A 55923-nucleotide genomic window follows, 5' to 3' on the forward strand; every position below is an offset into this window, starting at 1 on the left:
TCGAGTCACTGTGTGACTCGATTAAGGCACCACGATGCGGCGCGCAATCGCGCGCGGCCAGCCAGGGTCATCCGCCGCAACATCTTCAATTTGCGGCTGAACCCTGGCCGCTGCGGCTCGTTCGCCTGGGGTGGCGCTCGCGACCGACCTTCCCCGCCCCGTCGTCTGGCGTCCGCGCCGGCTGCTGATCACGCGCGCCGCGCGCGGCTTCGCCCACGGCCGAGCGATCGCCGCGCGCGCGGGTGCCGCGGGCGTCGACGTGATCGAGTTGCCCGGTGACCGGCTCGCGCTCGACCTGCCGGACGACCCGCGCCGCGCCTATGCCGCGGCGAAGGCGACGCTGGCGGTGACCGTCGCGCCGCCCTCCAAGCGGCGGCTCCAGCCGATCGCGCCCAGCGCCGACTGGCGCGTCGACCTCGCCGAGGGCTGTCCGGCGCATTGCAGCTATTGCTATCTCGCCGGCTCGCTGCAGGGGCCGCCGATCACGCGGGTCTACGCCAATCTCGAGGAGATACTGGCGGTGCTGCCCGATCATCTCGGGCGCGGCACGGTCACCTCGCGCCAGCGCGCCCGCGCCGGCGAGGGCACCACCTTCGAGGCGTCCTGCTACACCGACCCGCTCGCGCTGGAGCCCCTGACCGGCTCGCTCTCCGCCGCGATCGCCTGGTTCGGCCGCTGGCAGGCCGAGGCGCAGCTGCGTTTCACCACCAAATTCGCCGATGTCGCGCCGCTGCTCGCGCTCGACCACGGCGGCCGCACGCGGATGCGCGCCTCGATCAACCCGCCCGCCTTCGCACGCTTCGAGGGCGGCACCGCGCCCGTCGCGGCGCGGCTGAGGGCGCTGCGGCAGATGGCGGACGCGGGCTATCCCGTCGGGCTCACCATAGCGCCGATCATCGCCGCGCCGGGCTGGGAGAGTGCCTATGGCACGCTGATCGACGATGCCGCCGCCGCGCTGGCGGGCGCGCCAGGGCTCGACCTCACCGTGGAGCTGATCACGCACCGCTACACCGCCACGTCGCGCGCGGTGCTGGAGAGCTGGTATCCGGGCTCGTCGCTCGACATGAGCGGTCAGGATCGTGCCACCAAGCGGACCAAGTTCGGTGGCGAGAAGCAGGTCTATGACGCCGCGACGATGCGCGCCCTGCGCGCCTTCTTCGAGGCGAAGCTGGCGACGGCGCTGCCCATGGCACGGCTGCTCTACTGGACATGACGGTCTGGTTCACCGCCGATACGCATTTCGGCGACCACCGCACGATCAACATCTGGCGGCGTCCGTTCCGCGACGTGGCGGCGATGGACGCGCTGCTGGTCGAGCGCTGGAACGCCACGGTCGCGCCCGCGGACACGGTCTGGCACCTCGGCGATGTCGCGCGTCGCGCCGACGCGGTGGCGCCGCTGCTGGCCCGGCTGAACGGGACCAAGCACCTGCTGCGCGGCAACAACGATCCTGCCGCGACGCTCGCCGCACCGGGCTGGGCGAGCGTCGGCGACTATGCCGAGCTCGAGCTCGACGGACGCAGGCTGGTACTCGGCCATTATCCCTTCCGCAGCTGGAACGGGCAGCACCGCGGCGCGATCAACCTGCACGGCCACAGCCATGGCCGGCTCGCGCCGATGAAGCGGCAGCATGACGTCGGCGTCGACGTGCACGATTTCGCGCCGGTCATGCTCGATCAGCTGCTCACCCCGCCACCTCGCAACCGGCGCTCGCCCTCCTTATCTAAGCCGGGAACGGAGGTTGCATGACGGACTATCGCAAGACCGACGAGGCGATCGCGCGGCTCACGCCGGAGCAGTATCGCGTCACCCAGCAGAACGGCACCGAGCGGCCAGGCACCGGCGAGCTGCTCTACAACAAGGAGCCGGGCATCTACGTCGACGTGGTCTCGGGCGAGCCGCTGTTCGCCAGCGCGGATAAGTATGAGTCGGGCTGCGGTTGGCCCAGCTTTACGAAGCCGGTGGAGCCCGCCAATGTCGCCGAGCTGGTCGATCGCTCGCATTTCATGACCCGCACCGAGGTGCGCTCGGCGCATGGCGACAGCCACCTTGGCCACGTGTTCGATGACGGTCCGCGCGATCGCGGCGGGTTACGCTACTGCATCAACTCGGCGTCGCTCCGCTTCGTCCATCGCGACGACATGGAGGCGGAAGGTTATGGCGCCTACCTGCCGCAGGTCGAGGACGTTCGCTGACGCTGGCGTGTCGGCGTGCTCACCACAGCACGCCGTTCTCAGGAGTCATCGGCTCGGGCGCTTCCTCGCCGATCGACTGAAGCAGGTCGATCTCGATCGTGCGGCACATCGCGGACAGCGGTAGGTCGTGGACGGTATTGGCGAACGGGTCGACCAAGTCGTCGCCGATCGCCAGCACCGCCAGGAACATCAGCCCCGCCACGGTCGAGCCCAGCGGTGTGGCGAAGCCCAGCGTCTCGACCAGGCCGATCGGCAGCAGGATGCAGAACAGATGGGTGAACACCATCGGGAAAAAGCGATATTGATTTGGTAGCGGCGTGTTCTTGAGCCGCTCCATGCCACCCTGCGCGTTGGCGATATCGATCAGCACGCGCTCGATGGAGGCCTGCTGGATCGTATCGATCCAGCCGTTCGCGCGCGCCAGGTCGATCCGCCGGCCGGTGCCGTCGACGATGCCATTGGCGATGTTGGTGCGCGACAGCGCGAAATCCGCCTCCCCCTTGGAAAGGAAGCGTAGCACCTCGTCGTCGGCCTTCTGCTTGCGCAGCTGACAGCGCAGCGCGTTCACATAAGCGATCTGGCGCAGCACGATCGTGCGCTTCATGTCGCGCCCGTCCGGGTCGGGGAGGAAGTTGCGGGCGGCGCGCGCGAGATTGCGGCTGGCGTTGATCATCAGTCCCCACAGCGAGCGCCCCTCCCACCAGCGCTGGTAGGCCGAGTTGCTGCGAAAACCCAGGAACAGCGCCAGCGCCGAGCCGAACAGCGTCAGCGGCAGCTCGGGCGCCTTGAACGGCAGGACGTAATAGGTGACCGTCACGATCACGTCCCAGATGAACAGCAGGGTCAGCGGCTTCCAGACTTCGCGCACGATCTGAGTGAGGCGGGGAACGGCGGTAACGATCATGCCGCGCTAACGCGCGTTAGGCGGGGCCGTTGCACGTACGAAACCAAATGTTACAGATCCGAGCGAGGCGGAAACCGCTCGCTGCGCGCGAGACCCGGTCGGGCCGCGTCGTGCTCCGGCGCGTGACGCCTCTGGGAGCCTCCATCCACAGGAGCACACGCCTCACCCCACCAAGGCGCGATCGCGCAGTCCGCGCCAGACGCGCAGCGCCTGCACTGTCTCGACCACGTCGTGGACACGCAGCAGCTGCACGCCCGCCTCGGCGCCCTTGAGCGCGAGCGCGACCGAACCGCCGAGCCGCTGTTCCACCGGCGCCTCGTTGCTGAGCGCTCCGATCAGCCGCTTGCGGCTCGCAGCCAGCATCACCGCGCAGCCGAGGCCGTGGAACATCGCCAGGCCGTTCAACAGCGCGAGATTGTCCGCGAGCGACTTGCCGAAGCCGATGCCGGGGTCGACGATCACGCGGGCACGATCGACCCCGGCGGCGACCACCGCCTCCACCCGCGCCTCGAGCCAGTCGAACACCTCACCGACCACGTCGTCGTACGTCACGCGGCCGTGCCCGCCCGCCTTCGGATCGGGCGAGTGCATTAGGATCACGGGCGCGCCGCTGCGCACCACCACGTCGAGCGCGCGCTCGTCCCACAGCAATGCCGACACGTCGTTGACGATACCCGCGCCGGCGGCGAGTGCCGCCTCCATCACCGGCGCCTTGCGCGTGTCGACCGACACCAGCGCGCCGGCGCGGGCGAGCCGCTCCACTACCGGCGCGACGCGGCGCGCCTCGTCCTCCTCCCAGACGAGCGCGGCGCCGGGCCGGGTCGACTCGCCGCCGACGTCGATCAGCGCGGCGCCCGCCCCCGCCATCGCCATGCCCGCCGCGGCCGCGGCGGCCGGGTCGTCCCGGTGCGCGCCACCGTCGGAGAAGCTGTCGGGGGTGACGTTGAGGATCGCGGCGACCTGCGGCTGATCGAGCCGCAGCACGCGCTCCCCCAGCGCCAGCGGCGCGCGCGGCGACGTGAAGCGCGCGTGGAGCAGCGCGGCGCGATCGCCGAGCCCCGCCACGTCGGCGACAGGGACGACCCGGAGCGGCCCCTCGCCGCTGATCTCATAGGCGGCGAACCACTGCAGCCCGCCGGCGAGCCGCACGACGGCGCCGTCAGGATAGGCGAACGGCGCGTCGACGAAGTGGACGGGGCGGAGGCGCATCGGTCGGACCTTCTGCTGGGCGGGTGGCGCCTGCTAGCGCGGTTAACGACGACGCCCAAGCGGCGGCAGTCAAGATGACCCTCCCCTGTAAGGAGAGGTGGCGCGAACAGCGCGACAATGGGGTGTCGCCGCTGGCGAACGTCCCGCACCTCACCACCGGCGTCACCCCTCCGTCAGGCTTCGGCCTACCACCTTCCTTTGCAGGGGAGGATCGCCAACCCTCTATCCAAAAACTTACGGCTGCGTCGCCAGCAGGTACGTCTGGCGCACGCGGTCGATCGGCTCGAGCACGCCGTCCACCTCGCGGTGCCAGAAGGTCCAGCCGTTGCACGCAGGCGCCTGCTGCACGGTCGCGCCCACCTTATGGATCGAGCCGCTCGCGCCACACGCGCTCGCCAGCGAGCCGTCCGCGCGCACCGTCGCGCTGTGCCGCCGCTTGGCGTCGACCAGCACGGTGCCGGGCGTGAGGTAATTGTTCTCGACCAGCACGCCGAACGCCACCTTGGGTGCGCCGCGCGGACTCTGCATCGTCGCCAGCGCCGATTCGTCGAGCGGCAGCGCGGCGGCGATCCGCTCCGCCGCGGCGTCGATATAGGCCAGCTCGCGCTCGATCCCGATCCAGCGACGCCCCAGCCGCTTGGCCACCGCGCCGGTGGTCCCGGTGCCGAAGAAGGGGTCGAGCACGACGTCGCCCGGCTTGGTGCAGGCGAGCAGGATGCGATAGATCAGCGCCTCGGGCTTCTGCGTCGGGTGCACCTTCACCCCGCCCTTCTTGAGCCGCTCCTGCCCGCCGCAGATCGGGAACTCCCAGTCGGAGCGCATCTGCAGCTCGTCGTTCAGGGTCTTCATGCTGCGATAGTTGAAGGTGTATTTGGCCTTCTCACCCTTCGACGCCCAGATCAGCGTCTCGTGCGCGTTGGTGAAGCGCGTGCCGCGAAAATTCGGCATCGGGTTGGCCTTGCGCCACACGATGTCGTTGAGGATCCAGTAGCCCAGGTCCTGCACCGCGGCGCCGACCCGGAAGATGTTGTGGTAGCTGCCGATTACCCAGATCGTGCCGTCGTCCTTGAGGATCCGGTGCGCCTCCGCCAGCCAGGCGCGCGTGAAGGCGTCATAGGCGGCGAAGGTGTCGAACTTGTCCCAGTCGTCGGTCACCGCGTCGACGTGGCTGCCGTCGGGGCGGAACAGCTCGCCGCCGAGCTGGAGGTTATAGGGCGGGTCCGCGAAGACCATGTCGACCGACTTGGCCGGCAGCGCGCGCATCGCCGCGATACAGTCGCCCATCACGATCTGGTCGAGCGGGAGCGGCGATTCTGCCAGCTCCGCCGCGCGCTGCGACCGCGCGACCTTGTCCATCACCCCCATCGATCAGCTCCCCTTTGCCCGCGCAAGAGGCCGCCGAAACGCCGCTCCGTCAAGCCGGCTTTTACCACGCGACTCGCGGACCAAAGCCGAGTCGCTAGCGGAACAACATGAGTCCGTTTCCATATGTTGAGTCACCCGCGGCGGCGTTGACTCGATATGTTGTGGTGTGACGAAAAAGACTCAGAACGGCAGAACCGACTGCGCGACGGGGGCGAAGCTGCGGCGATGTAGCGGCGACGGTCCGTGCTCGCGCAGTGCGCGCAGGTGCGCGGGGCAGCCATACCCCTTGTTCGAGTGCCAGCCGTACTGCGGGTGTGATTCGGCCGCGGCGATCATGATCTGGTCGCGCGTATGCTTGGCGACGATCGAGGCGGCGGCGATCGAGCGGCTCTGCGCGTCGCCGCCGACGATCGCGGTGGCGGCATAGCCCCAACGCGGCAGCCGGTTGCCGTCGACCAGCACGTGCCCGGGCACGTCGCCCAGCGCGCGCGCCAGCTCGTCGACCGCGAGCGTCATCGCCTTCATCGTCGCCCAGTAGATGTTGAGCGTGTCGATCTCGGCGGGTTCGACGATGCCGACGCCAACGATCGCGCAGTCGCGCAGCCGCGCGTAGAGCCGCGCGCGCTCGCCCGCGGGCAGCTTCTTCGAATCGTCGATCCCGCGCGGCACGCCTTTGGCGGGCAGTACCACCGCGGCAGCGACCACCGGTCCGGCGAGCGGTCCGCGTCCGGCCTCGTCGACGCCCGCGACCGGCGGCAGGCAGCGCTTCTCATGGAGCAGCCCCGGCATCAGAGCCGCCACGGCGGGAAGCGGCGGTTCTCGCCCGCCTGGTAGAGGCACACAGCGTTGCCCGAGGGATCGTGCAGCCGAGCCTCGCGCCAGCCCCACGGCCGGTCACGCGCCTCTTCGATCGCGACCCCGGCGGCGCGGGCCTGCGCTACCGCCGCATCGACGTCGGCGACCTCGAGGAAGACCAGAGGCGCGCCGCCGATCTCCTGCGCCGCCTCGATCGACAGCGTCGTACCGCCGGCGCTCTCGAACCGCGCGTAGCGCTCGCCGCTGGCGACGATAGGGATCAGCCCGAGCCCGCGGTAGAAAGCGAGCGTCGCGGCGTGATCGGTCATCGGCAGCGTCACCTGGTTGAGCGTCGGCGCCGCCGCGGCGACGTCGAGCCGGACGCGCGCGTGCCCCATCGGCCCGTGCCCCGCGCCCAGCCCCGGCGCCTCGCGCAGCGCGACCCGGACGAAGATCCGCGCGCGCTCGATCGCCTGCGGCAGCGCGAGGCCGCGCGCGAGCCCCTCGGCGATCGCGCTCGCCAGCGTGCAGCCGGTGCCGTGGCTGTGGCGCGTGTCGATCCGCGGCGCTTCCCAGCACAGGATCTCGCCGGCGGGGCCGATCAGCCGGTCGACCACGATCGCGCCCTCGGCGTGTCCGCCCTTGACCAGCAGCGGCGTGCCGATCGCGGCGGCATAGTCGCGCGCCGCCGTCGCCACCTCGTCCGCCGCGAGCGTGTCGCGCCCGCACAGCGCCGCCAGTTCGGGCAGGTTCGGGATGACCAGCGCGCTGAGCCGCGCCAGCCGTTCGAACGCCGCGATGGTGGCGGCGTCGGCCAGGACCGCGCCGCTGCTCGCCACCATCACCGGGTCGAGCACGATCGCGCCGCCGTAGCGCCCGCCGGACAGCTCGTCGGCGACCGCCGCGGCGATGTCCGCGCCGCCGAGCATCCCGATCTTGACCGAGTCGACGCCGAGGTCCGCGACCACGCTCGCCATCTGCTGCCGCACCATGTCGGGCGAAAGCGCCGCGACCGCCTGGACGCCGAGCGTGTTCTGCGCGGTGATCGCGGTGATCGCGGTCATGGCGTGGCCGCCGAGCATCGTGACGGTCTTGATATCGGCCTGGATCCCCGCGCCGCCGCCCGAGTCCGAGCCGGCGACGATCAGCACGCGCGGCATCATCCGCGGTGGCGCCGCTCAGTCGCGGCGGGAAATTTCTTCAACGTCGCGCCGACGCGCGCGGGGCGGTCGAGCAGCTCGCCGCCGCAGCCCGGGCAGCGCTCGTCGAGCTCGTCGGCGCAGTCGGCGCAATAGGTACATTCGAGCGAGCAGATGAAGGCGCCGCCCGCGTCGGCGGGCAGATCGACGCCGCAGCGCTCGCAATCGGGACGCATCTCCAGCATGCGCGCGCCATAGCGCCGCGCGCGCGCGAGGTCACGCGGGATCAGGGTCGGCAGAGAGGGTATTGCCGCCCCCAGCCATACGACTGGCGTCATCCTGAGCTCGTCTCAGGATCCACCGTGCCGCGAATTCCTCAGCTTATGAGCTTGCGGACAAGTGGATCCTGGAAACGAGTTCAGGATGACGCCAGTAAGGAGATGACGCCGGCGCGAGCCCCCTCACGCCGCCGCGCGCACCGCGTCGCAGATGCGGTCGACCACGCGCTCGACCTGCTGCGGGTCGTCGCCCTCGGCCATGACGCGGATCACCGGCTCGGTGCCGGACGGACGAATCACCAGCCGGCCGGTGCCTGCCAGCTCGGCCTCGGCTTCGGCGATCACCGCCTTCACCCCCTCCTGCTCGAGCGGCTTGCCACCGGCGAAGCGCACGTTCTTGAGCAATTGCGGCAGCGGTTCGAACCGGTGGAGCACCTCGCTCGCGGGCGCGCCGGCGCGGCACAATTCGGCCAGCACCTGGAGCGCGGCGACCAGCCCATCCCCCGTGGTGGCATAGTCGGACAGGATGATATGCCCCGACTGCTCGCCGCCGACGTTGTAGCCGCGGCGCCGCATCGCCTCGAGCACGTAGCGGTCACCCACCTTGGTACGGATCAGTCCCAATCCCTGCGCCGAGAGGTGACGCTCCAGCCCGAGGTTGGACATCACCGTCGCGACCAGCCCGCCGCCGGCGAGCCGCCCGGCGCGCGCCCAGCCCGCCGCGATCGTCGCCATCAGCTGGTCGCCATCGATCACGCGGCCGCGCTCGTCGACCACGATCAGCCGGTCGGCGTCGCCGTCGAGCGCGATGCCGATCGCCGCGCCATGCTCCACCACCGCCGCCGACAACGCCTCGGGATGGGTCGAGCCGATCCGATCGTTGATGTTGAGCCCGTTGGGGCTGACCCCGATCTGGACGAGGTCGGCGCCGAGCTCCCACAACGCCTCGGGCGCGACCTGATAGGCGGCGCCGTTGGCGCAATCGACCACCACCTTGAGCCCGTCGAGCCGCAGGTCGCTCGGGAAGGTCGATTTGGCGAAGTGGATGTAACGGCCGCGCGCGTCGTCGATCCGCTTGGCGCGGCCGATCTCGCCCGCGGCGGCCAGCGCGACCTCGCCGTCGATCGCCGCCTCGATCGCCTCCTCGTCCTCGTCGGAGAGCTTGTAGCCGTCCGGGCCGAACAATTTGATGCCGTTGTCGGCGAAGGGGTTGTGGCTGGCCGATATCATCACGCCCATGTCGGCGCGCATCGATTTGGTGAGCATCGCCACCGCCGGCGTCGGCATCGGCCCGACCAGCGTGACGTCCATGCCGACGCTGGTGAAGCCCGCCTGGAGCGCGCTCTCGAGCATATAGCCCGACAGCCGCGTGTCCTTGCCGATAACGACGCGGTGTCGATGCGCACCGCGCAGGAAGTGGCGACCGGCCGCCATGCCGACCTTCATCGCCATCTCCGCGGTCATCGCGCCGGTGTTGGTGAGCCCGCGGATGCCGTCGGTGCCGAAATATTTCCTTGCCATCGCCTCTTCCGTTCGCTCCGCTGGTGGGCTCCCATAAACGATGACGAACGAAGGGCGAAGAGCGCGCTGATGTCGCAGGCCACCCGTATCCTCCTTGCCCTGATCGCCGGCCTCGCCGCCGGCATCGCGCTGGCGCGCTTCGCGCCCGGCGCGGTGCCGAACGTGGTGGCGGTGGCCGAGCCGCTCGGCACCGCCTGGCTCCACGCCTTGCAGATGACGATCGTGCCGCTCGTGGTCTCGCTGCTGGTCACCGGCGTCGCCGCGACCGCGGAAGCGGCGCGTGCCGGGCGGCTGGCGGCGCGCGCGATCGCGCTCTACGTCGCGCTGCTCGCCACCTCGGCGACGATCGCGGCGCTGCTGACGCCGCTGCTGCTGGCGCTCGCGCCGCTGCCCGCCGCCTCGGCCGCGGCGCTGCGCCGCGCGCTGTCGGACGCGAGCGCCGTGCCCGCGGTGCCGCCGCTCGGCGAGTTCTTCGCGGGCATCGTGCCGACCAACGTGATCCACGCGGCGGCGAACGACGCCTTCCTGTCGCTGATCATCTTCACTCTGGTCTTCGCCTTCGCGATCGCGCGGATCGAGCGCGCGCAGCGCGACCTGCTGGTGCGCCTCTTCACCGCGCTGCGCGACGCGATGCTGGTGGTGATCGACTGGGTGCTGTGGATCGCGCCCGCTGGCGTGCTGGCGCTGGCGCTGGTGGTGGGCGCGCGCGCGGGCACCGGCGCCTTCGGCGCGCTGATCCACTATATCCTGATCGTGAGCGCCTCCGGCGTCGCGGTGATGCTGCTGGCCTATCCGATCGCGCGGCTGGGCGCGCACCTCCCGCTCGGCACTTTCGCGCGCGCGACGCTGCCGGCGCAGGCGGTGGCGATCAGCACGCAGAGCTCGCTCGCCTCGATGCCGGCGATGATCGAGGGCGCCCGCGACCTCGGTGTCGACGTGCGGGTCGCCGGCGTGACGCTGCCGCTGGCGGTCGCGATCTTCCGCGCGACCGGGCCGGCGATGAACCTGGCGGTGGCGATCTACGTGGCGACATGGTTCGGCGTCACGCTGTCGCCGCCGACGCTCGCGATCGGCGTGGTAGTGGCGACGCTGACCTCGCTCGGCTCGGTCAGCCTGCCCGGCACGGTGAGCTACGTCAGCGCGATCGCGCCGATCGCGGGCACGATCGGGGCGCCGATCGCGCCGCTGGGGCTGCTGGTGGCGGTGGAGACGATCCCCGATATCGTCCGCACCGTCGGCAACGTGACGATGGACATCGCCACCACCGCGCTGCTGGGCCGACGCGGCGACGCGGATGACCGGACAAGCCCACCCGCCCCGGACGCTTGACGAAGGCTAGCCGTCTCCTTTATTGACACTCCTGTCAGTAAGGAGCTTCTCCCGTGACACGCATGCCTCCCTATCCCGGCACCAGCGGACGGCGCGACTGGCGCGGCGCGCTCGACGCGGTGCGGCGGCTGATGCGCGACCCCGACGACACGCGGCAAGTCTTCCGCATCATGCGCGCGCTCAACACCGGCAACGCGCCCGCCAATTACGCGCGCCTGATCGCGTCGGCGGCCGGGGGCCGGATCGCCTATGAGCGCGCCGAGCTCGCGGCGCTACTCGCCGATCCCGCGGCGGTGGCGCGCCACGCGCCGGGTACGGTCGGCGCCGCCTATCGCGATTTCCTCGCCACCACCGGCTATACCGCCGACGGGCTGGTCGCGGTCAGCGAGGCGGACCATGCCGACGCCTGGGGTGCCGAGCATCCCTATGGCTGGATGGGTCGTCGCATCCGTGACCTGCACGATCTCTGGCACGTGCTCACCGGCTACCAGGCCGACGACCCGCTCGGCGAGGCCGCGCTGGTCGCGTTCAGCTTCGCCCAGGTCGGCGGGCTCGGCTGGGCGCTGATCGCAGTCGCGGCGGCGACCAAGAGCCTCGCCGTAACGCGCAGCACGCTGTTCGCGCGCGCGGTGTGGGAAGGCTATCGCCACGGCCGTACGGCCGCCTGGCTAGTGGCGGAGGATCCGAGGGTGCTGCTCGACGAGCCGCTGGCCGCGGCGCGCGCGCGGTTGGGCATCCGCGAGCCGCACGCTTACCGCCGCGCGCGCCGCGAGTTGGGCGCCGCGATCGACTCGTTCGGCGGCGCCCGTGGGGTGGCGGCGTGAACGGAGCGGGTCCGGCTCACTTGCCCGTCCCCGCCGTCATCCCGACCTTACCCGCGGATCCATCGTTCCGCGCACGCTCCGCCCGGTTCGCTCGCCGCATCATGGATCCCGGCTCAAGCCCGAGATGATGGTCCCGTAGCTGGCTTCGGCTAGACAACCCTGAATGCGCGGCAAGAGGACGCGGCTATGCGTCCCGCCCCGCCGCGGGCGCCGCGCGCCAGCCTGCCACCGCATAGAGCGCGCAGGCGGTCCAGATCAGCGCGAAGCTCAGCAGCTGCGCCGGGCGAAGCGGCTCGCCGAAGATCAGTACCGCCTCGAGGAACTGCAGCGTCGGGCCGATATATTGCAGCAGCCCCACGGTGGCGTAGCGCAGCCGCCGCGCCGCCGCGGCGAACATCAGCAAAGGCGCGGCGGTCACCGCGCCGGCGAGCACCAGCAGCACGTCGATGCGCGTGTTCTGGCCGAAGGCGCCGCTGCCGTGCGCATGCGCCCAGCCGACGATCGCGATTGCCGGCAGCAGCAGCAGCGCGGTCTCGATCAGCAGCCCGCCGAGCGCGTCGATCGCCACCACCTTGCGGATCAGCCCGTACAGACCGAAGGTGACAGCCAGCACCAGCGAGATCCACAGCGCGCCGCCGCCGTCGAGCGCAAGCAACACCACCCCCACGCCGGCGATGGCGACCGCGCCCGCCTGCACGCGCGTGATCCGCTCGCGCAGCACCGCCACACCCAGCAGCACGTTGAGCAGCGGATTGATGAAATAGCCCAAACTTGCTTCCAGCACATGGCCGTTCTGCACCGACCAGATGTAGACGAACCAATTGACCGCGATCAGCAGCGCGGTCGCGGTCAGCAGCGCGAGCGTGCGCCCGCGCGCCCTCTCCAGGATCGCGCGGCCTCGCCCCAGCGCGACGACGATCGCCACGAGCAGCAGCAGCGAGAAGATCACGCGATAGGCCAGCACCTGCAGCGCCGGCACCGGGTCGAGCAGGTGCAGGTAGAGCGGCAGCAGCCCCCAGCACACGAAGGCGCCGACGCCGAGCAACAGGCCGGTGCGGGTCGAGGCGGGATGGTCGGACATGCCACGCGCCTTCGCCTGCCGCATCGTGTAGCGCAAGTCGTCACGCCGCCGTCATGACCCAGGCTGGCGGCTCCGGCTTGCACGCCTGCCGCCGGCCACAGTATCGTGAGGCGCGTTGCCGCCTCCACCCGCACCGCCTACAGCCGCGGGCGATGCTCGCGCGCCTGGTCCTCACCGATGTTCGCAACCACGCCGCGCTGAGCCTCGCCCCCGCGCCGGGCTTCGTCATCCTCACCGGCCCCAACGGCGCGGGCAAGACCAACGTGCTGGAAGCGGTATCACTGCTCGCGCCCGGCCGCGGGTTGCGCCGCGCACCCTTGTCCGAGATCGCGCGCGCCGACGGGCCGGGCGGCTTCGGCGTCGCAGCGACGCTGGTCGACGGCGTCGAGCTTGCCACCGGGGCGCTGGCGACGGCGCCCGAGCGACGTGTGGTGCGGGTCAACGGCGCCGCCGCGGGTGCCGGCGCGCTGGCCGAGCGGATCGCGGTCCTGTGGCTCACCCCGGCGATGGACCGGCTGTTCACCGAGGCCGCGGGTGAGCGTCGCCGCTTCCTCGATCGGCTCACGCTGGCGCTCGCCCCCGAGCATGCGCGCCACGGCACGCGCTACGAGGCGGCGATGCGCGACCGCAACCGCCTGCTCGCCGAGCCGGCACCCGACCGCGACTGGCTCGCGGCGCTGGAGGCGCAGATGGCGCAGCACGGCGCCGCGCTCGATGCCGCGCGTCGCCGCACCGTCGCGGCGCTCGACGAGGCGCTGGCGGCGCAGCCCGCGGGCGCGGTGCCGCGCGCCGCGCTCGCGCTCGCCGGCTGGGGCGGAGACACCGAGACGCTCGCCGCCGAGCTGCGCGCCGGCCGCGTGCGGGACGCCGCAGCGGGGCGCACGCTCGCGGGACCGCACCGCGCCGACCTGCTCGTCACGCACGTCGACAAGGCCCGCCCCGCCGCGAGCGCCTCGACCGGCGAGCAGAAGGCGCTCCTGCTCGGCATCGTCCTCGCCCACGCCGAGCTGGTCGCCATCACCACGGGTCGCACGCCTTTGCTGCTGCTCGACGAGATCGCCGCGCATCTCGATCCGGCGCGCCGCGCCGCTCTGTTCGAGCGGCTCGCGCCGCTCGGCCAGGTGTGGATGACGGGGACCGAACCCGAGCTGTTCGCCGCGGCGGGCGCGGCGACGCGCCTGGCGCTGTGACCGGATCGCGGAGCCCGCGTGCCGCAGCGGCGTTGCGTCGCCCAACAAAAACGCGCAGGCCGCGTTGACCATCCGGCGCCGCGCGCCGCACGCAGGAACCACGCCGCTGACCGAGCCACCTTCTCCCGCCGCCACCGAACGTGCCCCGTCGGCGGGCGTGGGCGAGTGGCGACGGGGCTGGCCACTCGTGTCGGCGGCGATGCTCGGTGCCGGTCTCGGCCCCGGCCTCTATCAGAACCTTTCGAGCCTGTTCACGCCGGGGCTGGAGCGTAGCTTCGGCTGGTCGCGCGGCGAGATCGCCACCGCCGCCGGGCTCGCGCTGCTCGGCGCCCTCGCGGCGCCCCTGATCGGGCGCACCGCAGACCGCTTCGGCGTGCGGCCGGTGATCACCGCCTCGATGCTGTTGCTCGGCATCGCCTATCTGTGGCTCGCCACGATCGGCGGCGCGATCTGGCGCTATCAGATCGGCGTGGTGCTGCTGGTGCTCACCATCCCGGGGACGAGCAGCCTGGCGTACGGCAAGCTGATCGCGGCCGCGTTCGAGCGGCGCCGCGGGCTCGCGCTGGCGCTCGGCACCTCGGGGCTGGCGCTCGCCACCATCGTCGCCGCCCCCGCGCTCGGCTGGGTGATCGGACGCTACGGCTGGCGCTACGGCTTCATCGCGCTCGCGGCGGGAAGTTCAGTGCTGGCGTTGCCGCTGATCCTGCTCGCGATCCGCCGCGCGCCGCGCGCGATCGTCGCGCCGCGGGCGCCGCCCAGCGAGGCGAGCGGCGTGTCGGCGCGCGACGCGCGGCGCGACCAGCGTTTCTGGATCCTGGTCACCTCGGCCTTGCTGATCAACGCCGCTACCACCGGGCTGGTGACCCAGCTGGTGCCGATCGGGATCGAGTTCGGCCAGAGCGCGGCGCAGGCGGCGCTGCTGCTCACCGCCTTCGCCGCGAGCGCGATCGCTGGGCGGCTGCTGGTGGGTCTGTTGGTCGACCGGCTCCGCCCGCAACCCGTGGCGGCGGGGTTCGCGCTGGTGTCGGCGGTGGCGTTCGTGCTGCTCGCGCTCGCGCCGCAGGGACAGGCGACGCTGCTGCTGCTGGTCTTCCTCGCCGGGCTGATGAACGGTGCCGAGAACGACCTGCTGCCCTTCTTCGCGGCGCGCCTGTTCGGCCTTCGCGCCTATGCCGAGATCTACGGCACCGCGATGCCGCTGGCCCTGTCGGGCACCGCGGTGGGGATCATCGGCTTCGGCCGGCTGCACGACGCCGCCGGCACCTACACTCCTGCGCTAGGGTGCGGCGCGGGCGCGCTGCTGCTCGCCTGCTGTTGCTTCCTGCTGCTGCCCGATCGCGCGCTGCCGGGGACCGGCGAGACGCTCTGATAGCAGCGCGGATCGATAACAGAGAGAAGGCGTGTCGGTCCTCCCCAACAGAGGATCATCGCGAGATGGCTCTGCTGGCCTGGATGTGAGCGACACGGAGCCCCGGGGAGCCGGATGTTGAACTCGCCAAACAGCCTGTTTGGAAAGCCCCTGTCGGCCAGCCGATCACGCGACCGGCCGACCAGTGGATCATCGCAGCCGCGATCTCGCAGCGATACTTGCTAGGAAGAGGATTGGTTTGGCCGAGCACGGACGCATGACATCGTGAACGCGACGCTTCTGACCCGGGGGGCATCTGGCGAGCGATCATCGAAGCCGCCGCCCCGCCGCTGTCTCAGATCTGCGAGTAAGCGATCGGGCTCAGGATCTGGTTGTCGGCGGCCGAGGTGATCTCGGGGTCGGTGAGCCCCGGCGTGGTGATCAGCTTGCGCCAGGCCGGGTCCGACCCGAACGTCGCCCAGTTGCGCTCGCGCGTCGCCAGGTCCGGGAAAGTGAGCAGGTAGGTCAGGCTCGGCAGATGCGCGCCGGTCAGGTCCTGCGCGAAGAAGACCGGGGTGAGACCGGTGCGGCGGAAGATGTCGATCTCGCCACCGGTGTCGAACATGCCGATCTTGGTCGTGCCCGCGCGCTCGTTGTGGCTGTAGTAGGTACGTAGCTCGAAGATCCGCGCCTTGTTGCCAGCGGTCGCGGCGGGCAGCTCGACCCGCGGGAAGTGCGGGAAGGCGCGCATCAGCTTGACGTCGAGCGACACGAAGGGCGGCGCGTCCGGCGTGGTGCCGAGGAAGGGTGCCGCCGCGGCGGTGTAGCGGCCGTCCGCGGCGAGCCGGTCGGGCAGCGCGGCGAAGTCGGCGATCGTCGGATGCGGCACCAGCACCTGGAGACCCGGCGTGCCATAGCCGATCGCCACCGTGAACACGCCGATCGGCCCGCAGCCGGCGCGGCGCGCGGCGGGGATGAAGGCGTCGCGCAGATAGGTGTCGAGGCGCTCGCGCATGGGCCCGCGCACCAGGTGATAGGTGCGCAGCTCATAGACCTCGGGTGCGGTCGTGGCGGCGGTGCGCTGCGCATGCGCCGCGCCGCTCGACAGCGTCATGCCGCCGATGGCAGCGCCCGCGAGCAGCGAGCGTCGTTGGATCGCTTGCGTCATTCTGTCCTCTCCCCGGCCGAAGGCCCGTAGGAGCCGAAATGGCGCGTTTCGTCAATCCGTTACGCCAAGCGGCCGGCAGGACTCACCGTTCAAGCGGTTCAGCGCGACGAGGCCGCGCGGTCGGCGTCGACGAGCCGCTCGACCGGCATGTCGCTGATCGGACCGGGCGACTGATCGAGCGCCCGCGGGCGAAGAGCCAGCGGCCGAGCAGCCCGGCCACCGACGCGCCGAGCAGCGGCGCCGCCCGGAACAGCCACAGCTGCCGCACGGGGCCGACGCCGACCGCGGGATTGGAGTAGCCGCCGGAGATGAAGCCGACCGCGAAGGCCATGGTGAGCACGGTGAGCGAGACGCTGACGAGCCCGAACGAGCCGGGCACGCCGGTCGCGGCGGCGAGCACCGCCGCACCGCAGCCGCCGACGACGAGCCAGGAGGTGCCGAAGACCTCGGCCGCGAGCCACCGCGCGGCAGCGATCGGGCGGGGCCTCGTGGCGTTCTACGCGGACGAGAGCGAGAAGAGGTGTGGGGCGAGGTGCCGGCCGGCAGCTCGCCCCATGCGGTCACTTGCCTCGCAGCGTGTTGATCAGCGCGATACCGAGCACGCCACCCAGCGCCGCGGCGGTGAACGGCCGCTCGTGGATGAACTGGCGCGCATAGTCGATCGCGGGGCGGATCGTGTCCTCCACCGCATTCTTGGCGTCGCCGTAGCTCTGCCGCGCCTGCCCGCCGAGCTGGTCGGCCTTGCCCTCGGCACGCAGGGTCTTGTCGCCGGTGGCGCTGCCCAGACCTTCCTTGATCTTGCCGCCGAGGTTGGTCGCGGCGCCGGCGAGGGTATCAGTGTTCATCGCTCGTCTCCTTCATTGAACTGCGGGTTGAACGGTGCGGCGCGCGGTGCCGGGCTGTGCTCCGCGGTAGGTGCTGCGGTCAGGTCGCGATCGGCCAGATCGCGCTCGAGCAGCCGCGTCACGACGCGTCCCGCCGCCTCGCGACCGCCCAGCCCGAAGGCCAGCGCCGCGGCGACCGCGACCGCGCCGAGCAGCAGCCCGAACGCCATGTTGATGATGTCGTCGGCGAGACCCATGAAGCGCAGCCCGATCGCGGTACCGAGCACGATGATCGCGACGCGCACCAACGGCGCCGCGACGCGCGCGCCGCTCTGCCCCTCGACCACGCGGGCGACGAGGCGCGCGATGACGATCGCGGCGAAGATGATGATCGAGCCGAATACCACTTGCCCGAACAGCGCCAACACCTCGGCCATGATGCGCGAGCCGTAAGCGAAGTCGAGCTGGCGGAACGCCTCCATCAGGCCGAAGATCAGCACCGCGACGAAGGCGCCCTTGCCGACCAGTGCGGACGGACGGAGGTCGGCCGGCGCCGCGCCGAGCTCGCTAGCGGTCGCCTGCGACCACAGGCCGGTGGCGGCGATCGCGCGATCGAAGCCGGTGGTGCCGAGGAACTGGGTCAGCAGCCGCGACGCGAACCTGCCGATGGCATAGGCGACCGCGAGGATCAGCGCGGCGGCGACGACGTGCGGGATCGCGTCCAGGATCAGCCGCAGCATCGCGGTGGCGGGCTGCGAGATCGCGGCGATGTTGAGCGTGTCCAGCGCGGCTATGGCTGCCGGGATGATGATCAGCGCGAAGACGATCGCGCCGAGCGTGCGCGGCAGCATGGACGGGTCGGCCGGAGCGCTGTCGCCGAGGCTGGTGGAGAAGCGCTCGACGTGGCTCGCGGTGACCACCGCCTCGACCGCCTTGCGCGCCACCTTGGCGAGCACGTAGCCGAGAAAGAAGATCAGGCTGGCGCCGATGATATGCGGCACCGCCTGGCCGAAGCCGCTCAGCATGTCGCCCAGCGGCCCGGTCGCACCGGTGAGCCCGAGCGGCTGGACCGCGAGGAACAGTGCGATCAGCAGCGCGACCCAATAGGCCGCGTCACCGACCTGGACGCCGATGCTGTCGGGGTGGCGCTCGCCGACGTTCGCGGCATTGGCGTGGCGCGCGAGCGGGGTGCGGTTGACCAGCTTGGCCACCGCCCATTTGATCGCGCGCGCGGCGAGCCAGCCGATCAGCAGGATGACGAGCGCCGCGAGGAGGCGCGGCCCCCATTCCTCAACGTAGTAGAGCAGACGAGAGCCGAGCTCCCGGCTGTTCGAGACCACCTGGCCGCCCGCGTAAGTGACGTCGTTCATAAGAGTGGATCCCCTTCTGTAAGTGAGACCGCGCGTCAGAGCGCGGGTGGCGCGGTGACGATCCCGCAGCCCGCGACGGCACGGGCGACCTCGAGCGGCACCTTGGGGTCCTTCACCTGACCCGCGACGCGGATGAAGTCGCCGGCGGTGAGGCGGCCGGGCGTGGTGTCGCCCTCGCGCGCGGCACGCGCGGCGCGGCCGAGCTGTTGCAGCTGGCCGAGCGACAGGTTCTTCTCGAGGTGCTCGCCGACGCAGGTCGACTGGTCGGGCGCGAACCCGTAGCCTTCGAGCGACGACGCGATGCGCGCCGACGGGTCGACGCACGCCGATGTCGCGCCGAGCAGGGCCAAGCACAGTGCGGCAGCTACTGAAGGTCTCATGGTATTTCTTCCCTATCGGGAGAAGAACCGCGTTAACCTAGATTGTTTCCTGGTAGTTATGCACCGGGGACGGGGCCATTTTTACTTGCGACGGGCAGCCGCAGGGCAAAAGCGGCGGCTGCGCTTTACCCGCCGCGGGAGCCGAATGATCTCCGCCGTCCGAAGCGATAGCTTATGATCGATCTGGCGTGAACCAGAGGGTGCTCCTGCGCACGCAGGAGCCCAGAGCGACCAGCGTCATGCCCGCGGCTCTGGGCTCCGGCGTGCGCCGGAGCACGACCTCGTAACCCACGTCCTGCTGACTTGCCGCGTCTCGGCGCCGCTCCCCTCAGACGTCGAGGTTGGCGACGCTCAGCGCATTCTCCTGGATGAACTCACGGCGCGGCTCGACCACGTCGCCCATCAGCCGAGTGAAGATCTCGTCGGCCACGTCGGCCTGATCGATCGCCACCTTGAGCATCGAGCGGTTCGACGGATCGAGCGTAGTCTCCCACAATTGCTCCGCGTTCATCTCGCCGAGCCCCTTGTAGCGCTGGATCGCCAGCCCCTTGCGCCCTGCCGCCAGGATCGCGTCGAGCAGCTGCGACGGGCGTGCCACGAGCGACTCGCCGCGCCCGACCGTCACCGTCTCCTCGCCCTCCTCGTCGGTGGCGATCGCGTCGGCGGGCGTCTCTACGGCAGCGCCCTTGACCGGCACCAGCTTGGAGGCGTGGGCGAAGTTCTCGGCCTGCTCGGCGGCGAGCGTGTGGAGCTTGCGCGCCTCGGCCGAGGCGAGGAACGCCGGCTCGACGATATGGTGATCGGTCACGCCGCGCCACAGCCGCTCGAAGTGGATGCCGCCCTCCTCGGTCAGGCGCGCGCTCCAGGTCGCCTCGCTGTCGCCCTGATCGAGCCGGCGCGTCACCTCGGCCACCGCGGCAGCACGCGCCTCGCGCGTCAGCTCGGGCGCGAGCGCGCCGCCCAGCGCGAGCGTCTCGATGATCACCGGATCGTAGCGGCGCGGCACGTAGCGCATCAGCGTGCGCATCCGGCGCGCATGCTCCACCAGCGGGCGCAAATGCGCGCCGGTCAGCGCCTCCGCGCCGCGGTCGAGCGCCATCGCGCCGAGCCCCGCGTCGACGAGATATTCGTCGAGCGCGACGTCGTCCTTGAGGTAGACCTCCGACCGGCCGCGCGTCGCTTTGTAGAGCGGCGGCTGCGCGATGTAGAGATGCCCCTGCTCGATGATCTCGGGCATCTGACGATAGAAGAAGGTTAGCAGCAAGGTGCGGATGTGCGCGCCGTCGACGTCCGCGTCGGTCATGATGACGATCTTGTGGTAGCGCAGCTTGGCCAGGTTGAAGTCGTCGCGGCCGATGCCGGTGCCCATCGCCTGGATCAGCGTGCCGATCTCCTTGGAGCCCAGCATCCGGTCGAAGCGCGCGCGCTCGACGTTGAGGATCTTGCCGCGCAGGGGGAGGATCGCCTGGAAGTGACGGTCTCGCCCCTGCTTGGCCGACCCGCCGGCGGAGTCACCCTCGACGAGGAACAGCTCGGACTTGGCGGGGTCGCGCTCCTGGCAGTCGGCCAGCTTGCCGGGCAGCGAGGCGATGTCCATCACGCCCTTGCGCCGGGTGAGCTCGCGCGCGCGCTTGGCCGCCTCACGCGCGGCGGCGGCGTCGATGATCTTGCCGACGATCGAGCGGGCGTGCTGCGGGTTCTCCTCGAGCCACTCGGCCATCTTGTCGGCCATCAGGCTCTCGAGCGGCTGGCGCACCTCGGACGAGACCAGCTTGTCCTTGGTCTGCGAGCTGAACTTGGGATCGGGCAGCTTGACCGAGACGATCGCGGTGAGCCCCTCGCGCATGTCGTCGCCGGTGAGGCTGACCTTCTCCTTCTTCAGCAGCCCCGACTTCTCGGCGTAGCTGTTCAGCGTGCGGGTCAGCGCGGCGCGGAAGGCGGCGATGTGCGTGCCGCCGTCGCGCTGCGGGATGTTGTTGGTGAAGGCGAGGACGTTCTCGTAATAGGAGTCGTTCCACTCCAGCGCGACCTCGATGCCGATCTGGTCGCGCATGCCCGCCACCGAGATCGGATCGGGGAACAAAGGCTGCTTGTTGCGATCGAGCCACTTCACGAAGGCCGCGATCCCGCCCTCGTAGAACAGCTCGACCTGCTTGGGCTCCTCGTGCCGCGCGTCGGTGAGGAACAGCCGCACGCCCGAATTGAGGAAGGCCAGCTCGCGATAGCGATGCTCGAGCTTGTCGAAGTCGAACTCGGTGATCTTGAACGTGTCCGGCGACGGCAGGAAGGTGACGCGAGTCCCTTTCATGCCCTCGGCGCTGCCGACCACCTTGAGCGGCGCGACCGCGTCGCCGTGGGCGAAGCGCATGTAGTGCTCCTCGCCGTCGCGCCAGATCGTCAGGTCGAGCCATTCGGACAGCGCGTTGACCACCGAGACGCCGACGCCGTGGAGTCCGCCCGACACCTTATAGGCGTTGTCGTCGCTGGTGTTCTCGAACTTACCGCCGGCGTGGAGCTGGGTCATGATGACCTCGGCCGCGGAGACGCCCTCCTCGGGGTGGATGCCGGTCGGGATGCCGCGGCCATTGTCGGTCACCGAAACCGAGCCGTCGGCGTTGAGCGTGATGTCGATCCGGTCGCAATGGCCGGCGAGCGCCTCGTCGATCGCGTTATCGCTCACCTCGAACACCATGTGGTGGAGGCCCGAGCCGTCGTCGGTGTCGCCGATGTACATGCCGGGACGCTTGCGCACCGCGTCCAGGCCCTTCAGCACCTTGATCGAGGAGGCGCCGTACTCGCTGGAATTCTGCTGTTCTGCCATAGCGGGCATATAGGCATGGTGCCTTCCTAACGGAAGCGAAATGGCGCCCTTCTGAGCAGAGAACCTCAGTCGAGGAACTGGTCGATCCGCGCCAGCACGCGCTCGCGGATCGGGTCGGCCTCGCGCAGCAGCTCGTGGCCGCGACCGGGCAGCAGCTCGAGCTGGCCGAGCGGCAGGATCCGCGCGGCGCGGGCCACGGCACGCGGCGACACGATCGGGTCGCGCCGCGACACCAGCAGCAGCGCGCGCGTGTCCACCGCGGCGAGCGCGGCGGGGCGCAGCCGCGCGATCGAGGCGCAGGCGGCGCGGGTCCAGCCCCAGCTCGGCGCGCCAGAGGCGATCTGCGGGTGGTTCGTTTTCCACCAGACCTTGTCGGCCTGGCGCTCGGGGCAGGAGGTCATCCGCCCGCCGACATTGCCCGCATCGCCTTCCCACACGCGTCGCTCGCCGCGACCGGTGCGCGCCGCCGCGGCGGCCAGCGCGGCGATCGCCGGCGTGCCGAGCGGGCCGGCGCGCAGCCCCAGCATCGGCGACGATAGCACCGCGGCGTCGAAGCGCGCGCGCTTCTCGGCGAGCAGGCGGAGCAGCAGGTGCGCGCCCATCGAATGCGCCACCACCACTGCCGCCGGCCGCGCCGCGACGAACTCGGCCAGATCGTCGAGCAGCGGATCGAGGCTGTCGAGATGGTTGACCAGCGGGTCGTGCCCGACCCGTCCCGAGCCGCCCTGGCCGCGCCAGTCGAAGCCGCTGACGCTCCACCCGCACCCGCGCCAATGCGCCATCGCCTCCAGGTACTTCTCGGCGAAATCGCCGCGTCCGCCGAGGAACAGCAGCCGCCCGCGCGACGCCGGCGCGGGCCAGTCATAGGCGCGCAGGCTCCAGCCATCGCGCGCGCGCCAGCTCGTGAAGGCGAGCCCGGGCGGGTGGCGACGGCGGTCGATCATCGCTCAGTCGTGCGCGCGCTGGCGCAGCGAGAGGAACAGCAGCGCCGCCGCCACCATCGCCCCGGCGCCGAGCGCGAGCGCGAGATCGTAGGCGCCGGTCGCGTCGCGCAGTCGCCCAAAGCCGACCACGCCGGCGGCGGTGCCGAGCAGGGCGATCACCAGCAGCGAGCCGTACGTCTCGCCGTACGCGCCGACCCCGAACAGCCGTGCCGCGAAGAAGGGCAGCAGGTCGTTCTCGGCACCGTTCATCAGCCCGGCGAGGAAGACGATCAGCCACAGCGCGGCGAGACCGGGAGCGCGCAGCTCGAGCAGCGCGAACCCGGCCGCCGACAGCAACGCCACCGCGGCGGCGGCGCGGTGCGGCGCGAGCCGATCGACCAGCGCCCCGATCGCGACCCGCGCGACCAGCTGTGCGCTGCCGAAAGCGGTGACGAGCAGCGCCGCCTCGATCGCGCCGAGCCCGCGCTCGAGCCCGAGCGGCACGAGCTGGGTCACCAGCCCGACCGTCGCGAAATTGACGCAGAAGGCGGTCAGCCCCAGCCGCCAGAAGCGTCCTTGGCGCCGCGCCGCGCGCGCGCTGGGACCGCCTGCCGTGTCCACCGGCGCGACCGGTCCGACGCGGCGCAGCGCGAGCAGGGTCAGCGGCAGCGCCACCGCCACGACATAGACAGCGAGGACGACGAAGCCGCCGCGCCAGCCCTCTCGCGTGATCGCCGCCCCGACGATCGGCGGCATTAGCAGGGTGGTCACCGACAGGCCGGAGGTGGCGACGCCGAGCGCCAGCCCGCGATGCGCGACGAAGCGGGTCGCGATCAGCCTTCCGTACGCGACCGCGCTGGTGCCGGGCACGCCGAGCGCGAGACACAGCACCATCACCTGATAGTGCCACAGCTCGCCCGCCAGCCGCGTGAAGGCGAGATAGGTGGCGCCGAGCAGCAGCAGCGAGAAGGCGATGACCGGGACCGGCCCGGCCCGGTCGGTGGCGCGGCCGAAGAAGGGGATGGCGACACAGCCGAGCAGCCCCACTCCCGCGGCAGTGGCGATCTCGCCGCGCGTCCAGCCGAACTCGGCGATCAGTCCGGGAATGAACAGGCTGGAGATGTTCTGGAACAGCCCCGGCCCCGCACCCATGCCGACCAGCCCGCCCAGCACGAGCGGCCAGCCCGCGCGCCACTCGGCGCCGGCGCGGTGATTCGGTATACCCATCCGCGCCAAGCCCTAGGATGGTTGACCGGCCGCCTGCCAGCACGCGCGCGGTAAATTTCGGTTCGTCTTGGGTCGGAATGGCGCGGACGGGCTTCTTCAACCGGCGCTGCCATCACGCGACGCTCATCCGGCGATGGAAGCCAGCCGCGAGCGGCCTTTGCCCGCCTGGTACCGCTAGCGCTGAGTTGAGGCTTAGCTCGTTTCAGCATCGCCTTGCAGCGCTCTTTCAACGCGGTGAGTATGTGCTTCGAGGCGCCGCTTCGACGGGCTCAGCGGCTTCTCAGCGTGAACAGACAAGCGGGCGCGGCCGCTGGCTCGTCACCAAGCGCCATGAAGAAATGCTGCCGGTCGAGTCGATATCGACACGCGGCCGACCCGATAGCGCGCGACGCGTCACACGCACCGCCGTCATCCAGAGGGCCCCCCTTATAGAGGTGGAGCAAGCACGGCTTCTTTCATCGCGTCGTGCTAGTCGAGCGACAGCGGCAGGATAGCAGTGAACACCACACCCTCGCGTCGATAATCGATGTCGGCGCTGCCCCCCGCCTCGCTCGCGAGGACGCGCCGGATCAGCTGCGTGCCGAAGCCGCTGCGCTCGGGCGCGATCACCGGGGGGCCGGCCCGCTCGACCCAGCTGAGCCGCAGCAGCGCGGGGGTGGCACGGTCGATCAGCTCCCACGTCACCTCCACTACGCCCGCGGCATTGGAGAGCGCGCCGTATTTGGTCGCATTGGTGGCGAGCTCGTGCAGCGCCAGCGCGAAGGCCGCGACGAGGTGCGGCGGCAGGCTCAGCGCGGGGCCGTTCAGCACGAAGCGCTGGCCATCCTCGATGCCGAACGGCGCCAGCGTGCGCTCGAGCAGGTCGCGCACCGAGGCGCTGGCGAAGGCCTCGCTGACGAGCAGCTCGTTGGCGGCGGCCATCGCCTGGATCCGCGCCGCGATCGTCTCGCCCGCGTCCTCGAGCGAGCTGGCGCGGCGGATGGTCTGCGCCACCACCGCCTGGAGCGACGTGAGCGTGTTCTTCACACGGTGGCTCAGCTCGCGCGCCAACAGCGCGCGATGGCCTTGGTCGCGCCGGCGCTCGGTGATGTCCTGGGTGGTACCGACCAGCGCGATCGGCGTGCCGTCGGCGCGATGGTTGGCCTGGCCGCGCACCTGCACCCAGCGCTCCTCGCCCGAGGGCAGGGAGAGGCGGTATTCAGCGTCGAGCATCGTGCCCTCGGTGATCGCGCGCCCGATCGCGGCGGCCTGCATCGCTCGGTCGTCCGGGTGGATCGTCGCCTGCAACTCCTCCAGGCTGAGCGAGTCGTGAGGGCGACGACCGCAGATCGCCTTGCAGCTGTCCGAGGCGATCAGGTGGCGCGTCTCGAGGTTGAGGCTCCACGTGCCGAGCCGCCCCGCCTCCAGCGCCAGCCGCAGCCGCTGCTCGCTCGCCTGCAGCTCGGCGGTGCGGCGCGCCACCTCCGACTCCAGCTCGTCACGGTCACGCTTCAGCCGGGCGAGCCGCTCGCGCTCCTCGGTGACGTCATATTGCGAGGCGAAGTAGAAGGTCAGCACGCCGTCGTCGCTGAACACCGGCGAGACCAGCAGGCGGTTCCAGAAGGTGGTGCCGTCCTTGCGGTAGTTGAGCAGCTCCAGCTCGATCGGCTTGCGCAGGTCGATCGCGGCGCGCAGCCGCGCCACCTCGCCGCGGTCGGTCGCCGGGCCTTGGAGGAAGCGGCAGTTCCTGCCGATGATCTCGGCGCGATCATAGCCGGTCAGCCGCGCGAACGAGGCGTTGGCGAAGACGATCGGGTTGTCCGGCTGGCGCGGGTTGGTGATGAGCATCGGCATGCGCGTGGTGCGCACGGCCGAGGAGAACGGATCCGGCCCGTTGCCCGCGCGCACCAGCTCACGGATGATCCGCGCCTCTTCCTTGAAGTCGGGCAAAGTCTCGACGTCCCCCCGCGGCGATCGAGTCGAAGCCGCAAAATCCCTAATATGGATTAGGAACTCGCGGGGGAAGCCTCTCTTGCGTACGGCCGTCCCGCAGGTGTGATCGCGCGGCGACGTTCAACGGCAGCAGTTGGCGCCGCGACCTGCCTGGATCCCGCCGCAGCGCGGAGAGCGATGCTCAGGCGGAGGCGAAGAACTTGGTGCCGACGACGCCGATGATGATCAGCGCGATGAAGCCGACCTGCGCCAAGTTGAGCGTCTCGCCGAACAGCACCACGCCGAGCAGCGTCACGCCGACCGCACCCAGACCCGTCCACACCGCATAGGCGGTGCCCGCGGGCAGGCCGCGCATCGCCAGCGCCAGCAGCCCCATGTTGACGAAGCTCAGCGCGATGGGGATCGTCGAGACGAGAAGCCCGGGGCGCATCGCGGCCCATTTCAGGCTCAATGCCCAGATGATCTCGGTGACCACGGCAACGCCGAGGATGAGCCACGCCATGAGGAGGTTCCTTCTCGCGGGCTCGGTGGAGGTGGCCGCGGCCGGAAACCCGGAAGAGGCCGCGAAGGCGCGCCCGATAGGCGCCCGCGCCGATGCTGTCCAGAGCGACGCGTCCGCGACCCGGCCGTCTTCCTTCGGGCGCCGGAGCCCAGTTCGACGACGGGCGACCTTAGTGACTCTGAGCTCCGGCACGCGCAGGAGGCCTAGAAGGCATGGTTCTTAGTAAGGGGCAGCATTGCCGCCATGGCGAAGAGGAAACGTTACCTGACTGCCACGCTGTCGGACGGGTACGTCAAGACGATCGGGCCGACCGCTGCGCCGCTGACGCATTACTGGCGCATCGTCGCACAGCTCCACAACGGGCGCACCGAGGTGTTCTGGGGGCACGAACCATCGCAACGCGCGGCGCTCGCCAAACGCGTGCCCGCCGAGGAGGCAGCGAAGCAGCGCGGATGGCGATCGTTCGAGTTCGAAGTCGTCGCGTTGCAGGAATACGACTGACGGACCATCGCGGGACACATAACAGCGCCAGCATCCGCGAGCGCTCCGGGATATTCTTCTCATGCAGCAAAGCGCTGCACGAGAAGAGGAAAACATCATGACTGTCGAATATCCTCCGGTCGTCCCCGGGCCGCACCACCGCCTCCAGCACGCCGACTCGCCCACCGCGGGCGCGCGGCCGCTGTTCCAGCTCGACCAGCTCGACGTGAGCTTCGATCCCACGCTGGACACGTTGTGGACCTATATGCGCCCGCGCACGCGGCCGAGCTTCAACCCAGACCTGCTGCGCGACTTCGTCACCTGGCAAGACGATATCGAGCTCGCCTGCGCCAGCGGCGCCATGCCGATCCGCTACCTCGTGCTTGGCTCGCGCTTTCCCGGCGTCTTCTCGCTGGGCGGCGACCTCGACCTGTTCGCACAGCATATCCGCGCGGGCGATCGCGAATCGCTGGTGCGGTACGGGCACGCCTGCGTGCAGATCCTCCACCGCAACATGACCGGGCTCGACCGACCCATCGTCACGATCGGCCTCGTCGAGGGCGACGCGCTGGGCGGCGGCTTCGAGGCGCTGCTGTCGTTCAACGTCGTCATCGCCGAGCGCGGCGTCAGCTTCGGCCTGCCCGAGACGTTGTTCGGCCTGTTCCCCGGCATGGGCGCGCACTGCTTCCTGTCGCGTCGGCTCGGCGCCGCGCGCGCCGAGCAGATGATCCTGAGCGGACGGACCTATCGTGCGGAGGAGCTGTACGAGATGGGCCTGGTCCACGCGCTCGCCGAGCCGGGCACGGGGCGCGGCATGGTGGAAGATTATATCCGCCAGAACCGCCGCCGCCACAGCGCTCACTGCGCCATCTACGAGGCGTCACGCGCGGTGAACCCACTGCCGCTCGCCGAGCTAGAGTCGGTGGTGGACCTGTGGGCCGACGCCGCGCTGCGGTTGAGCGAGTCGGATCTGAAGCTGATGCGGCGGCTGACCGGCGCGCAGACCCGCCTGCTCGAGCGCGCCGCGGCCTAGCCGTTCCCCGCGCGCAGCCGCGTGCCGGCGAACATGGCGGCGACCATGTCCGCCGGCATCGGCCGCGCGAGCAGATAGCCCTGTACCGCGTCGCAGCGCGTGCGGCGCAGCTGGTCGAGCTGCGCCGCCGTCTCCACCCCTTCGGCCACGGTCCGCATCCCCAGTTTGGCGGCGAGATCGACCACGGTCTGCACGATCGCGATCGACGCCGGGCTGTGATCGAGGTCGGTGACGAAGGAGCGATCGATCTTGAGCGTCTGGAATGGGAAGCGCGTGAGGTAGCTCAGCGCGGAATAACCCGTTCCGAAATCGTCGAGCGTGGTGTTCACCGCGAGCCGATTGAGCGCCTTGAGCGCGGCGAGCGAGGCGTCGACGTCCTCGAGCAGCACCGACTCGGTCACCTCCAGGTGCAGCCGCTGCGGCGCCAGTCCGGTCGAGTCGAGCGCGCTGATCACCACTGCGGGCAGGTTGCTCGCGCGCAGCTGCACCGGCGAGAGATTGACCGCGACCGAGATATGCGCCGGCCAGTCGCGCGCGGTGCAGCAGGCCTGGTGGAGCACCCAGTTGCCGATCGCGACGATCTGCCCGTTGTCCTCAGCGATCGGGATGAATTCGGCCGGCGACACCGCGCCGTGGCGTCGGTTGGTCCAGCGCAGCAGCGCCTCGCACGAAGTGATCCGCTCGCCCGCCAGGTCGTAGATGGGCTGATAGACGAGGTGGAACTCGCCGCGTTGCAGCGCGCCGTGCAGTTCGGCGGCGAGCTGGCGGCGGCGCTCGATCTTCTCGTCCATCGCGGGTTCGTAGAGCGACATCTGGCCGCGTCCGCTCTCCTTGGCACGATACAGCGCGAGGTCGGCGTTCTTGAGCAACGTGTCGGCGTCGGTGCCGTCGCGCGGCGCCACCGCGACCCCGACCGAGACGCTGGAGCGCAGCCGGTGGCCATCGCATTGCGCCGGTTCTCCCACCACCTCGAGCAACCGCCGCCCGATCGCGGCCGCCTGCTCAGGGTTGTCGAGCGCGCAGACGATCGCGAACTCGTCGCCGCCTAGGCGAGCAACGGTGCCGCAGTCGGTGAAGGTGCGCCGCAGCCGCTCCGCCACGGCGACCAGCAGCGCGTTGCCGGCGAGATGGCCGAAGGTGTCGTTCACCTCCTTGAAGCGGTCGAGGTCGAGCCACAGCAGGGCGAGCGACCCGCCGTCCGCCGCCACGGCGGCGAGCCGCGCCTCGAATTGCTCGCGGAAAGCGGTGCGATTGGCCAGCCCGGTGAGGTCGTCGCGCCGCGCCATATTGGCGTTGTGCTCGGCCAACGCGGCTTTCTCGTGCGAGACGAGGACTGCGCGCAGGATCGCCTCATAGGTCTGCAACGTGATCTCCATCATCGCCACGACGAAGAGGAGGATCACCGCCGCGAGCACCGCCTTGAGCGGATCGAACGCGATCAGCAGTCCGACGACCAGCGGCAAGGAGGCACCGCACAGCTGGCTCAGCGCGATCCACGGTCTCCCCGCGTTGCGCCCCGCGATCCCGGCCGCGTAGCCGATCGCGGTGGTGACCGCGAGCAGCTGGAGCACGCCGTCGTCGGTGCGCGTGAGCGTCAGCAGCCCGAACAGCCCGAGCAGCCCGGCGTAGCTCAGCGCGCCGAGCCGATAGCCGCGCTCCTGCCGCCGCGCCGCCGCCCCCGCGCGCACCTTGGCCACCGCCATTTGGCGATGCAGCCGCACCGCGTCGACGATGCGCATCACGCCGACCACGCCGATCGTGACGGCGCAGATGGCGAGCCAGCGGTCGCGGCTGACCACGGCCACCACGGTGGCGATCACGCTGCTGGTCAGCGCGCCGATCACCAGCGATTGCGGCGAGGCGTAGAGCGACTCGACCAACGTGGCGCGCGCCGCGGCGGTGATCCGCTCGTCCGAGTGTCGCAGCTGCCGCAGCCGGTGGATCAAACGCGCCATAACTTCCTCATGCGCAGCAACTATCTACCTTCTCTAAAGACCCACCTTAACCAGCGTTGGTATCCATCGGTGACCGATCGCAGATCGAGGGCGCGGACCGCGGGGGCAGCTACCATCAGCTCACTGTCCCAGAATGAACCATGCGTATCGGGCGCACGGCCTCCGTCGAGATAGGTGTCTTGACGAGCGATAGATCGCGCCGGCGCCGGAACAGTCCGCGGCGAAGTGACGACGCGCCCTGCTACGCTCGGGTTCGTGCTCGTGCCACCCGTCAGCTGTTGGTCGTCTCACACGCGATCAACGCTGTTTCCCTCTCGGCCTGATCGCGTAAGGCGTTGATTAACCATTCGGTGCCGCCGGTCCCCACGCGGCGACGGGCACCGTGACGCCGGCCTCAGGGAGAGCCCGATGATCCATGACAGAGCGGTCCTCGCCGCGCTCGCCGTCTCAGCCTTCGCCCTGCCCGCGGCGGCGCAGGTCCTCGATCCACCCGAGCGGAACGTGCGCTACGACGCCACGAGCGCGATCTCGCCGTCGAGTGCCAACGCGACCGTCTCCGCTGCCACCGTGCCGCAGGCGATGGAGCGGCTCGACCGGGACGACGCCACGCTCGACGTCTCGCTGGGCGGCATCTATGGCGAGGGCGACTTCGGCACCGGCTCGACGACGACGATCTGGAGCTCCGCGCTCGGCGCGCGGTTGCGGCTGAACGACCTCACGCTCTCGGCCTCGCTGCCGTGGATGCGGATCCGCAGCCGGTCCACCGTCTTCACCGGGATCGACGCCACGCCGGTGCTGGTCGCACCCAACACCTCCGCGGTGAAGCGCACCGCCGAGGGCATCGGCGATCTCACGCTCGGCGCCGCCTACACGATCGCCCCCGCGGGCAGCCCGGTGGAGGTCGAGCTGTCGGGGCGCGCCAAGATCAACACCGCGACCCAGCGCAGCGGCCTCTCCAGCGGAGAGAACGACTATGCCGTCGGCGCCGACGCGTCGCTGCCGCTCGGCGTGGTGACGCCGTTCGTCTCCGTGACCTATCGCTTCCTCGGCGACACCGCGCTGTACGAGCTGCGCGACGGTCCGGCGGCCTCGGCCGGCGCCTCGTTCGCGCTCGGGCGCGATGCTTATCTGCTGACCTCCTACCATTATGCGCGCGCGGCGACGCGCCTGGTCGAGGACGCACACGAGCTGTTCGCGGGCGCCTCGACGCGGCTCGCGGGAACACCGCTGCGGCTGACCGGGTTCACCACCGCGGGGCTGTCGCGCGGTGCGGCCAGCTTCTCGGCGGGCCTGGCCGTCTCGGTGGGATTGTCACGAGCGCGCGAGTGAGCGCGCCAGCATGGGGGTAGCGAGCGAGTGACGGGCGGCGATCACGCGAACGGGCCGGAACGGATCTACGCGATCGGTGACCTGCACGGTCGCTTCGATCTGTTCCGCGCGCTGATGCGCACGATCGAGCGCGACCATGCCGCACGCACACCGGCGGTGACGCGGATCGTCCTGCTCGGCGACATCGTCGATCGCGGCCCGGACAGCGCGCGGCTGGTGCGCGGCTGCCTGCGGCTGAGCCAGCTCAATCCGCGCTTCACTGTTCTCAGAGGCAATCACGAGGAGATGATGGTGCACGCGCTGCGCGGTGATCTCTGGGCCTATCGCGCGTGGCTGGACTTCGGCGGTCGCGAGACGCTGCTGAGCTGGGGTGCCTCACCCGCGCTCACCGACGACATGCCAGGGATCCGCGAGCTGCGCGCGGCGGCGCAACTGGTCGGCCGCGACGTGATCGACTGGATGGCGCGGCTGCCGCTGACGCTGCGCCACGAGGATCATCTGTTCGTTCACGCGGGTGTCCGACCCGGGGTCGCGCTCGAGCGCCAGGTGCCGCGCGACCTGCTCTGGATCGGCGAGGAGTTCCTCGATTCGGAGGACGATCACGGCGTCACCGTCGTGCACGGCCACACTATCGCGGAGGACGGCCCCGAGGTGCGTGACAACCGCATCGGGCTCGACACCGGCGCGTATCGCACCGGTCGCCTCACCGCCATGGGGCTGGAACGCGGCGAGCGCTGGTTCCTGCAGGCGACGGGCGCGGCCGCGCCGGTGGGGGCGGAGCGCCGAGAGGCAGACGAGCACCGGCAGACGGTGGCGGCATGGTAAACCGCCCGCCCGCCGCCTTCGACGACGAGCAGCTCGACGCCGCGCTTCTGTCGGTGCTGGGGGAGCCCACCGCCGCGGACGGCGACGCAAACGGCCACACCGCGCCGTCGCCGCGTGGCGTCGCCGGATCGCTCGCGGGATCGCGCCGGGCTTCGGCGACGCTCGGTATTGCCGCGGTGGGCGCGATCAGCGGCCTCGCCTTCCTGGCCTTGGCGCGCGACGACGCTCCCGATCCGTCGGGCGTCCGAGCGACGGCGCCGAGCCAGCGTGCGGATACGACGAACGTCGAACGCGCACCGGTCAAGATCGCGCCACTACCCGTCGCGCCGACCGCCGTCGCCGCGGCACCCGCCACGCGTCCGCGCTCGATCAAGCGACCGACGCCGCTGCCCGCCGTGGTGGTCCGAGTAGCACGCCCCCTCCACCGTCCCGACGCGGAGGTAACCCGCCGACCCGCCGTGGTACTGACGGACCGTATGATCGGCGCGGTCGAGCCCGCCGCGATCGCGATCTCGGCGCCGGCCGCGCCTCAGCCCGAAACCATCGAGAGCATGGTGGTCGATCCCGCTCCTCCGGCGGAAGCGACCGCCCTCAGCGCCACGACACAGCGCGCCCGGCGCGACTCCGTGGTGGCGATCCGCAGCTTCCGCCGACAGTGGTGAGCGCCCGTCGCGATCGGTCCGTCTAGCGCGATGGCGTGAGGTGCGATCTGCTTGGCAGATCGGGCGCTCCGCCGTGGCGCTGCAGCCTTCCGTCTCGCGGGGCACAGCCTCGCCCTATGCACCGGCGTCTGCCGAAGCCACGAGGCGTGTGAGTGCAACGACTCTGCCCAGAACCTGATCCGTGCAAGTCGGAGCGGGCTCCCGCACCCGGCGTCGTGGCAGTCGGCGTCGGCGACGCTGCGCTCCGGCGTTCGCTGGAGCACGCGCACGATCCAGACGAGGTGCGTCAGCCGTAGCACCCACAACGACCACGATCGTCTCACCAACGGAACACCGCATCTAAAAGGCGCGTCTATTCGCCCCCTCATGGAACGGACATCTTCGCCTTCGTCAACACGACACGCGAAGGAGACTTCTCATGACCATCCTCGTCATCGGTGCCACCGGCCGCGTCGGCCGGCACGTCGTCGATCAGCTGCTCGCCCGCGACGCCGACGTCCGCGTTCTCACACGCGATCCCGCCAAGGCGAGCTTCCCCGCCGCGGTCGAGGTGGTGAAAGGCGACGTGCTCGACATCGACACGCTGCGCGCCGCGCTCGGCGGCATCAGGACGCTGTTCCTGCTCAATGCCGTCACGGGCGACGAATTCACCCAGGCGATCATCACGCTCAACCTCTCGCGCGAGGCCGGGATCGACCGTTTCGTCTACCTCTCGGTGTTCGGCGCCGACGAGGCGGTCAACGTCCCGCATTTCGCGGTCAAGTCGGGCGCCGAGCGGATGCTGGCGGCGATGGACGCGGGCGCGACGATCCTGCGCCCCACCTACTTCATCGACAACGAGGCGATGGTGAAGGACGTCATCCTGCAGCACAACGTGTACCCCATGCCGATCGGGGGCAAGGGCGTGGCGATGGTCGACGCGCGCGACATCGCCGAGGTCGCCGCGATCGAGCTGATCCGCCGCGAGCGCGCGCCCGCCAAGCTGCCGCTCCAGACGATCAACCTGGTCGGCCCGGAGACGCTCACCGGCACCGACGTCGCGGCGATCTGGTCCGAGGTGCTCGGCCGCCCCGTCGTCTACGGCGGTGACGACCCGAGCGGTTTCGAGCAGAATATGGCGACCTTCATGCCGCGCTGGACCGCCTATGAGATGCGGCTAATGGCGGAGCGCTACGTCAGCGACGGCATGATCCCGCACGAGGGCGATCGCGAGCGGCTCACCCAACTGCTCGGCCGCCCGCTGCACGACTATCGCGAGACCGCCCGGCGTCTGGCCGTGGCGTGACTGTCACTCGTGCGGCGAGACGAGCGCCCCGCGTCACCGGCGTCGGCCGGTGGCGCGGGGCGGGCTCGAAGGAACAAAGCTCTGACAAGAGCCGTACCCAACCACTTGCCCCATAATCGATAGATAGCTAACTAACGGATGTGCCCACCAGCTCATCTCCGCCCGAGCGTCAGCTCACCACGTTGCTCGTCCCGCTGGCACGCGCTTATCGCCGCCATCTCGACCGCGAACTGGCGGACCTCTCGCTGTCGCACTCCTCCGCGCTGGCAGTGATGCTTCTCGGGCGGATGGAGGACGGGGTACGCCAAGGCGCATTGGCAGAGCAGCTCGGGGTCGAGCCGCCCACGGTCGTCCCGATGCTCGATCAGATCGAGCGGGCGGGGCTCGCCGAGCGTCGGGCCGATCCCGCGGACAAGCGTGCCAAGACGCTCCACCTCACCGACGCGGGCCGCGCACTGGCCGCAGCGGCAGAGGCGCGCTCGGCCGAGATCCGCGCCGCGCTGTTCGCCGGGATCGCTCCTGCCGAGATCGCGGTGGCCAGCAACGTGCTCGAGCGGCTCGCCCACGCGCTGTCCGCGGCCGACGCGGCCTGATCCGATGCGGGTCGGTCTGCGCGAAGCCGTGTTCTCGGCCAATTGCTTCGCCGCGGCGATGCTGGCGCTGTACGTCTCGTTCGCGCTGGGGCTCGAGCGCCCGTTCTGGGCGATGGCGACCGTCTATATCACCAGCCAGCCGCTGAGCGGCGCGGTCCGCTCCAAGGCGCTGTTCCGACTGCTCGGCACGCTCGTCGGCGCGAGCGCGGCGGTGGTGATGGTGCCGCTGCTGGTGGACGCCCCGCTGCTGCTCTCGCTGGCGCTCGCCGGCTGGGTGGCGGCGTGCCAGTTCGTCTCGCTGCTCGATCGCACGCCGCGCTCCTACCTCTTCATGCTCGCTGGCTATACCGCGGCACTGGTCGGCTTCCCCACTGTGGGCCACCCCGAGGCGATCTTCGACGTCGCGGTGCTGCGCGCGCAGGAGATCGGCATCGGCGTGACCTGTGCCGCGCTCGTCCATGCCGCGGTCTGGCCGCGCAGCGTCACCGCGCTGCTCGGGGCGCGCGTTCGGACGCTGCTGACCGAGGCCGAGCGCTGGATCGCCGACGCGCTCGCCCCCGCTCCGACGCATCGCGCCGACCAGGAGCGCCGCCGTCTCGCCAGCGACGTCACCGAGCTGCACGTCATGGCGACACATGTCCCGTTCGACACCGCCGCCGCGCGCCCGACCCGCGCGCTGCTGAGCGCGCTGCAGGACCGTTTCGTGCTGCTGCTGCCGCTCGTCTCCGCGGTCGAGGACCGGCTCCGCGCGATCGCCGTCGAGGGCGAGGTGCCCGCCGAGATAGCCGCGCTGGTCGAAGATATCCGCGGCTGGGCTAGTGACGCGGCCGCGCACGATCCGGCTAGCCTGGTCGCGCGCGCCGACGCGCTCGCCGCGGCGCTGACACCCGCGGACTGGCGCGAGCTGCTGATCGCCAATCTGCTCGATCGACTGCGCGAGCTGGTCGAGGCGCTCGACATCGCGCGACTGGTCGCGGCGCAGGCGATCGATCCCGGCGCCGCGCCGCCGGAGCGGGTGCGTGCGCTGCTGAGCGAGCGGCGACGGCGACCGCTCCACCGCGACCTGCCGCTCGCGCTCCTCTCCGCCGTCGCCACCTTCGTCGCGATCCTCGCCTGCTGCGGCTTCTGGATCATGACCGCCTGGCCGGAGGGTGCGGTCGCGGCGATGATCGCGGCGGTGGTGTGCTGTTTCTTCGCCACGATGGACGATCCGGTGCCGGCGCAGCGCGGCTTCCTGATCTGGACGGTCACGTCGCTGCCGCTGGTCGCGCTCTATCTCTTCGCGCTGCTGCCGCTGGTGCACAGCTTCGAGACGCTCGCGCTGCTGCTCGCGCCCGCGCTGCTGGTGCCTGGGGTGCTGATGGCGCTGCCGCGCTGGTACGGGCGGATGATGCCCTTGCTGATCGGCCTGGCGGGCGGGCTGGCCCTGACCAATAGCTTCAGCGCCGACGCCGCCGGCTTCTTCAACGGCAGCGTCGCGCAACTCGCCGGAGTCGCCGCGGCGATGGTGGCGACGCGGCTGTGCCGCAGCCTCGGCGCAGGCGCCGCGCTGCGCCGGCTGCGCCGCGCCGGGTGGCGCGAGCTCGCCGAGCTGGCCGCGCGCCCCGGCCGCGCGACGCTGCCGGCGTGGCGGAGCCGCATGCTCGACCGCGTCGGACTGCTCGGCGCGCGGGTCGGCGACCTCGATCAGGGTGACCGCGACGCCGGCATGGCCGCGCTGCGCGAGCTCCGCGTTGGCGTGAGCCTGACGCAGCTCGCCCCCGCCAACGACGTCGTCGCCGACGGCTCGCTCGCCGCGCTGCGCGCCGACGTCGCCGCGCATTACCGCGCCCGCGCCCGCGGCGAGGTGGCCGCACCCGACGCGGCGCTGCTGGCGCGGCTCGACGCGGCGATCGCGACGGCGCTGGCGGAGGCGCCCGCCCCGCGCGACCGGCTCGCCGCGCTGACCGGGCTGCGCCGCAACTTCTTCCCCGCCGCGCGCGGGCTCGACTACGCGAGGGCGGCGGCATGAACGGCGAGATCGACCTCGCGGGCGTGTACGTCCACCCGCTGCTGCTCGCCGCGGTGCTCGCTTTCATCGCCGCGGAAACGATCGGCTGGGCGCTGGCGCGGCTCGGCCTTTACCGCTTCGTCTGGCATCGCGGGCTGTTCGACGTCGCGCTCACCGTCATCCTCTGGGCCGGCTGCGCCGCGCTCCTCGGCGGCACCGCGCCCGCCGCTCTCTTCGGCTAGGAATCATGAGAAAGATCGTCATCCTGCGCGTCGCCGTGACGCTGGTCGTGGTCGCCGCCGCCTGTCTCGCGGCGCAGCGGCTGTGGATCCACTATGAGGAGGAACCCTGGACGCGCGACGGCCGCGTGCGCGCCGACGTGGTCCAGGTCGCCCCCGACGTCTCGGGTCTCGTCACGCAGGTGTTCGTGCGCGACAACCAGCCGGTCGCGGCGGGGACGCCGCTGTTCGAGGTCGACCGGCCGCGCTACCGGCTCGCGGTGGCGCAGGCGCGCGCGGCGATCGCGGCGCAGCAGGTCCAGCTCGCCCAGGCGCGTCGCGAGGCGCGGCGCGACCGCGAGCTCGGCGACCTGGTCGCGGGCGAGGTCCGCGAGCAGAGCCTCGCCAAGGTCGCGCAGCTCGAGGCGACGCTGGCGCAGGCGCGCGTCGCGCTCGACACCGCCGAGCTCAACCTCGCACGGACGATGGTGCGCGCGGGCGTGGCGGGCACGGTCACCAACCTCGACCTGCGCCCCGGCGACTATGCCAGCGCGGGACACCCGGCCTTCGCGATCATCGACCGCGCCTCGCTCCATGTGATCGGCTATTTCGAGGAGACCAAGCTTCCGCGCATCCACGTCGGCGACGCGGTGCGGGTGCGGCTGATGGGCGACGACGGCGCGCTCGCCGGCCATGTCCAGAGCATCGCCGGCGGGATCGAGGACCGCGACCGCAGCGCCGGCGCCAACCTGCTGGCCAACGTCAACCCGACCTTCAGCTGGGTGCGGCTGGCGCAGCGCATCCCGGTGCGGGTGACGATCGATCGCCTGCCCGCCGGCATCTCGCTCGTCGTCGGGCGCACCGCCACGGTCGAGGTGGTGCCTCCCGCTCCTGCCCCTTCCGCGCGGGAGCATCGCGCGTGACTCGGCGCCTTGCCCCCGCGCTGCTCGCCGGACTGCTCGCCGGCTGCGCCGCGGCGGGTCCGAATTACCACCGGCCCGCCACCGCTATGATCGAGCGGCCGAGCGCGACCGGCGCGTTCGTCTCGGGCGACGCCGCCGCCTACGCGCCGGCGCCGCTGCCCGACCATTGGTGGCGGCTGTACCAGGACCCGCTGCTCGACAGGCTCGTCACCGCGGCGATCGCGCACAACACCGACCTGCGCGTCGCCGAGGCCAATATCTCCCGCGCCCGCGCCGCGCTCGACCTCGCCGAGACCGACCGCACGCCGCAAACGCAGCTCGAGGTCGCCCCGGGCTACGCGCAGCGCTCGGCCGAGGAGGAGCTGTTACCCGGCGCGGCGCTACCCGCCGCCCCGGTCTATGCGGGCCGGGTCGGCGTCTCCTACCAGCTCGACCTCGCCGGGCAGGTGCGTCGCGCGGTCGAGGCGTCGACCGCCGACGTCGCCGCGACGCGCGCCGCCTATGACGCGGTGAAGGTCACCGTGGTGGCCGACGCGACGCGCGCCTATGTCGACGCCTGCGCCGCGGGGCGCGAGATCGGCGTGGCGCAGCGCGCACTCGCGCTGCAGCAGCGCACCACCGCGCTCACGCAGCGGCTGGTGCGCGCCGGGCGCGGCATCTCGCTCGATGCGACGCGATCGCGCGCGCAGGAGGAGCAGGTCCGCGCGACGCTGCCGACGCTGCTCGCGGCGCGGCAGGTGGCGCTGTTCCGGCTGGCGACGCTAACCGGCCGCCCTCCCGCCGAGTTCGACCGCGACGTCGCCGCCTGCGCGCTCGAGCCCCGGCTCGACCGCCCGATCCCGGTCGGCGACGGCGCCGCGCTGCTGCGCCGCCGCCCCGACGTACGCCGCGCCGAGCTGCTGCTCCACGCCGCCACCGCGCGGATCGGCGTGGCGGAAGCGGCACTCTACCCGCGCGTGACGCTCGGCGCCTCCGCCGGTTCGGTCGGGCTGCTGCGCAACGCGCTGGCGGGTGACACCTATAAATTCTCGCTCGGCCCGCTGATCAGCTGGGAGTTCCCCAACCGTCGCCGCGTGCGCGCACGGATCGCGGGCGCGCAGGCCGAGACCGACGCCGCGGTGGCCAGATTCGACGGCGTCGTGCTCGGCGCGCTGCGCGAGACCGAGACCGCGCTGACCGTCTACGCGCGCGACCTCGACCGCCGCGCCGCGCTGGCGCAGGCGCGCGAACAGGCGGGACGGGCGGCGAGCGACTCGGAGCGGCTGTTCACCGCTGGGCGAACCGGCTTCCTGCCGGTGCTCGACGCGCAGCGCACGCTGATCGGCAGCGAGCAGACGCTCGCCGCGGCGGACAGCCGGCTCGCGGCGGACCAGGTCCAGCTGTTCCTCGCGCTGGGCGGCGGCTGGGAGGTGTAGTGCCGGACCGCGATGTCGAAGGTCGCCTCTCGAGCGATCGCCGTCATCCTAGATTCGCTTCAGGATCTACAGGCCCGCCGACGCCGCGACCGCTGGTGACGGGGCAAGGTGGATCCTGAGATGAGTTCAGGATGACGGTGGGAGATGGAAGAGCGCCTTCTGAGCCTACTTACCTCGCCGCCCCCGCCCGCTCCACCGCCGCCAGCACGTGGCGCAGCAATCCCTCGGCATCGTGCTTGATGTTGTGCCCGCCCGGCATCGCGATCTTGCGCACGTTGGGCAGATCGAGCAGCGGGCACAGGCTGTCGTCCTCCTCCGCGCCGTAGATGCAGGTGAGCGGCGTCCAGGTCAGCGTCCGCGCGGTGGTCACGCCGACGCTGTCGGGCGTGCCGTGATAGGCCCAGCCGGTCGGGTCGGCGCGGTAGAAGACCGAGTCACCCGGCAGCACCAGGATGATCCCCGCCACCCGCCCGCGCAGCTCGGCCGGCAGATGCGCCATGCCGGTCTGGACGATGTCCGCGCCGTAGGACTGGCCCATCACCATCAATCGCCGCGCGCCGGTCCGCGCCATCGCGGTACGCACCGCGTCGGCGACGAAGGCGTCGACCTCGGCGCGGGTACGGCGCTTGCGGAAATAGACCGGCGAGGAGATGCCGACGACGCCGATATGATGCTCGGTCAGTCCGCGCGAGGTCGAGGCGCCGAGCAGGAAGCGCAGCCCCATGTCACCCGAGACGTTCACCACCGCGACGTCGCGCACCGGCGGCATCGCCGGGTAGACGTGCACCGCATCGCGGTCGAAATAGCCCGCCGCGGCCACCGCCGCGCAGACGAAGGCCGAGCTGACGAGGCTCACCCGCACCCCGCGCCAGAAGGCCGAGCGTGGCGGCCGCGCCGAGCGCGCCGCCGCGCGCGTTCTCCACCGCCGCGCTATAGCAATTTGTCCAGCGTGATCGGCAGGTCGCGCACGCGCCGGCCGGTGGCGTTGTAGATCGCGTTGGCCACCGCGGCGCCGACGCCGGTGATGCCGATCTCGCCGACGCCATGCGCGCCCATCGGCGTGTGCGGGTCGGGGATGTCGGTCCAGATCACGTCGATCTCGGGCACGTCGAGGTGCACCGGCAGGTGATACTCGGCGAGGCTCGGGTTCATGATCCGGCCGTTGCGCTCGTCGAATTGCGTCTCCTCCATCAGCGCGAGGCCCAGCCCCATGATGATGCCGCCGCGGAACTGGCTGGCCGCGGTCTTGGCGTTGAGGATGCGCCCGCAGTCGAACGCGCCGAGGAAGCGGCTGACCCGCGTCTCGCCCGTCACCGCATTGACCTTCACCTCGCAGAACAGGGCGCTGTGCGAGTGCATCGACCAGTGCATCAGCTCGAGCGGCGGCGTGCCGGCCTTGGTGACGGTCACCTCGTCCCGCTGCGCGCGCGCCAGGATCGAGGCGTAGCTCTCGCGCCGCGCGGCGTCGTCGAGCTTGGCCAGTCCGCCGTCCTCGCTGCCGACCTCGCCCGCCGAGAGCCCCGCGAGCGGCGAGTCGTTGCCCGCCAGCGTCAGCAGCTCGGCCACCAGCGCGTTGTGCGCGGCGATCACCGCCGCACCGATCGCGGCGGTCTGCTGCGACCCGCCCGCCATGATCGCACCGGGAATGGCGGAGTCGCCATAGGCGACCTCGACGCGGTCGAGCGGCAGGCCGAGCCGCTCGGCGGCGACGATCGCGGTGGTGGTGGAGGTGCCCATCCCCATCTCCGCCGCGGCCACCTCGACCAAAGCGCCGACACCGTCACCGTCGCGGCGGAGCGTGATGCGCGCCTCGGCGCCGGGCATCCGGTAATAAGGATAGGTGCCGGTGGCGCAGCCGGTGCCGACCAGCCACTCGCCCTCGCGCCGTGCCCCCGGTGCGCCGCGGTCCGACCAGCCGAAGCGCGCCGCGCCGTCGCGCCATGCCTTGTCGATGTGGCGCGACGAGAAGGGCAGCCCGGTGGTGGGGTCCTTCTCGGGCTCGTTGCGCAACCGCAGCTCGACCGGGTCGATCGCGAGCGCCACCGCGAGCTCGTCGATCGCCGACTCGAGCGCGAAGGTACCGACCGCCTCGCCCGGCGCGCGCATGAAGGTGTTGGCGAGCATGTTCATCTGCGTCACCTCCACCTGCAGCCTGATGTTGGGGCAGGCGTAGCCGGCGCGGGTGCCGAGGATGAACGGCTCGGGCATGTTGTTGTGCGGCGACATCACCGACAGACCGGTGTGGATCAGCGCCTCGAATTTGCCGTCGGCGCTGGCGCCGATCGCGACACGCTGCTCGGTCAACGTGCGGCCGCCGACGACGCGGTAGACGCCCTCGCGCGACAGCGCGATCCGCACCGGCCGCCCCGCCATCTTCGCCGCGGCAGCGCCGATCACCTGATGGTCCCACAGCCCCTTGCTGCCGAACCCGCCGCCGACATAGGGCGAGGTCAGCCGCACCTGGTCGGGGGTGAGGTCGAACACCTCGCCGAGCGTCTGCGCCTGCTGCGTCACCATCTGGCTGGCGTCATGGATCACCAGCTCGTCGCCGACCCAGGCGATCGTCGCGGCGTGGGGCTCGATCGGGTTATGGTTGTGCCGCGGCGTGCGATAGAGCGCGTCGACCTTGACCGCCGCCTGGGCCAGCGCGCTCTCGGCATCACCGATCTCGTTGAGCAAAGGCTGGCCCATGAACAGGCCCTGCGCGATGCCGTTCGCCTTGGCGCCTTCCAGCGAGGTGGTCGACGGTTCGGCGGCGTAGGCGACCTCGACCAGCGCGGCCGCATGATCGGCCTGCTCCTGCGTCTCGGCCAATACCGCGACGATCGGCTGCCCGTTCCAATGGACGCGATCGTCCTGGAAGATCGGGAGATCGGCCGGCCCGACGCCGTGCGGCGTGGAGCCGAACGCGGGCGGCTTGTTCATCCGCGGCGCGTTGAGGTGCGACATCACCAGTACCACGCCGGGCGCCGCCTCGGCCGCGACGACGTCGATCGCGGTGATCCGCCCACGCGCGATGGTAGCGTAGACCAGCGCGCAATAGGCCATGTTCTCGAAGCGGAACTCCGCCGCGAACGGCGCCGCGCCCTTGACCTTGAGCGGGCCGTCGAGCCGCGAGACGGCCGCGCCGATCAGCCCGTGCTTGTGCTGGATCAGTGGGTCGGGGACCCCGCCGGGGATCCAGCTGTCCGGCGCAAGCGGGACCAGCTTGGTCATCGCGCCCTGCACCAGGCCCTGGGCGCCCTGCTTGACCGTGTCGACGATGCTCATGCCGCCTCTCCCTTGACCAGCTCGCCCAGCACCGCGGCGAGCGTCCGCCCCGCCAGCGCCGGCTTGAACGCGTTGTGCCGCAGCGGTGCGGCCTCGGCGAACTCGAGCGCCGCGGCGGCATGGAACGCCTCGGGCGTCGCCGGGCCGCCGCGCAATGCGGCCTCGGCCTTGAGCGCGCGCCACGGCTTGTGCGCCACCCCGCCGAACGCGACGCGCACGTCCGCGACGCGGTTGCCGTCGAGCTCGATCGCCGCCGCGACCGAGATCAGCGCGAAGGCGTAGCTCGCGCGATCACGCACCTTGCGATAGGTCGAGCGCGCCGCCAGCGGCAGCGTGGGCAGCTCGATCGCGGTGATCAGCTCGCCCGGCGCCAAGATCGTGTCGCGGTCGGGCGAGTCGCCCGGCAGGCGGTGGAAGTCGGCGATTGGTACCGTCCGCTCGCCGCCCGCGCCGGCGACATGGACCTGCGCGTCGAGCGCGACCAAAGCGACGCACATGTCGCTGGGATGAGTCGCGACACAGGCCTCGGACGCGCCGAGCACCGCGTGGATGCGGTTGAAGCCGTCGCGCGCGTCGCAACCCTCACCCGGCGAGCGCTTGTTGCAGCGCGAACCCTCGGTGTCGTAGAAATAGGTGCAGCGCGTGCGCTGGAGCAGGTTGCCGCCGACCGTCGCCATGTTGCGGATCTGCGCCGAGGCGCCCGCCAGGATCGCGCGCGACAGCATCGGATAGCGCTCGCGCACCGCGCGATGCTCCGCCAGCGCGGTGTTGCGCGCCGCCGCGCCGATGCGCAGCCCGCCGCCGTCGGTCTCCTCGATCACGGCGGAGAGGCCGGTGACGTCGACCAGCGCCGCGGGGCGCGCCACCGTCTCGCGCATCAGGTCGACCAGGTTGGTGCCGCCGCCGAGATAGGCGGTGGCGCCCGCCGCGCCGAGCCGCAGCGCCTCGGCGGCGTTTCCCGCGCGGGCGTAGGAGAAGGGCGTCATGCCGCCCACTCCGCCGCGACGGTGGCGCGGATCGCGTCGACGATCCCGTTGTGCGCGCCGCAGCGGCATAGGTTGCCGCTCATCCGCTCCTGCACCTCCTCGCGGGTGAGCGCCACCGGTGCGCCGAGGTCGACGCTGACGTGGCTCGGGACACCGCGCCCCGCCTCGGCCGCCATGCCGATCGCCGAGCAGATCTGGCCGGGCGTGCAATAGCCGCACTGGAATCCGTCATGCTCGATGAAGGCCTGTTGCAGCGGGTGCAGCCCGTCCTCGCCCGCCAGCCCCTCGATCGTGGTGACCGAGCGACTCTCGTACTGCACGGCCAGCGCGAGGCAGGAGAGAATGCGTTCGCCGTCGACCAGCACGGTACAGGCGCCGCACGCGCCCTGGTTGCAGCCCTTCTTGGTGCCGGTGAGATGCAGCGCCTCGCGCAGGTGATCGAGCAGCGAGACTCGCGGGTCGGACGGCAGCGCCACCGCCTCTCCGTTGACGATGAGCGACATAAGGGCTTCTCCCTACCTCTCCGATGCGGCGCGGCCGCCGCGCTAACCTATACCAAGTTTCGGAAAGCGCGGGTCATCTTTCGCGGCGACGCGGCACTCGATCGGGCGCGGCGGCGCGTCATCGTGGCGCGCGGACGCGGCTGGGCTAAGAGCAGGACGAGAGGACGCGCCGAATCGTCGCCGCGTCGGAACAGTCGCGGAGTACCCCCGTGCCGCTCACCGCCGTCGCGATCCGCCATGTCGCCTTCGAGGACCTCGGCCATCTCGACGCGCCGCTGCGCGCCGCCGGCTACGCGATCCGCTACGTCGAGGCGGCGGCGGGAGGCGTCGCCGCGCTCGACCCGCTCGCGCCCGACCTGCTCGTCGTACTCGGCGGCCCGATGGGCGTCTACGAGACGCCGGAGCACCCCTTCCTCGCCGACGAACTTGCGCTGCTGCGCGCGCGGCTGGCGGCGGGGCGGCCGACGCTGGGGCTGTGCCTCGGCGCGCAGCTGATCGCGGCGGCGCTCGGCGCGCGCGTCTATCCGGGACCGGCAAAAGAGATCGGCTACGCGCCGGTGACGCTCACCGCGGAGGGGGCGGCCTCGCCGCTCGCCGCTCTGCCCGCGGGCCAGTCGGTCCTGCACTGGCACGGCGATACCTTCGACCTTCCGGCGGGCGCGACGTTGCTCGCCTCGACCGACCTCTATCGCCGACAGGCGTTCGCGGTCGGTCGCCACGCGCTCGCCTTGCAGTTCCACCTCGAGGCGGCCCGGATCGAGCGATGGCTGGAGGGCCACGCCGCCGAGCTGCGCGCCGAGCGGATCGACCCCGCCGCGCTCGCGCGCGACGCCGCGCGCCACGACGCCGCGCTGCGCGACGCGGCCGAGGCGGTGCTCACCCGCTGGCTGTCGGCGTCAGCCTGAGCGCTCACTCGGCCGCCTCGCGTCGCGCCGCCATCATCGCCAGCCAACGCCGGCGCAGCACCGCGCGGCGCTCGGGGTAACGCTCGTCGAGGAAGGTGACGCTCGCGAGCCGGTCGGTGCGGAACATGCGGAAGTCGCCGCGCAGCTCGCACCAGGCGATCAGCACGCGCTTGCCGTCCATATAGCCGACCAGGAACGGCCACACTGTCCGCTCGCTCGGCTCGCCCGCGGCGTCGGCATAGCCGATCCGCAGCTTGCGCCCCTGCAGGCTCCAGGCACGCAATCGCGCCACATCGATCCCGGCGTCGGCGCGCTCGCTCCACGACGGCGGGGTGATCACCGCGGGCTCGTCGATCGCGGCGCGCAGCCGCTCCGGGATCACCGCCGCGACCTTGGCGAGCACGTCGGCCGCGGCGCGCGCCAGCCCCTCGTCGGCGTGCACCAGCACCCATTGCGCGCCGAGCACGACGGCCTCGACCTCGTCCGAGGTGAGCATCAGCGGCGGCATGTCGAACCCGCGCTCCAGCACGTAGCCGATCCCGGCCTCGCCGCGGATCGGCACGCGCTGTGCCACCAGCGCGGCGACGTCGCGATAGACCGAGCGCCGGCTGGTCTCGAGCTCGGCCGCGATCGCGTCGGCGGTCATCGGGCCGGGCGCGCGGCGGAGCAGCTGGACGATCTCGAAGAGGCGGTCGGCGCGGCGCATGCGGCCGATCCTAGAGCCGCGCGAGCGCCGAGGCGAGCGTCGCGGGAAGCAGCGGAGCGGCGCTCGCCAGGATGAGCAGCGAGGTGGCGAGGAAGCCTGCCGCCGCCCAGCGCAGGTCGCGCGCGGTCACGCCGGCACCGCGTCGCGCGCCATGGCGCGCTGGAAGGCGGGGCGCTGGGTGAGCCGCGCGAGATAGGCGGGGATCGGGCCGTCCGACGGCATCAGCTGATGCGCCCAGCCGAGCGTGCCGCCCATCATGACGTCGGCCGCACTGAAGCGCTCGCCGAGCAACCACGGCCCGTCGGCCAGCGCGCGCTCGACCCGCGCCAGTGCGGCGGCGAAGGCCGGCGGGGCCTCTTCCAGCGGCGCCCCGAGGCGCGCTCCGATCGCGGGGCCGAACTCGCCCTCGATCCAGCTGAGCCAAGTGAGATAGCGGCCGCGGTCGCGATCTCCGATCCACGGTGCGAGCCCGGCGCCGTCCGCCTGATCGGCGAGATAGGTCGCCACCGCGGCGGACTCGGTGACGAGCACGTCGTCGTCGCTCAGCGCGGGCACCTTCTTGTCGGGGTGCGGGTTGGCGGCGTCGGGTCCCTCGCCGCTCCCGTCTTGGTAGCGGATCGTGACGTAGCGGAGCTGGTACGGCACGCCGAGCTCCTCGAGCAGCCAGATGATCCGGGTCGAGCGCGAGCGTGGGGCGTGGAACAGCGTTAGCATCGAAGGTCTCCTGGGGCCGGGTCGGCCGGTGGAGGCGGTGTACGCCGGGCATGCTGCCAGCGTGGTGGCAGCAGGGTGAGACGTGCTGAGACGTGGGACGACGCTTGAGCGAGAACGGCGGCGCGGAGCACCGCCGTGATGGCTGCTCCTCCCGCGCGCACCGACTTCGTCATTGCCGCGAAGGCGGGAATCCAGACACGCTGACGCTGAGGCAAGAAGCGCGCGGCCAGCGCATCTGGATTTCCGCCTGCGCGGGGATGACGGAAGAGGAAGGGCGGGGATGACGCAAGCAGAGAAGGAAATGAGCCGAAGGAGAGTGTGAGCGAGAAGCGCATCGACACCGCACCGCGCTTGATCTCAATCGATACCTTCCTCCCGCCGCACGCGGAACTACGCCCGTCGCCCGCTCGTACTCGCGCCACTCGGACCGGAAGGACCTGACACGATGGCATCCAGCGCCGTGCGCCCCGCACTCGCCCCGCTCGCGCTCGCGGGAAGGCCGATCTACCCGGTGCTGCTGCCGGTGCCGATCATCCTGTTCGTCGCCGCGCTCGTCACCGATTCCGCTTATGCCAGCAGCGCCGAGATGATGTGGCTCGACTTCTCCTCCTGGCTGCTGCTCGCCGGGCTGATCGCGGGCGGTCTGGCCGGCGCGCTCCTGCTGGTCGAGCTGGTCCGCGCCGGCACGGCGCGGCGCGGGCCACTCGGGCTGCACTTCACGCTGCTGCTCTCGGCCTGGATCGTCGAGGTGCTCAACTCCTTCATCCACGCGCGCGACGGCTGGACCGCGGTGGTGCCGACCGGGCTCGCGCTGTCGGTGTTGGCGGTGCTGCTCGCGCTTGCTGCCGGCTGGTTCTGGCAGGCGGTGCCGCGGCGCCGCTCGGGAGACGTGCGATGATCCGACGGCTGACATTCGCGCTCGTCGCGCTCCCGCTCGCCGCCTGCGGTAGCGGGCAGCAGATCGACCAAAATCGCCAGTACGGCGCCGACCCGTTGCTGCCGCCGCCGCATGAGCAGCTCGTCGCGGACGTCGGGGTTTACGAGACGGTCGGCTGGAAGAAGGGCGAGACGCCCACCGTCCCCGCGGGCTTCCGCATCGAGCCGCTCGCCAGCGGGCTCAGCAACCCGCGCAACGTCGTCGCGCTGGCGAACGGCGACGTGCTGGTGGTCGAGTCGCGCAACGAGAGCAAGGAGCCGGTACAGCGCCCCAAGGACCCGATCCGCGACTGGGTGATGGCGCGCGCGCACTCGCAGACGCAGAGCGGCGACGCGCCCGCGCCGAGCAACCGCCTGACGCTGCTGAGCGGCGCGGGTGGCGACGGCCCGCCCGCCGCGCGTTCGGTCCTGGTCGACAAGCTCAATGCGCCGTTCGGGGTGGTCGCGCTCGGCGGCCAGCTCTACGTCGCCGATACCGACGCGATCATGCGCTATCCCTTCACGCCGGGGCAGACGCGGATCACCGCGCCGGCAACGCGGCTGACGCCGCTGCCCGCGGGCACGATCAACCATCACTGGACCAAGAGCCTCACTGCCAGCCCCGACGGCACCCGGCTGTACGTCGGCGTCGGCTCGAACAGCAACGCGATGGAGCGCGGCAGCGACGCCGAGCGGGACCGCGCCGCGATCTTCGAGGTCGACCCGCGCACCGGTGCCTCGCGCCCCTTCGCGACCGGGCTGCGCAATCCGAACGGCCTCACCTTCTATCCCGGCACCAACACCTTGTGGGCGGTGATCAACGAGCGCGACGAACTCGGTCCCAATCTGGTCCCCGACTATCTGACCTCGGTCCGCCCCGGCGCCTTCTACGGTTGGCCGTACAGCTATTACGGTCAGCACCTCGATCCCCGCGTCAAGCCGCAGCGCCCCGACCTGGTCGCGCGCGCGGTCGCGCCCGATTACGCGCTCGGCTCGCACGTCGCGCCGCTCGGGCTCGCTTTCTATACCGGGACGAGCTTCCCCGCGGGCTATCGCGGCGGCGCCTTCGTCGGCGAGCACGGCAGCTGGAACCGCACGGAGCCGCACGGCTATAAGGTCGCCTTCGTCGCCTTCCGCGACGCGCGCCCTATCGGCGTGCCGCGCGACTTCGTCTCCGGCTTCCTCAAGGACGGCAAGGCGCGCGGTCGCCCGGTCGGCGTCGCGATCGATCCGCGCGGCCGGCTGCTGATCGCGGACGACGTCGGCGGGACGGTGTGGCGGGTCAGCTATGCCCGCGGCTGAGCCGCTGGCCAGCGCGGCCCGAAGCGCGTAGCAGGGCGCCATGGCCGACCGCTCCGAGAGACACCGCCAGCCGTGGCGCCCCGACGAGCTCCAGAAGCTCCATACCCTCGCGAAGAAGGGCATGGCGCTGAAGGCGATCGCGAAGGCGCTGACGCGCAGCGAGGAATCGGTCAAGGAGCGCGCGAAGCAGGACGGCCTCTCGATTGCCAAGCTGCACTAGGCGTCAGGCGCCGATCAGCAGTCGCGAGCGCTGCCCGAACAGCATGCGCAGCAGCTGGACGAGACCGAGCGACAGCAGCAACCCCGTCGCGAAGGTAGCGCCGATCGCGGCGAGCAGCGCCCACCACGGCTGATCGTCCGGCACCCACGCCCCGACCAGCCGCGCCACCGGCCGCAGGATCGGCCCGTGGACGAAATAGATGCCGAACGCCGCCCCGGCAACGAACCCGGTCGCCGCGCGCGCGCCCGGCGGCAGCGCGGCCTCGCGCGCGCGCGCCCAGAGCAGCAGCAGCAGCGCGATCGTCGCACGCTGGAGATAGAAGGCGCTCTCGCGCAACGACACGCCGTGCCAGGCGTCGCGCTCGAGCACGTAGAGCAGCACCAGCCCTATCGTCGCCGTCGCGGCGACGAGGCCGAGCCAGGCCGCACGCTGGCGCAGCCAGGCGAGGCGCGCCTCCAGGTCGATCCCCACCGCGATACCGATCGCGTAGGCGCCCGCGAAATAGACGATCATCGCTGGCGTCACCTCGGTACCCGTGCGCGACGCGAGCAGCGGCGCCAGCATCAGCACGGCGCCGGGCCAGCGCAGACGCGGGCCTCGCAGCGCGGCGAGCAGCGCCGGGCTCACCAGGTACAGCACCAGGATCACGGGTATGTACCACAAGGTATTCCAGGTCGCGCCGGTGACGAGATTGGTCGCCAGCGTGCGCGCCAGCAGCGGCGCGTCAGGCGCGGCCAGCGCGGCCTGCGCGGTGGCGTTGGTGGTCAGCGTCAGCACCAGCGTCACCGCCGCATAGGGCAGCGCCACCGCGGCGAGCCGTTGCGCGAGAAAGCGTCGGTGCGGGCGGCGCGCGAAGAGATGGCCGTAGAGCAGCCCGGAGATGATCGCGAAATACACCGTCGCGTCGTGCGCGACGACGTGGAGCAGCGCCTGCACCGCCGCGGCATCGCCGTGCCACGCCGGCAGGCCGCGCAGGAGCAGCGCGTTGCCGGCGTGTATCAGCACCACCTGCACGATGCTGAAGCCGCGGAACAGGTCGACGTAGCCTAGGTGCGCAGCCGCGCCGCGCGACGGTCGCGCCGCGAGCGGCTCGACGGCTCCATCGCGCGGCGCGAGCGCGAGCGTCACAGCGGTGCGCCTGCGACCGACCGCACCTCGACCCGGCGCGGCGCACGGAACACCCACCAGCGCTGCAAGGCAAAGGTGACCGTCGGGGTGATCAGCACGCTCGGCACCAGCGGCACCCAGTCGGGCCCCTGGAGCGGACCGGTGATGATCCAGGTGATCGCGCAGTTGATCAGCAGGCCGACCACTTGGGTCAGCACGAACTTGGCGCGGGTCCGCAGCCCGAACGGCGCGGCGCCCGCGTCGCCGAAGGTGACGCGCGACTGCAGGTGGTAGCCGACATAGACCGAGAGCAGGAACGCCGGCAGCACCGCCGCCACGTTGAGGCTGACGGGCAGGATGATCAGCACATAAGCGAGGTACACCGACGAGTAGATCGTCGCGCACAATCCACCGATCACGCCGAATCGGACGATCTGCCCCCACATGACCTGTCCCCTCTTCCCTGCGCGCCAGCCTAGCAGCGGACACGTGCCGCGGACTCCCGCAGACGAGCGCGCAGCGGCAATTGCGGGGGATGCCAAAGGGGGTGCCGGGACCGCCGCGTTCGATCGACACGTTGTTCGATCTGCGCCGCTTTGAGCTAAGCGCCGGCTTCGATCGGATCGGCTCGTTCGAGCCGCACGCCATACCCGCGCGGCGTAACGCCTAGCGGCTTATCACGCCGCGCAGGTCTTCACCGCGCGCGCGAGCGCGGGCAGCGGATCGCCCCTGGGCACGAACTCGTGCGCGAGATAGCCGTCGAAGCCGGTGTCGGCGAGCGCGCGCGCGAACGTGCCCCAGTTGACCTCCTGTGTGTCGTCGAGGTCGTGGCGTCCCGGCACGCCGCCGGTGTGGACATGGCCGATCCAGCGGATGTTCTGGCGCACCGTGTCGATCAGGTCGCCCTCCATGATCTGCATGTGGTAGGCGTCGTACAGCAGCTTCACATGCGGGGAGCCCACCGCCTCCATCACGCGTGCGCCCCACGCGGTGTGGTCTGCCATATAGTCCTTGTGGTCGACCTTGCTGTTGAGCAGCTCGAGGCAGATCGTGACGTTATTGTCCTCGGCGATCTTCTTGACACGGTTGAGCCCGGCGATCGTGTTCTCGGCGCCCTGCTCGTCCGACATGCCCTTGCGGTTGCCCGAGAAGGCTATGACGTTGGGCACGCCCGCCTTGGCCGCCTGCGGGATACCGACGCGATATTGCGCCTCGATCGCGGCATGGTTCTCGGTGCGGTTAAGCCCGTTCGGGATCTGCATCACGTCCGCGGCATAACCCATCGTGCAGCGCAGGCCGTGGCGGCGCGGCACGTCGTAATCCTTGGGCTCGAGCAGGTCGATGCCGTCGAGCCCGATCTTGGCGGCGAAGGCGCAGAGCTGGTCGAGCGGAATCTTCTCGTAGCACCAGCGGCTGACCGACTGTTTGAGGCGCTTGCGCGAGGGCGTCGCCGGCCCGGCGACGGCCGCGCTGGCGGCGAGGGTGAGTGACGTGCCGATGACCTGTCGCCTTGTGACCATCGGCCGAGTGTAGCGCGCCCGCCAGCGGGGGCAAGCCGCCGCGCAGCGATCGACAAGAAGCGGCGGCGCTGCGATAGCTTACATCGTGTCGACCGCGTCCCCCGCCCCGCTCCGCCGCATCGCGATCGACCGCGGCGGCACCTTCACCGACGTGGTCGCCGAGCGCGAAGACGGCAGCGTCGAGGTGGTCAAGCTGCTCTCGGTCGATCCCGGCCGCTACGACGATGCCGCGGTCGAGGCGGTGCGGCGGCTGACCGGCATGCGCGACGGCGTGCTGCCGCCGCTCGACGTGCGCATCGGCACCACGGTGGCGACCAACGCCTTGCTCGAGCGGCGCGGCGAGCCGGTGCTGCTGGCGATCACGCGCGGCTTCGGCGACGCGCTGGCGATCGGCTACCAGGATCGGCCAGACATCTTCGCGCGCGCGATCGTCCGCCCACCGCAGCTGCCCGAGCGCGTGATCGAGATCGACGAGCGCGTCGACGTCGACGGCGCGATAGTGCGCGCGCTCGACTTCGCCGCCGCGGAGCGCGACCTGCGCGCCGGCCATGACGCCGGGCTGCGCGCGGTCGCGATCGTGCTGATGCACGGCTGGCGCTATCCCGCGCACGAGGCCGCGCTGGCGGAGCTGGCGCACGCGATCGGCTTCACCCAGGTCTCGGTCAGCCACCGCGTCGCGCCGCTGATCCGGCTGGTCGCGCGCGGCGATACCACCGCCGCGGACGCCTATCTCTCGCCGGTGCTGCGCCGCTACGTCGACGGGTTGGAGGCGGCGTTCGGCGGCGCGCCGTTGTTCATGCAATCCTCGGGCGGGCTCGCCGCGGCGGGCGCGGTGAGCGGCAAGGACGCTTTGCTGTCCGGACCCGCGGGCGGGATCGTCGGCATGGCCGCGGCGGCGCTCGCCGCCGGGGTCGAGCGCGTGATCGGCTTCGACATGGGCGGCACCTCGACCGACGTGTCGTTGTGGGCGGGGACGTTCGAGCGCCGCCAGGAGGCGGTGATCGGCGGCGTCCGCGTCGCCGCGCCGATGCTGCGGATCGACACGGTCGCGGCCGGGGGCGGCTCGATCTGCGGCTTCGACGGCGGCCGCTTCACCGTCGGGCCGGAGAGCGCCGGCGCCAACCCCGGGCCCGCCTGCTATCGCCGCGGCGGGCCGCTGACGGTGACCGACTGCAACCTCCTGCTCGGCAAGATCGTGCCCGAGCATTTCCCGGCGGTGTTCGGCCCCGGGCGCGACCAGCCGCTCGACCGCGCCGCCGCGCGCGAGCGGCTGGAGGCGCTGCTCGACGCGGTGGAGACGGCGACCGGCACGCGCCCCGATCCGCTCGCCGCGGCGGAGGGGCTGGTGGCGATCGCGGTCGCCAACATGGCCAAGGCGATCAAGTCGGTGTCGGTCGCGCGCGGGCATGATCCGGCGAGCTACGCGCTGATGACCTTCGGCGGTGCGGGCGGACAGCACGCCTGTCTCGTCGCCGACGCGCTCGGGATGCGCGGCGTGCTGATCCACCCGCTCGCCGGCGTGCTCTCTGCCTGGGGAATCGCGCTGGCCGACCGGCGCGCGGTGCGCCAGCGCACCGTCGCCGCGCCGCTCGACGCGGGCACGTGGCGCGCGACGCTGGACCAGCTCGCCGCCGCGGCGCGCGATGAACTAGGCGGCGAGGCGAGGATCGAGGCGGTGGCGACGCTGCGCTACGCGCGCACCGATCAGGGGATCGAGGTGGCGGTCGCGGACGCCGCGGCGATGCGCGCCGCGTTCGAGGCGGCGCACCGCGAGCGCTTCGGGTTCACCGCGGACGACGCGCTGATCGTCGAGCGACTCCAGGTCGAGGCGGTGCGCGCCAGCGCGGCGCCGGCGATGGCGGCACCTGCGGCAGCGGCGTCCGCACCCGAGACGGTCGAGGTGACGATGGCGGGCGCGTCGCACCGGGCGCCGCTGCACCGCCGCGAGACGCTCGGCGCGGGCGCGCGCGTCGCCGGTCCGGCGCTGCTGGTCGATGCCACCTCCACCGTCGCGGTCGAGCCCGGCTGGGAAGCGGCGGTGCTGGACGAAGGCACGCTGCGGCTCACCCGCGTCGCGCCTCGCGCGGCGGCGGCGGGCGACGCCGCGGTCGACCCGGTGCGGCTGGCGATCTTCGCCGGGCTGTTCATGGGACTGGCGGAGGAGATGGGATCCGCGCTCCAGCGCAGCGCCGCCTCGGTCAACATCCGCGAGCGGCTCGATTTCTCCTGCGCGTTGTTCGACGCGAACGGTTACCTCGTCGCCAACGCGCCGCACATCCCGGTGCATCTCGGCTCCATGGGCGACTGCGTCCGCCACCTGATCGCCAGCCGCGCTGGCGACGGGCGCGGGATGCGCCCGAACGACGCCTATGCGGTCAACGACCCCTATCGCGGCGGCACGCATCTGCCCGACATCACCGTCGTGCAGCCGGTGTTCGCGGGCGGCGATACGCCAGCTTTCTTCGTCGCCGCGCGCGGGCACCACGCCGACGTCGGCGGCACCAGCCCCGGCTCGATGCCGGCGGACAGCCGCACGCTCGCCGACGAGGGCGTGGTCTTCGACGACGTGCTGGTGCTCGCCGAGGGCCGCCTGCGCGACGCCGAGGTGCGCGCGGTGTTTGCGGGTGGCCCGCACCCCGCGCGCGCGATCGACCAGAACATGGCCGATCTCGCCGCGCAGCTCGCCGCCTGCGCGCGCGGCGCGGCGGGGCTCGAGCGGCTCGTCGCCGAGCAGGGGCGCGAGGTGGTGGCGGCCTATATGGAGCACGTCCAGGCGCACGCCGAGACGCTGGCGCGCGGCGCGGTACGCTTGCTGTCGGACGGGGCCTTCTCCTACGCCACCGACGACGGCGCCACCGTGCGCGTCGCGGTGCGGGTCGACCGCGACGCGGGGGCGCTGACAGTCGACTTCGCCGGCACCAGCGCGCAGCGGCCGGGCAACACCAACGCGCCGCTGGCGGTGACGCGCGCGGCGGTGCTCTACGTGCTGCGGACGCTGGTCGGCGAGGACACGCCGCTCAACGACGGCTTCCTGCGCCCGGTGACGCTGATCGTGCCGGAGGGCTCGATGCTCAATCCGCGCTATCCCGCGGCGGTGGTGGCGGGCAACGTCGAGACCAGCCAGGTCGTCACCGACGCTTTGATGGGGTCGCTTGGCGCGATGGCGGCGTCGCAGGGGACGATGAACAACTTCACCTTCGGCGACGCGACCCACCAATATTACGAGACGATCGCGGGCGGCGCTGGCGCGGGCGACGGCTTCGCGGGCGCGAGCGCGGTGCAGACGCACATGACCAACAGCCGGCTGACTGATCCCGAGGTGCTGGAGACGCGCTTCCCGGTGTTGCTGGAGGCGTTCGCGATCCGGCGCGGCTCGGGCGGCTCGGGGCGTTGGGCCGGCGGTGACGGCGCGGTGCGGCGGGTGAGGTTTCGCGCGCCGATGCGGGCGAACATCCTGTCCAATCACCGGGTGGTGGCGCCGTTCGGGCTGGCGGGTGGCGGCGACGGTGCCGTCGGGGCGAACCGCGTCGAGCGGGCGGACGGGCGCGTCGAGACGCTCGGCGCGACCGCGTCGGTGGAGCTGGCGGCGGGCGACGTGTTCGTGATCGAGACGCCCGGCGGCGGTGGCTACGGGGGCGAGGCGTGAGCGGGTGGGGCTCGCGGCATTGCCGGCGAGGTGCGGGTCGGGATGATGGCACGGCGGGAGCACCGTCTCTTTTACCGAGCCCGTACCCTGGTGCAGGCCGGAGTTCAGTTGCGGGCCGCTCGCGTGAGCCGCGTGAGCTATCCCACCTGGACCCCGGCGTGCGCCGGGGTGGTCAGAGGATGAGGGGGGTCGAGCGCTGACCCAACACCGCTTTACTCTCCTTCCCGCGCGGACCCGTCGCTGATGCTCGTCCTCGCCGGCGTCGCCGTGATCGCGCTGGGCTTCCTGCTGCGCTTCAACCCGCTGCTCGTGATCGTCGTCGCCGCCGCGGTGACCGGGCTGGCCGCCGGGCTCGACCCGCTCGCCGTGCTCGCCAAATTCGGCCACGCCTTCAACCAGAGCCGCTACGTCACCGCGATCTACATGGTGCTCCCCGTCATCGGCCTGCTCGAGCGCGCCGGGCTGCAGGAGCGTGCGCGCGGGCTGGTCGGCGGGTTGCGAGGACTCACCGTGGGGCGCCTGCTCGCGGGCTATCTGCTGTTCCGCCAGCTCTCCGCCGCGCTCGGGCTCAACGCGGTGGCGGGGCCGGCGCAGACGGTGCGGCCGCTCGTCGCGCCCATGGCTGAGGCCGCCGCGGCCCGCCAGGGCGAAGAGGACGGCGAGCCGATCCGCGCGCTCGCCGCCGCGACCGACAATATCGGCCTGTTCTTCGGCGAGGACATCTTCATCGCGATCGGCTCGATCCTGCTGATGCGCGGCGTGCTCGAGGGCTATGGCGTGCGCGTCGAGCCGTTCCAGCTCTCGGTCTGGGCGATTCCCACCGCTATCGCCGCCTTCCTCGTCCATGGCGCGCGGCTGTGGTGGCTCGATCGCCGGCTGAGGCGGCGCACGCGATGATCGGGCTCAACCTCGTCTACGCGGTCGCGGGTGTCTTCTTCGCCGCCTGCGCCCTGCTCGGCGCGGTCGACCGGCGCTGGGCCAACGCGCTGTTTCACGCTTTGCTCGCGCTCTCCTTCTTCGCCGGCGACGCGATCGGCGACCTCGGCAACGGCGTGCTGGTGCTCGCGCTGGTCGCCACTGCCACCTCGGGCCGGAT

53 protein-coding genes (1 of these 53 only partly in view) are annotated in these 55923 nt (G+C 71.5%); 25 read left to right on the plus strand and 28 right to left on the minus strand.

Annotation, left to right across the window (positions count from 1 at the left end):
- Positions 1-130: 130 nt before the first annotated feature.
- From KZ820_RS08925 to msrB, 3 genes are read left to right on the plus strand one after another with little or no spacing between them, the layout of a single operon-like run.
- Entirely contained in the window at positions 131-1213 is a 1083-nt protein-coding gene (locus KZ820_RS08925) for an SPL family radical SAM protein (protein ID WP_219748299.1), read from the plus strand.
- Positions 1210-1749, plus strand: a complete 540-nt coding sequence (locus KZ820_RS08930; RefSeq protein ID WP_219748300.1) for a metallophosphoesterase family protein — start codon at positions 1210-1212, stop codon at positions 1747-1749. The genes KZ820_RS08925 and KZ820_RS08930 overlap by 4 nt, the downstream gene beginning before the upstream one ends.
- Complete coding sequence (msrB, locus tag KZ820_RS08935; RefSeq protein ID WP_219748301.1) at positions 1746-2195, plus strand: peptide-methionine (R)-S-oxide reductase MsrB; 450 nt, start codon at positions 1746-1748, stop codon at positions 2193-2195. Before KZ820_RS08930 ends, msrB begins: the two co-directional genes overlap by 4 nt.
- A 19-nt stretch (positions 2196-2214) precedes the next feature.
- Here the strand turns inward: msrB and KZ820_RS08940 are convergent, their stop codons facing one another.
- The 7 genes from KZ820_RS08940 to glmM form a co-directional block, all read right to left on the minus strand.
- Entirely contained in the window at positions 2215-3099 is an 885-nt protein-coding gene (locus tag KZ820_RS08940; protein WP_219748302.1) for a bestrophin family protein, read from the minus strand.
- Positions 3100-3261: 162 nt separating this feature from the next.
- Positions 3262-4308, minus strand: a complete 1047-nt coding sequence (gene folP, locus KZ820_RS08945) for a dihydropteroate synthase (protein ID WP_219748303.1) — start codon at positions 4306-4308, stop codon at positions 3262-3264.
- Positions 4309-4542: 234 nt separating this feature from the next.
- Positions 4543-5673 (minus strand): site-specific DNA-methyltransferase, encoded by a 1131-nt coding sequence (locus KZ820_RS08950; protein WP_219748304.1) that lies wholly within the window; start codon positions 5671-5673, stop codon positions 4543-4545.
- Positions 5674-5853: 180 nt separating this feature from the next.
- Positions 5854-6462, minus strand: a complete 609-nt coding sequence (gene rnhB, locus KZ820_RS08955; RefSeq protein ID WP_219748305.1) for a ribonuclease HII — start codon at positions 6460-6462, stop codon at positions 5854-5856.
- Positions 6462-7631: a bifunctional hydroxymethylpyrimidine kinase/phosphomethylpyrimidine kinase gene (thiD, locus tag KZ820_RS08960; RefSeq protein WP_219748306.1), complete on the minus strand. Its 1170-nt coding sequence runs from the start codon at positions 7629-7631 to the stop codon at positions 6462-6464. Before thiD ends, rnhB begins: the two co-directional genes overlap by 1 nt.
- Positions 7628-7852 carry a DUF1272 domain-containing protein gene (locus KZ820_RS08965; RefSeq protein ID WP_219748553.1) on the minus strand — a complete coding sequence of 75 codons (225 nt, stop codon included), beginning with the start codon at positions 7850-7852 and terminating at the stop codon, positions 7628-7630. The genes thiD and KZ820_RS08965 overlap by 4 nt, the downstream gene beginning before the upstream one ends.
- 216 nt (positions 7853-8068) lie before the next feature.
- Entirely contained in the window at positions 8069-9406 is a 1338-nt protein-coding gene (glmM, locus tag KZ820_RS08970) for a phosphoglucosamine mutase (protein ID WP_219748307.1), read from the minus strand.
- Between the two features lie 69 nt (positions 9407-9475).
- On the opposite strand from glmM, the gene KZ820_RS08975 reads away from it, so the two are divergent.
- Entirely contained in the window at positions 9476-10735 is a 1260-nt protein-coding gene (locus KZ820_RS08975) for a dicarboxylate/amino acid:cation symporter (RefSeq protein ID WP_219748308.1), read from the plus strand.
- A gap of 62 nt (positions 10736-10797) precedes the next feature.
- On the plus strand, positions 10798-11559 hold the full coding sequence (locus KZ820_RS08980; RefSeq protein ID WP_258048042.1) for a Coq4 family protein: 762 nt from the start codon (positions 10798-10800) through the stop codon (positions 11557-11559).
- A gap of 184 nt (positions 11560-11743) precedes the next feature.
- On the opposite strand, the gene rarD is transcribed toward KZ820_RS08980, so the two are convergent.
- Positions 11744-12640 carry an EamA family transporter RarD gene (rarD, locus tag KZ820_RS08985; RefSeq protein WP_219748310.1) on the minus strand — a complete coding sequence of 299 codons (897 nt, stop codon included), beginning with the start codon at positions 12638-12640 and terminating at the stop codon, positions 11744-11746.
- A gap of 152 nt (positions 12641-12792) precedes the next feature.
- Here rarD and recF point away from each other — a divergent pair, with 152 nt between their 5' ends.
- Complete coding sequence (gene recF / locus KZ820_RS08990; protein WP_219748311.1) at positions 12793-13830, plus strand: DNA replication/repair protein RecF; 1038 nt, start codon at positions 12793-12795, stop codon at positions 13828-13830.
- Between the two features lie 64 nt (positions 13831-13894).
- Positions 13895-15199 (plus strand): MFS transporter, encoded by a 1305-nt coding sequence (locus KZ820_RS08995; protein WP_219748312.1) that lies wholly within the window; start codon positions 13895-13897, stop codon positions 15197-15199.
- A gap of 334 nt (positions 15200-15533) precedes the next feature.
- Here the strand turns inward: KZ820_RS08995 and KZ820_RS09000 are convergent, their stop codons facing one another.
- The 10 genes from KZ820_RS09000 to KZ820_RS09045 form a co-directional block, all read right to left on the minus strand.
- The gene (locus tag KZ820_RS09000; RefSeq protein WP_219748313.1) at positions 15534-16346 is read right to left on the minus strand and encodes an NIPSNAP family protein; all 813 of its coding nucleotides are present in this window, start codon (positions 16344-16346) and stop codon (positions 15534-15536) included.
- Positions 16347-16428: 82 nt separating this feature from the next.
- Positions 16429-16746 carry an MIP/aquaporin family protein gene (locus tag KZ820_RS09005; RefSeq protein ID WP_219748314.1) on the minus strand — a complete coding sequence of 106 codons (318 nt, stop codon included), beginning with the start codon at positions 16744-16746 and terminating at the stop codon, positions 16429-16431.
- A gap of 160 nt (positions 16747-16906) precedes the next feature.
- Complete coding sequence (locus tag KZ820_RS09010) at positions 16907-17191, minus strand: CsbD family protein (protein WP_219748315.1); 285 nt, start codon at positions 17189-17191, stop codon at positions 16907-16909.
- A complete protein-coding gene (locus tag KZ820_RS09015; protein WP_219748316.1) occupies positions 17188-18540 on the minus strand; it encodes a mechanosensitive ion channel in 1353 nt (450 codons plus the stop codon). The genes KZ820_RS09010 and KZ820_RS09015 overlap by 4 nt, the downstream gene beginning before the upstream one ends.
- Positions 18541-18575: 35 nt before the next feature.
- A complete protein-coding gene (locus KZ820_RS09020; protein WP_219748317.1) occupies positions 18576-18920 on the minus strand; it encodes a hypothetical protein in 345 nt (114 codons plus the stop codon).
- A 328-nt stretch (positions 18921-19248) separates the two neighbouring features.
- The gene (gyrB, locus tag KZ820_RS09025; protein ID WP_219748318.1) at positions 19249-21741 is read right to left on the minus strand and encodes a DNA topoisomerase (ATP-hydrolyzing) subunit B; all 2493 of its coding nucleotides are present in this window, start codon (positions 21739-21741) and stop codon (positions 19249-19251) included.
- A gap of 65 nt (positions 21742-21806) precedes the next feature.
- Positions 21807-22685, minus strand: a complete 879-nt coding sequence (locus tag KZ820_RS09030; protein ID WP_219748319.1) for an alpha/beta hydrolase — start codon at positions 22683-22685, stop codon at positions 21807-21809.
- A gap of 3 nt (positions 22686-22688) precedes the next feature.
- A complete protein-coding gene (locus tag KZ820_RS09035; protein WP_219748320.1) occupies positions 22689-23891 on the minus strand; it encodes an MFS transporter in 1203 nt (400 codons plus the stop codon).
- Between the two features lie 468 nt (positions 23892-24359).
- On the minus strand, positions 24360-25820 hold the full coding sequence (locus tag KZ820_RS09040) for a PAS domain-containing protein (protein WP_258047989.1): 1461 nt from the start codon (positions 25818-25820) through the stop codon (positions 24360-24362).
- 184 nt (positions 25821-26004) lie between these two features.
- On the minus strand, positions 26005-26325 hold the full coding sequence (locus KZ820_RS09045; protein WP_219748321.1) for a DMT family transporter: 321 nt from the start codon (positions 26323-26325) through the stop codon (positions 26005-26007).
- A gap of 243 nt (positions 26326-26568) precedes the next feature.
- Here KZ820_RS09045 and KZ820_RS09050 point away from each other — a divergent pair, with 243 nt between their 5' ends.
- Both KZ820_RS09050 and KZ820_RS09055 read left to right on the plus strand, forming a co-directional pair.
- Complete coding sequence (locus KZ820_RS09050; RefSeq protein WP_219748322.1) at positions 26569-26826, plus strand: hypothetical protein; 258 nt, start codon at positions 26569-26571, stop codon at positions 26824-26826.
- A 97-nt stretch (positions 26827-26923) separates the two neighbouring features.
- Positions 26924-27838, plus strand: a complete 915-nt coding sequence (locus KZ820_RS09055) for a crotonase/enoyl-CoA hydratase family protein (RefSeq protein WP_219748323.1) — start codon at positions 26924-26926, stop codon at positions 27836-27838.
- Here the strand turns inward: KZ820_RS09055 and KZ820_RS09060 are convergent.
- On the minus strand, positions 27835-29793 hold the full coding sequence (locus tag KZ820_RS09060) for a putative bifunctional diguanylate cyclase/phosphodiesterase (RefSeq protein WP_219748324.1): 1959 nt from the start codon (positions 29791-29793) through the stop codon (positions 27835-27837). The genes KZ820_RS09055 and KZ820_RS09060 overlap by 4 nt on opposite strands.
- Positions 29794-30201: 408 nt before the next feature.
- Here KZ820_RS09060 and KZ820_RS09065 point away from each other — a divergent pair, with 408 nt between their 5' ends.
- From KZ820_RS09065 to KZ820_RS09105, 9 genes are all read left to right on the plus strand, one after another.
- Complete coding sequence (locus tag KZ820_RS09065; RefSeq protein WP_219748325.1) at positions 30202-31122, plus strand: hypothetical protein; 921 nt, start codon at positions 30202-30204, stop codon at positions 31120-31122.
- A 27-nt stretch (positions 31123-31149) separates the two neighbouring features.
- Positions 31150-31947: a metallophosphoesterase family protein gene (locus KZ820_RS09070; protein WP_219748326.1), complete on the plus strand. Its 798-nt coding sequence runs from the start codon at positions 31150-31152 to the stop codon at positions 31945-31947.
- Positions 31941-32609 carry a hypothetical protein gene (locus KZ820_RS09075; protein ID WP_219748327.1) on the plus strand — a complete coding sequence of 223 codons (669 nt, stop codon included), beginning with the start codon at positions 31941-31943 and terminating at the stop codon, positions 32607-32609. The genes KZ820_RS09070 and KZ820_RS09075 overlap by 7 nt, the downstream gene beginning before the upstream one ends.
- Before the next feature lie 418 nt (positions 32610-33027).
- Positions 33028-33894, plus strand: a complete 867-nt coding sequence (locus tag KZ820_RS09080) for an SDR family oxidoreductase (protein WP_219748328.1) — start codon at positions 33028-33030, stop codon at positions 33892-33894.
- A gap of 140 nt (positions 33895-34034) precedes the next feature.
- Complete coding sequence (locus KZ820_RS09085) at positions 34035-34487, plus strand: MarR family winged helix-turn-helix transcriptional regulator (protein WP_219748329.1); 453 nt, start codon at positions 34035-34037, stop codon at positions 34485-34487.
- Between the two features lie 4 nt (positions 34488-34491).
- Positions 34492-36498, plus strand: a complete 2007-nt coding sequence (locus KZ820_RS09090) for an FUSC family protein (RefSeq protein WP_219748330.1) — start codon at positions 34492-34494, stop codon at positions 36496-36498.
- Positions 36495-36719, plus strand: coding sequence for a DUF1656 domain-containing protein (locus tag KZ820_RS09095; RefSeq protein WP_219748331.1), 225 nt, complete (start codon positions 36495-36497; stop codon positions 36717-36719). The genes KZ820_RS09090 and KZ820_RS09095 overlap by 4 nt, the downstream gene beginning before the upstream one ends.
- A 5-nt stretch (positions 36720-36724) precedes the next feature.
- Complete coding sequence (locus tag KZ820_RS09100; protein ID WP_219748332.1) at positions 36725-37618, plus strand: efflux RND transporter periplasmic adaptor subunit; 894 nt, start codon at positions 36725-36727, stop codon at positions 37616-37618.
- A complete protein-coding gene (locus KZ820_RS09105) occupies positions 37615-39033 on the plus strand; it encodes an efflux transporter outer membrane subunit (protein WP_219748333.1) in 1419 nt (472 codons plus the stop codon). Before KZ820_RS09100 ends, KZ820_RS09105 begins: the two co-directional genes overlap by 4 nt.
- 169 nt (positions 39034-39202) lie before the next feature.
- Here KZ820_RS09105 and KZ820_RS09110 read toward each other — a convergent pair whose 3' ends face one another.
- The 4 genes from KZ820_RS09110 to KZ820_RS09125 form a co-directional block, all read right to left on the minus strand.
- Complete coding sequence (locus tag KZ820_RS09110; RefSeq protein ID WP_308462173.1) at positions 39203-39889, minus strand: AcvB/VirJ family lysyl-phosphatidylglycerol hydrolase; 687 nt, start codon at positions 39887-39889, stop codon at positions 39203-39205.
- Positions 39890-39963: 74 nt separating this feature from the next.
- Positions 39964-42303 carry a xanthine dehydrogenase family protein molybdopterin-binding subunit gene (locus tag KZ820_RS09115; RefSeq protein WP_219748334.1) on the minus strand — a complete coding sequence of 780 codons (2340 nt, stop codon included), beginning with the start codon at positions 42301-42303 and terminating at the stop codon, positions 39964-39966.
- Positions 42300-43289 (minus strand): FAD binding domain-containing protein, encoded by a 990-nt coding sequence (locus tag KZ820_RS09120; RefSeq protein WP_219748335.1) that lies wholly within the window; start codon positions 43287-43289, stop codon positions 42300-42302. Before KZ820_RS09120 ends, KZ820_RS09115 begins: the two co-directional genes overlap by 4 nt.
- The gene (locus KZ820_RS09125; protein WP_219748336.1) at positions 43286-43792 is read right to left on the minus strand and encodes a 2Fe-2S iron-sulfur cluster-binding protein; all 507 of its coding nucleotides are present in this window, start codon (positions 43790-43792) and stop codon (positions 43286-43288) included. Before KZ820_RS09125 ends, KZ820_RS09120 begins: the two co-directional genes overlap by 4 nt.
- A gap of 209 nt (positions 43793-44001) precedes the next feature.
- Here KZ820_RS09125 and KZ820_RS09130 point away from each other — a divergent pair, with 209 nt between their 5' ends.
- Entirely contained in the window at positions 44002-44697 is a 696-nt protein-coding gene (locus KZ820_RS09130) for a glutamine amidotransferase (protein WP_308462174.1), read from the plus strand.
- Positions 44698-44701: 4 nt separating this feature from the next.
- On the opposite strand, the gene KZ820_RS09135 is transcribed toward KZ820_RS09130, so the two are convergent.
- Positions 44702-45403 carry a helix-turn-helix transcriptional regulator gene (locus KZ820_RS09135; RefSeq protein WP_219748337.1) on the minus strand — a complete coding sequence of 234 codons (702 nt, stop codon included), beginning with the start codon at positions 45401-45403 and terminating at the stop codon, positions 44702-44704.
- Between the two features lie 126 nt (positions 45404-45529).
- Positions 45530-46117 carry a glutathione S-transferase family protein gene (locus KZ820_RS09140; protein ID WP_219748338.1) on the minus strand — a complete coding sequence of 196 codons (588 nt, stop codon included), beginning with the start codon at positions 46115-46117 and terminating at the stop codon, positions 45530-45532.
- 445 nt (positions 46118-46562) lie between these two features.
- Between KZ820_RS09140 and KZ820_RS09145 the strand changes: the two genes are divergently transcribed.
- From KZ820_RS09145 to KZ820_RS09155, 3 genes are read left to right on the plus strand one after another with little or no spacing between them, the layout of a single operon-like run.
- The gene (locus KZ820_RS09145; protein WP_219748339.1) at positions 46563-47015 is read left to right on the plus strand and encodes a DUF2231 domain-containing protein; all 453 of its coding nucleotides are present in this window, start codon (positions 46563-46565) and stop codon (positions 47013-47015) included.
- Positions 47012-48334 (plus strand): PQQ-dependent sugar dehydrogenase, encoded by a 1323-nt coding sequence (locus tag KZ820_RS09150; RefSeq protein ID WP_219748340.1) that lies wholly within the window; start codon positions 47012-47014, stop codon positions 48332-48334. The genes KZ820_RS09145 and KZ820_RS09150 overlap by 4 nt, the downstream gene beginning before the upstream one ends.
- A gap of 40 nt (positions 48335-48374) precedes the next feature.
- Positions 48375-48554, plus strand: coding sequence for a hypothetical protein (locus KZ820_RS09155; protein WP_219748341.1), 180 nt, complete (start codon positions 48375-48377; stop codon positions 48552-48554).
- A gap of 3 nt (positions 48555-48557) precedes the next feature.
- Here KZ820_RS09155 and KZ820_RS09160 read toward each other — a convergent pair whose 3' ends face one another.
- The 3 genes from KZ820_RS09160 to KZ820_RS09170 all read right to left on the minus strand — a co-directional run bounded on the left by KZ820_RS09160 (position 48558) and on the right by KZ820_RS09170 (position 51181).
- Positions 48558-49682 carry an acyltransferase family protein gene (locus KZ820_RS09160; protein ID WP_219748342.1) on the minus strand — a complete coding sequence of 375 codons (1125 nt, stop codon included), beginning with the start codon at positions 49680-49682 and terminating at the stop codon, positions 48558-48560.
- Positions 49679-50107, minus strand: a complete 429-nt coding sequence (locus KZ820_RS09165; RefSeq protein ID WP_219748343.1) for a GtrA family protein — start codon at positions 50105-50107, stop codon at positions 49679-49681. Before KZ820_RS09165 ends, KZ820_RS09160 begins: the two co-directional genes overlap by 4 nt.
- Positions 50108-50338: 231 nt before the next feature.
- Positions 50339-51181, minus strand: coding sequence for a hydroxypyruvate isomerase family protein (locus KZ820_RS09170; RefSeq protein ID WP_219748344.1), 843 nt, complete (start codon positions 51179-51181; stop codon positions 50339-50341).
- A gap of 85 nt (positions 51182-51266) precedes the next feature.
- Here KZ820_RS09170 and KZ820_RS09175 point away from each other — a divergent pair, with 85 nt between their 5' ends.
- The 3 genes from KZ820_RS09175 to KZ820_RS09185 all read left to right on the plus strand — a co-directional run.
- Positions 51267-54827: a hydantoinase B/oxoprolinase family protein gene (locus KZ820_RS09175; RefSeq protein ID WP_308462175.1), complete on the plus strand. Its 3561-nt coding sequence runs from the start codon at positions 51267-51269 to the stop codon at positions 54825-54827.
- A gap of 243 nt (positions 54828-55070) precedes the next feature.
- Entirely contained in the window at positions 55071-55724 is a 654-nt protein-coding gene (locus KZ820_RS09180) for a DUF969 domain-containing protein (protein WP_219748345.1), read from the plus strand.
- Positions 55721-55923, plus strand: partial view of a 5-oxoproline transporter, DUF979 family subunit gene (locus KZ820_RS09185; protein ID WP_219748558.1) — the start only. It continues 697 nt past the right edge of the window; 203 of the gene's 900 nt are visible here — the first part of the coding sequence; the start codon lies at positions 55721-55723; its stop codon lies off the right edge, out of view. The genes KZ820_RS09180 and KZ820_RS09185 overlap by 4 nt, the downstream gene beginning before the upstream one ends.

Source organism: Sphingomonas citri (assembly GCF_019429485.1).
Classification (GTDB): domain Bacteria; phylum Pseudomonadota; class Alphaproteobacteria; order Sphingomonadales; family Sphingomonadaceae; genus Sphingomonas; species Sphingomonas citri.

What these genes read in the sequence shown, in the direction of transcription:
- KZ820_RS09030 (WP_219748319.1), bottom strand. Translation starts at nt 22,685, where the DNA reads ATGATCGACCGCCGTCGCCACCCGCCCGGGCTCGCCTTCACGAGCTGG.
- msrB (WP_219748301.1), top strand. Translation starts at nt 1,746, where the DNA reads ATGACGGACTATCGCAAGACCGACGAGGCGATCGCGCGGCTCACGCCG.
- KZ820_RS09080 (WP_219748328.1), top strand. Translation starts at nt 33,028, where the DNA reads ATGACCATCCTCGTCATCGGTGCCACCGGCCGCGTCGGCCGGCACGTC.
- KZ820_RS09125 (WP_219748336.1), bottom strand. Translation starts at nt 43,792, where the DNA reads ATGTCGCTCATCGTCAACGGAGAGGCGGTGGCGCTGCCGTCCGACCCG.
- KZ820_RS08980 (WP_258048042.1), top strand. Translation starts at nt 10,798, where the DNA reads ATGCCTCCCTATCCCGGCACCAGCGGACGGCGCGACTGGCGCGGCGCG.
- KZ820_RS08930 (WP_219748300.1), top strand. Translation starts at nt 1,210, where the DNA reads ATGACGGTCTGGTTCACCGCCGATACGCATTTCGGCGACCACCGCACG.
- thiD (WP_219748306.1), bottom strand. Translation starts at nt 7,631, where the DNA reads ATGATGCCGCGCGTGCTGATCGTCGCCGGCTCGGACTCGGGCGGCGGC.
- KZ820_RS09135 (WP_219748337.1), bottom strand. Translation starts at nt 45,403, where the DNA reads ATGCGCCGCGCCGACCGCCTCTTCGAGATCGTCCAGCTGCTCCGCCGC.
- KZ820_RS08975 (WP_219748308.1), top strand. Translation starts at nt 9,476, where the DNA reads ATGTCGCAGGCCACCCGTATCCTCCTTGCCCTGATCGCCGGCCTCGCC.
- KZ820_RS09170 (WP_219748344.1), bottom strand. Translation starts at nt 51,181, where the DNA reads ATGGTCACAAGGCGACAGGTCATCGGCACGTCACTCACCCTCGCCGCC.
- KZ820_RS09055 (WP_219748323.1), top strand. Translation starts at nt 26,924, where the DNA reads ATGACTGTCGAATATCCTCCGGTCGTCCCCGGGCCGCACCACCGCCTC.
- KZ820_RS09145 (WP_219748339.1), top strand. Translation starts at nt 46,563, where the DNA reads ATGGCATCCAGCGCCGTGCGCCCCGCACTCGCCCCGCTCGCGCTCGCG.
- KZ820_RS09060 (WP_219748324.1), bottom strand. Translation starts at nt 29,793, where the DNA reads ATGGCGCGTTTGATCCACCGGCTGCGGCAGCTGCGACACTCGGACGAG.
- glmM (WP_219748307.1), bottom strand. Translation starts at nt 9,406, where the DNA reads ATGGCAAGGAAATATTTCGGCACCGACGGCATCCGCGGGCTCACCAAC.
- KZ820_RS09150 (WP_219748340.1), top strand. Translation starts at nt 47,012, where the DNA reads ATGATCCGACGGCTGACATTCGCGCTCGTCGCGCTCCCGCTCGCCGCC.
- KZ820_RS09155 (WP_219748341.1), top strand. Translation starts at nt 48,375, where the DNA reads ATGGCCGACCGCTCCGAGAGACACCGCCAGCCGTGGCGCCCCGACGAG.
- KZ820_RS09010 (WP_219748315.1), bottom strand. Translation starts at nt 17,191, where the DNA reads ATGAACACTGATACCCTCGCCGGCGCCGCGACCAACCTCGGCGGCAAG.
- folP (WP_219748303.1), bottom strand. Translation starts at nt 4,308, where the DNA reads ATGCGCCTCCGCCCCGTCCACTTCGTCGACGCGCCGTTCGCCTATCCT.
- KZ820_RS09090 (WP_219748330.1), top strand. Translation starts at nt 34,492, where the DNA reads ATGCGGGTCGGTCTGCGCGAAGCCGTGTTCTCGGCCAATTGCTTCGCC.
- KZ820_RS09100 (WP_219748332.1), top strand. Translation starts at nt 36,725, where the DNA reads ATGAGAAAGATCGTCATCCTGCGCGTCGCCGTGACGCTGGTCGTGGTC.
- KZ820_RS09165 (WP_219748343.1), bottom strand. Translation starts at nt 50,107, where the DNA reads ATGTGGGGGCAGATCGTCCGATTCGGCGTGATCGGTGGATTGTGCGCG.
- gyrB (WP_219748318.1), bottom strand. Translation starts at nt 21,741, where the DNA reads ATGGCAGAACAGCAGAATTCCAGCGAGTACGGCGCCTCCTCGATCAAG.
- KZ820_RS09140 (WP_219748338.1), bottom strand. Translation starts at nt 46,117, where the DNA reads ATGCTAACGCTGTTCCACGCCCCACGCTCGCGCTCGACCCGGATCATC.
- KZ820_RS09050 (WP_219748322.1), top strand. Translation starts at nt 26,569, where the DNA reads ATGGCGAAGAGGAAACGTTACCTGACTGCCACGCTGTCGGACGGGTAC.
- KZ820_RS09095 (WP_219748331.1), top strand. Translation starts at nt 36,495, where the DNA reads ATGAACGGCGAGATCGACCTCGCGGGCGTGTACGTCCACCCGCTGCTG.
- KZ820_RS09035 (WP_219748320.1), bottom strand. Translation starts at nt 23,891, where the DNA reads ATGGGTATACCGAATCACCGCGCCGGCGCCGAGTGGCGCGCGGGCTGG.
- KZ820_RS09075 (WP_219748327.1), top strand. Translation starts at nt 31,941, where the DNA reads ATGGTAAACCGCCCGCCCGCCGCCTTCGACGACGAGCAGCTCGACGCC.
- KZ820_RS09180 (WP_219748345.1), top strand. Translation starts at nt 55,071, where the DNA reads ATGCTCGTCCTCGCCGGCGTCGCCGTGATCGCGCTGGGCTTCCTGCTG.
- KZ820_RS09045 (WP_219748321.1), bottom strand. Translation starts at nt 26,325, where the DNA reads ATGGCGTGGCTCATCCTCGGCGTTGCCGTGGTCACCGAGATCATCTGG.
- KZ820_RS08940 (WP_219748302.1), bottom strand. Translation starts at nt 3,099, where the DNA reads ATGATCGTTACCGCCGTTCCCCGCCTCACTCAGATCGTGCGCGAAGTC.
- rnhB (WP_219748305.1), bottom strand. Translation starts at nt 6,462, where the DNA reads ATGCCGGGGCTGCTCCATGAGAAGCGCTGCCTGCCGCCGGTCGCGGGC.
- recF (WP_219748311.1), top strand. Translation starts at nt 12,793, where the DNA reads ATGCTCGCGCGCCTGGTCCTCACCGATGTTCGCAACCACGCCGCGCTG.
- KZ820_RS08965 (WP_219748553.1), bottom strand. Translation starts at nt 7,852, where the DNA reads ATGCTGGAGATGCGTCCCGATTGCGAGCGCTGCGGCGTCGATCTGCCC.
- KZ820_RS09115 (WP_219748334.1), bottom strand. Translation starts at nt 42,303, where the DNA reads ATGAGCATCGTCGACACGGTCAAGCAGGGCGCCCAGGGCCTGGTGCAG.
- KZ820_RS09065 (WP_219748325.1), top strand. Translation starts at nt 30,202, where the DNA reads ATGATCCATGACAGAGCGGTCCTCGCCGCGCTCGCCGTCTCAGCCTTC.
- KZ820_RS09015 (WP_219748316.1), bottom strand. Translation starts at nt 18,540, where the DNA reads ATGAACGACGTCACTTACGCGGGCGGCCAGGTGGTCTCGAACAGCCGG.
- rarD (WP_219748310.1), bottom strand. Translation starts at nt 12,640, where the DNA reads ATGTCCGACCATCCCGCCTCGACCCGCACCGGCCTGTTGCTCGGCGTC.
- KZ820_RS08950 (WP_219748304.1), bottom strand. Translation starts at nt 5,673, where the DNA reads ATGGGGGTGATGGACAAGGTCGCGCGGTCGCAGCGCGCGGCGGAGCTG.
- KZ820_RS09000 (WP_219748313.1), bottom strand. Translation starts at nt 16,346, where the DNA reads ATGACGCAAGCGATCCAACGACGCTCGCTGCTCGCGGGCGCTGCCATC.
- KZ820_RS09120 (WP_219748335.1), bottom strand. Translation starts at nt 43,289, where the DNA reads ATGACGCCCTTCTCCTACGCCCGCGCGGGAAACGCCGCCGAGGCGCTG.
- KZ820_RS09020 (WP_219748317.1), bottom strand. Translation starts at nt 18,920, where the DNA reads ATGAGACCTTCAGTAGCTGCCGCACTGTGCTTGGCCCTGCTCGGCGCG.